Annotated in this window: 57 protein-coding genes and 1 riboswitch (1 of these 58 running past the window's edge); of the genes, 48 read left to right on the top strand and 9 right to left on the bottom strand. The window is 68.5% G+C overall.

The window, feature by feature from the left end:
- The 9 genes in view from AC04ME_RS17210 to AC04ME_RS17170 are tightly spaced (at most 19 nt apart) and all read left to right on the top strand, a layout consistent with a single transcriptional unit that may run on beyond the window.
- Positions 1 to 167, top strand: partial view of an ImmA/IrrE family metallo-endopeptidase gene (locus tag AC04ME_RS17210; RefSeq protein ID WP_475436210.1) — the end only. 289 nt of this gene lie to the left of the window's left edge; only the last 167 of its 456 coding nucleotides appear in the window; the start codon falls outside the window, past its left edge; it ends in the stop codon at positions 165 to 167.
- The gene (locus tag AC04ME_RS17205; RefSeq protein WP_475436208.1) at positions 164 to 1,636 is read left to right on the top strand and encodes a recombinase family protein; all 1,473 of its coding nucleotides are present in this window, start codon (positions 164 to 166) and stop codon (positions 1,634 to 1,636) included. The genes AC04ME_RS17210 and AC04ME_RS17205 overlap by 4 nt, the downstream gene beginning before the upstream one ends.
- Before the next feature lie 3 nt (positions 1,637 to 1,639).
- Positions 1,640 to 2,371 carry a CpaF family protein gene (locus AC04ME_RS17200; RefSeq protein ID WP_475436206.1) on the top strand — a complete coding sequence of 244 codons (732 nt, stop codon included), beginning with the start codon at positions 1,640 to 1,642 and terminating at the stop codon, positions 2,369 to 2,371.
- Positions 2,368 to 3,225, top strand: coding sequence for a type II secretion system F family protein (locus tag AC04ME_RS17195; RefSeq protein ID WP_475436205.1), 858 nt, complete (start codon positions 2,368 to 2,370; stop codon positions 3,223 to 3,225). The genes AC04ME_RS17200 and AC04ME_RS17195 overlap by 4 nt, the downstream gene beginning before the upstream one ends.
- On the top strand, positions 3,222 to 4,160 hold the full coding sequence (locus tag AC04ME_RS17190; protein WP_056373353.1) for a type II secretion system F family protein: 939 nt from the start codon (positions 3,222 to 3,224) through the stop codon (positions 4,158 to 4,160). The genes AC04ME_RS17195 and AC04ME_RS17190 overlap by 4 nt, the downstream gene beginning before the upstream one ends.
- 19 nt (positions 4,161 to 4,179) lie before the next feature.
- Positions 4,180 to 4,392: a hypothetical protein gene (locus AC04ME_RS17185; protein ID WP_056373351.1), complete on the top strand. Its 213-nt coding sequence runs from the start codon at positions 4,180 to 4,182 to the stop codon at positions 4,390 to 4,392.
- A gap of 12 nt (positions 4,393 to 4,404) precedes the next feature.
- Complete coding sequence (locus tag AC04ME_RS17180) at positions 4,405 to 4,815, top strand: TadE/TadG family type IV pilus assembly protein (RefSeq protein ID WP_042536523.1); 411 nt, start codon at positions 4,405 to 4,407, stop codon at positions 4,813 to 4,815.
- On the top strand, positions 4,805 to 5,239 hold the full coding sequence (locus tag AC04ME_RS17175) for a TadE family protein (RefSeq protein ID WP_475436203.1): 435 nt from the start codon (positions 4,805 to 4,807) through the stop codon (positions 5,237 to 5,239). The genes AC04ME_RS17180 and AC04ME_RS17175 overlap by 11 nt, the downstream gene beginning before the upstream one ends.
- Positions 5,236 to 5,646: a hypothetical protein gene (locus tag AC04ME_RS17170; RefSeq protein ID WP_475436202.1), complete on the top strand. Its 411-nt coding sequence runs from the start codon at positions 5,236 to 5,238 to the stop codon at positions 5,644 to 5,646. Before AC04ME_RS17175 ends, AC04ME_RS17170 begins: the two co-directional genes overlap by 4 nt.
- 109 nt (positions 5,647 to 5,755) lie before the next feature.
- On the opposite strand, the gene AC04ME_RS17165 is transcribed toward AC04ME_RS17170, so the two are convergent.
- Both AC04ME_RS17165 and AC04ME_RS17160 read right to left on the bottom strand, forming a co-directional pair.
- Positions 5,756 to 6,310 (bottom strand): NUDIX hydrolase, encoded by a 555-nt coding sequence (locus AC04ME_RS17165; RefSeq protein ID WP_455905200.1) that lies wholly within the window; start codon positions 6,308 to 6,310, stop codon positions 5,756 to 5,758.
- Positions 6,310 to 7,539, bottom strand: a complete 1,230-nt coding sequence (locus tag AC04ME_RS17160; RefSeq protein WP_475436350.1) for an MFS transporter — start codon at positions 7,537 to 7,539, stop codon at positions 6,310 to 6,312. The genes AC04ME_RS17165 and AC04ME_RS17160 overlap by 1 nt, the downstream gene beginning before the upstream one ends.
- Before the next feature lie 108 nt (positions 7,540 to 7,647).
- Here AC04ME_RS17160 and prfB point away from each other — a divergent pair, with 108 nt between their 5' ends.
- Positions 7,648 to 8,757 (top strand): peptide chain release factor 2, encoded by a 1,110-nt coding sequence (prfB, locus tag AC04ME_RS17155; RefSeq protein ID WP_042536528.1) that lies wholly within the window; start codon positions 7,648 to 7,650, stop codon positions 8,755 to 8,757.
- A gap of 293 nt (positions 8,758 to 9,050) precedes the next feature.
- Here the strand turns inward: prfB and AC04ME_RS17150 are convergent, their stop codons facing one another.
- Entirely contained in the window at positions 9,051 to 10,451 is a 1,401-nt protein-coding gene (locus AC04ME_RS17150) for a DUF2510 domain-containing protein (RefSeq protein WP_475436200.1), read from the bottom strand.
- 139 nt (positions 10,452 to 10,590) lie between these two features.
- Here AC04ME_RS17150 and ftsE point away from each other — a divergent pair, with 139 nt between their 5' ends.
- The 3 genes from ftsE to smpB all read left to right on the top strand — a co-directional run bounded on the left by ftsE (position 10,591) and on the right by smpB (position 13,124).
- Positions 10,591 to 11,652 (top strand): cell division ATP-binding protein FtsE, encoded by a 1,062-nt coding sequence (ftsE, locus tag AC04ME_RS17145; RefSeq protein ID WP_042536529.1) that lies wholly within the window; start codon positions 10,591 to 10,593, stop codon positions 11,650 to 11,652.
- Positions 11,649 to 12,563: a permease-like cell division protein FtsX gene (ftsX, locus tag AC04ME_RS17140; RefSeq protein WP_042536530.1), complete on the top strand. Its 915-nt coding sequence runs from the start codon at positions 11,649 to 11,651 to the stop codon at positions 12,561 to 12,563. Before ftsE ends, ftsX begins: the two co-directional genes overlap by 4 nt.
- Positions 12,564 to 12,647: 84 nt before the next feature.
- Positions 12,648 to 13,124 carry an SsrA-binding protein SmpB gene (smpB, locus tag AC04ME_RS17135; protein WP_042536531.1) on the top strand — a complete coding sequence of 159 codons (477 nt, stop codon included), beginning with the start codon at positions 12,648 to 12,650 and terminating at the stop codon, positions 13,122 to 13,124.
- On the opposite strand, the gene AC04ME_RS17130 is transcribed toward smpB, so the two are convergent.
- Together AC04ME_RS17130 and lexA are read right to left on the bottom strand one after the other, a co-directional pair.
- Positions 13,125 to 14,984, bottom strand: coding sequence for a S9 family peptidase (locus tag AC04ME_RS17130; protein WP_475436197.1), 1,860 nt, complete (start codon positions 14,982 to 14,984; stop codon positions 13,125 to 13,127).
- 109 nt (positions 14,985 to 15,093) lie between these two features.
- Positions 15,094 to 15,780: a transcriptional repressor LexA gene (lexA, locus tag AC04ME_RS17125; RefSeq protein WP_475436196.1), complete on the bottom strand. Its 687-nt coding sequence runs from the start codon at positions 15,778 to 15,780 to the stop codon at positions 15,094 to 15,096.
- Between the two features lie 281 nt (positions 15,781 to 16,061).
- On the opposite strand from lexA, the gene AC04ME_RS17120 reads away from it, so the two are divergent.
- From AC04ME_RS17120 to hisH, 4 genes are all read left to right on the top strand, one after another.
- The gene (locus AC04ME_RS17120; protein WP_042536534.1) at positions 16,062 to 16,424 is read left to right on the top strand and encodes a LysM peptidoglycan-binding domain-containing protein; all 363 of its coding nucleotides are present in this window, start codon (positions 16,062 to 16,064) and stop codon (positions 16,422 to 16,424) included.
- Between the two features lie 91 nt (positions 16,425 to 16,515).
- Positions 16,516 to 17,610 carry a histidinol-phosphate transaminase gene (locus tag AC04ME_RS17115; RefSeq protein ID WP_194285945.1) on the top strand — a complete coding sequence of 365 codons (1,095 nt, stop codon included), beginning with the start codon at positions 16,516 to 16,518 and terminating at the stop codon, positions 17,608 to 17,610.
- On the top strand, positions 17,607 to 18,224 hold the full coding sequence (gene hisB, locus AC04ME_RS17110; protein WP_042536536.1) for an imidazoleglycerol-phosphate dehydratase HisB: 618 nt from the start codon (positions 17,607 to 17,609) through the stop codon (positions 18,222 to 18,224). The genes AC04ME_RS17115 and hisB overlap by 4 nt, the downstream gene beginning before the upstream one ends.
- Entirely contained in the window at positions 18,221 to 18,862 is a 642-nt protein-coding gene (gene hisH / locus AC04ME_RS17105; protein ID WP_042536537.1) for an imidazole glycerol phosphate synthase subunit HisH, read from the top strand. The genes hisB and hisH overlap by 4 nt, the downstream gene beginning before the upstream one ends.
- Positions 18,863 to 18,934: 72 nt before the next feature.
- Here hisH and AC04ME_RS17100 read toward each other — a convergent pair whose 3' ends face one another.
- Positions 18,935 to 20,470, bottom strand: coding sequence for a MinD/ParA family ATP-binding protein (locus AC04ME_RS17100; RefSeq protein ID WP_475436193.1), 1,536 nt, complete (start codon positions 20,468 to 20,470; stop codon positions 18,935 to 18,937).
- A 154-nt stretch (positions 20,471 to 20,624) separates the two neighbouring features.
- Between AC04ME_RS17100 and priA the strand changes: the two genes are divergently transcribed.
- From priA to AC04ME_RS17085, 3 genes are read left to right on the top strand one after another with little or no spacing between them, the layout of a single operon-like run.
- Positions 20,625 to 21,371, top strand: a complete 747-nt coding sequence (gene priA / locus AC04ME_RS17095) for a bifunctional 1-(5-phosphoribosyl)-5-((5-phosphoribosylamino)methylideneamino)imidazole-4-carboxamide isomerase/phosphoribosylanthranilate isomerase PriA (protein WP_079114015.1) — start codon at positions 20,625 to 20,627, stop codon at positions 21,369 to 21,371.
- Positions 21,355 to 22,179 (top strand): SseB family protein, encoded by an 825-nt coding sequence (locus AC04ME_RS17090; protein WP_042536539.1) that lies wholly within the window; start codon positions 21,355 to 21,357, stop codon positions 22,177 to 22,179. Before priA ends, AC04ME_RS17090 begins: the two co-directional genes overlap by 17 nt.
- A gap of 34 nt (positions 22,180 to 22,213) precedes the next feature.
- Complete coding sequence (locus AC04ME_RS17085) at positions 22,214 to 22,972, top strand: DUF3626 domain-containing protein (protein WP_042536540.1); 759 nt, start codon at positions 22,214 to 22,216, stop codon at positions 22,970 to 22,972.
- Positions 22,973 to 23,121: 149 nt separating this feature from the next.
- Here the strand turns inward: AC04ME_RS17085 and AC04ME_RS17080 are convergent, their stop codons facing one another.
- Positions 23,122 to 23,520 carry a DUF1844 domain-containing protein gene (locus tag AC04ME_RS17080; protein ID WP_042536542.1) on the bottom strand — a complete coding sequence of 133 codons (399 nt, stop codon included), beginning with the start codon at positions 23,518 to 23,520 and terminating at the stop codon, positions 23,122 to 23,124.
- Positions 23,521 to 23,752: 232 nt separating this feature from the next.
- Here AC04ME_RS17080 and infC point away from each other — a divergent pair, with 232 nt between their 5' ends.
- The 24 genes from infC (at position 23,753) to argH (ending at position 48,953) form a co-directional block, all read left to right on the top strand.
- Positions 23,753 to 24,403 carry a translation initiation factor IF-3 gene (gene infC, locus AC04ME_RS17075; protein WP_079113185.1) on the top strand — a complete coding sequence of 217 codons (651 nt, stop codon included), beginning with the start codon at positions 23,753 to 23,755 and terminating at the stop codon, positions 24,401 to 24,403.
- A gap of 73 nt (positions 24,404 to 24,476) precedes the next feature.
- Entirely contained in the window at positions 24,477 to 24,671 is a 195-nt protein-coding gene (gene rpmI, locus AC04ME_RS17070) for a 50S ribosomal protein L35 (protein WP_036278714.1), read from the top strand.
- Between the two features lie 32 nt (positions 24,672 to 24,703).
- Positions 24,704 to 25,090: a 50S ribosomal protein L20 gene (rplT, locus tag AC04ME_RS17065; RefSeq protein WP_029262486.1), complete on the top strand. Its 387-nt coding sequence runs from the start codon at positions 24,704 to 24,706 to the stop codon at positions 25,088 to 25,090.
- A 102-nt stretch (positions 25,091 to 25,192) separates the two neighbouring features.
- On the top strand, positions 25,193 to 26,005 hold the full coding sequence (locus AC04ME_RS17060) for a TrmH family RNA methyltransferase (RefSeq protein ID WP_042536547.1): 813 nt from the start codon (positions 25,193 to 25,195) through the stop codon (positions 26,003 to 26,005).
- Positions 26,006 to 26,081: 76 nt separating this feature from the next.
- Positions 26,082 to 26,750 carry a response regulator transcription factor gene (locus tag AC04ME_RS17055; RefSeq protein ID WP_475436189.1) on the top strand — a complete coding sequence of 223 codons (669 nt, stop codon included), beginning with the start codon at positions 26,082 to 26,084 and terminating at the stop codon, positions 26,748 to 26,750.
- Between the two features lie 6 nt (positions 26,751 to 26,756).
- On the top strand, positions 26,757 to 28,133 hold the full coding sequence (locus AC04ME_RS17050; protein ID WP_475436187.1) for a sensor histidine kinase: 1,377 nt from the start codon (positions 26,757 to 26,759) through the stop codon (positions 28,131 to 28,133).
- A complete protein-coding gene (locus tag AC04ME_RS17045; RefSeq protein ID WP_042536551.1) occupies positions 28,130 to 29,110 on the top strand; it encodes a TAXI family TRAP transporter solute-binding subunit in 981 nt (326 codons plus the stop codon). Before AC04ME_RS17050 ends, AC04ME_RS17045 begins: the two co-directional genes overlap by 4 nt.
- Before the next feature lie 352 nt (positions 29,111 to 29,462).
- The gene (locus AC04ME_RS17040) at positions 29,463 to 30,212 is read left to right on the top strand and encodes an amino acid ABC transporter ATP-binding protein (protein ID WP_376708823.1); all 750 of its coding nucleotides are present in this window, start codon (positions 29,463 to 29,465) and stop codon (positions 30,210 to 30,212) included.
- A gap of 46 nt (positions 30,213 to 30,258) precedes the next feature.
- Positions 30,259 to 31,167, top strand: a complete 909-nt coding sequence (locus AC04ME_RS17035) for a glutamate ABC transporter substrate-binding protein (protein WP_042536552.1) — start codon at positions 30,259 to 30,261, stop codon at positions 31,165 to 31,167.
- A gap of 59 nt (positions 31,168 to 31,226) precedes the next feature.
- Positions 31,227 to 31,883: an amino acid ABC transporter permease gene (locus AC04ME_RS17030; protein WP_042536554.1), complete on the top strand. Its 657-nt coding sequence runs from the start codon at positions 31,227 to 31,229 to the stop codon at positions 31,881 to 31,883.
- Positions 31,880 to 32,800, top strand: a complete 921-nt coding sequence (locus AC04ME_RS17025; protein ID WP_042536606.1) for an amino acid ABC transporter permease — start codon at positions 31,880 to 31,882, stop codon at positions 32,798 to 32,800. Before AC04ME_RS17030 ends, AC04ME_RS17025 begins: the two co-directional genes overlap by 4 nt.
- 9 nt (positions 32,801 to 32,809) lie before the next feature.
- On the top strand, positions 32,810 to 33,448 hold the full coding sequence (locus tag AC04ME_RS17020; RefSeq protein ID WP_153302225.1) for a hypothetical protein: 639 nt from the start codon (positions 32,810 to 32,812) through the stop codon (positions 33,446 to 33,448).
- 49 nt (positions 33,449 to 33,497) lie between these two features.
- A complete protein-coding gene (pheS, locus tag AC04ME_RS17015; protein ID WP_475436184.1) occupies positions 33,498 to 34,538 on the top strand; it encodes a phenylalanine--tRNA ligase subunit alpha in 1,041 nt (346 codons plus the stop codon).
- Positions 34,538 to 37,042 (top strand): phenylalanine--tRNA ligase subunit beta, encoded by a 2,505-nt coding sequence (gene pheT / locus AC04ME_RS17010; RefSeq protein WP_475436182.1) that lies wholly within the window; start codon positions 34,538 to 34,540, stop codon positions 37,040 to 37,042. Before pheS ends, pheT begins: the two co-directional genes overlap by 1 nt.
- 133 nt (positions 37,043 to 37,175) lie before the next feature.
- Positions 37,176 to 37,892, top strand: a complete 717-nt coding sequence (locus AC04ME_RS17005) for a DUF402 domain-containing protein (protein ID WP_475436181.1) — start codon at positions 37,176 to 37,178, stop codon at positions 37,890 to 37,892.
- Positions 37,893 to 37,956: 64 nt separating this feature from the next.
- Positions 37,957 to 38,922 (top strand): NAD-dependent epimerase/dehydratase family protein, encoded by a 966-nt coding sequence (locus tag AC04ME_RS17000; protein ID WP_475436180.1) that lies wholly within the window; start codon positions 37,957 to 37,959, stop codon positions 38,920 to 38,922.
- Positions 38,923 to 38,944: 22 nt separating this feature from the next.
- A riboswitch (TPP riboswitch) is annotated at positions 38,945 to 39,038 on the top strand.
- Complete coding sequence (thiM, locus tag AC04ME_RS16995) at positions 39,029 to 39,877, top strand: hydroxyethylthiazole kinase (RefSeq protein ID WP_475436178.1); 849 nt, start codon at positions 39,029 to 39,031, stop codon at positions 39,875 to 39,877. (Overlaps the previous riboswitch by 10 nt.)
- Entirely contained in the window at positions 39,874 to 42,024 is a 2,151-nt protein-coding gene (locus AC04ME_RS16990) for a bifunctional hydroxymethylpyrimidine kinase/phosphomethylpyrimidine kinase (protein ID WP_475436176.1), read from the top strand. Before thiM ends, AC04ME_RS16990 begins: the two co-directional genes overlap by 4 nt.
- Before the next feature lie 244 nt (positions 42,025 to 42,268).
- Positions 42,269 to 43,321: an N-acetyl-gamma-glutamyl-phosphate reductase gene (gene argC / locus AC04ME_RS16985; protein ID WP_475436174.1), complete on the top strand. Its 1,053-nt coding sequence runs from the start codon at positions 42,269 to 42,271 to the stop codon at positions 43,319 to 43,321.
- Positions 43,318 to 44,475, top strand: coding sequence for a bifunctional glutamate N-acetyltransferase/amino-acid acetyltransferase ArgJ (argJ, locus tag AC04ME_RS16980; RefSeq protein ID WP_042536570.1), 1,158 nt, complete (start codon positions 43,318 to 43,320; stop codon positions 44,473 to 44,475). Before argC ends, argJ begins: the two co-directional genes overlap by 4 nt.
- Entirely contained in the window at positions 44,472 to 45,389 is a 918-nt protein-coding gene (argB, locus tag AC04ME_RS16975; protein WP_042536571.1) for an acetylglutamate kinase, read from the top strand. The genes argJ and argB overlap by 4 nt, the downstream gene beginning before the upstream one ends.
- Complete coding sequence (locus AC04ME_RS16970) at positions 45,386 to 46,597, top strand: acetylornithine transaminase (protein WP_475436172.1); 1,212 nt, start codon at positions 45,386 to 45,388, stop codon at positions 46,595 to 46,597. Before argB ends, AC04ME_RS16970 begins: the two co-directional genes overlap by 4 nt.
- Positions 46,594 to 47,523 (top strand): ornithine carbamoyltransferase, encoded by a 930-nt coding sequence (gene argF, locus AC04ME_RS16965; RefSeq protein WP_475436171.1) that lies wholly within the window; start codon positions 46,594 to 46,596, stop codon positions 47,521 to 47,523. Before AC04ME_RS16970 ends, argF begins: the two co-directional genes overlap by 4 nt.
- A complete protein-coding gene (gene argH, locus AC04ME_RS16960; protein WP_475436348.1) occupies positions 47,523 to 48,953 on the top strand; it encodes an argininosuccinate lyase in 1,431 nt (476 codons plus the stop codon). The genes argF and argH overlap by 1 nt, the downstream gene beginning before the upstream one ends.
- A gap of 122 nt (positions 48,954 to 49,075) precedes the next feature.
- Here the strand turns inward: argH and AC04ME_RS16955 are convergent, their stop codons facing one another.
- Entirely contained in the window at positions 49,076 to 49,663 is a 588-nt protein-coding gene (locus AC04ME_RS16955; RefSeq protein WP_475436169.1) for a DUF1349 domain-containing protein, read from the bottom strand.
- 59 nt (positions 49,664 to 49,722) lie between these two features.
- On the opposite strand from AC04ME_RS16955, the gene AC04ME_RS16950 reads away from it, so the two are divergent.
- The 4 genes from AC04ME_RS16950 to AC04ME_RS16935 all read left to right on the top strand — a co-directional run bounded on the left by AC04ME_RS16950 (position 49,723) and on the right by AC04ME_RS16935 (position 53,508).
- Positions 49,723 to 50,367 carry a SatD family protein gene (locus AC04ME_RS16950; protein WP_475436167.1) on the top strand — a complete coding sequence of 215 codons (645 nt, stop codon included), beginning with the start codon at positions 49,723 to 49,725 and terminating at the stop codon, positions 50,365 to 50,367.
- Entirely contained in the window at positions 50,364 to 51,263 is a 900-nt protein-coding gene (locus AC04ME_RS16945; protein WP_475436166.1) for a hypothetical protein, read from the top strand. Before AC04ME_RS16950 ends, AC04ME_RS16945 begins: the two co-directional genes overlap by 4 nt.
- 53 nt (positions 51,264 to 51,316) lie before the next feature.
- Positions 51,317 to 52,618, top strand: a complete 1,302-nt coding sequence (gene tyrS, locus AC04ME_RS16940; protein ID WP_475436164.1) for a tyrosine--tRNA ligase — start codon at positions 51,317 to 51,319, stop codon at positions 52,616 to 52,618.
- Positions 52,619 to 52,710: 92 nt separating this feature from the next.
- Positions 52,711 to 53,508: a DUF4184 family protein gene (locus AC04ME_RS16935; protein WP_475436162.1), complete on the top strand. Its 798-nt coding sequence runs from the start codon at positions 52,711 to 52,713 to the stop codon at positions 53,506 to 53,508.
- Here the strand turns inward: AC04ME_RS16935 and AC04ME_RS16930 are convergent.
- Positions 53,493 to 54,821 carry a CoA transferase gene (locus AC04ME_RS16930; protein WP_475436160.1) on the bottom strand — a complete coding sequence of 443 codons (1,329 nt, stop codon included), beginning with the start codon at positions 54,819 to 54,821 and terminating at the stop codon, positions 53,493 to 53,495. The two genes, AC04ME_RS16935 and AC04ME_RS16930, sit on opposite strands and share 16 nt — an antisense overlap.
- Positions 54,822 to 55,322: the final 501 nt, after the last annotated feature.

Raw genomic sequence — 55,322 nt, 5'->3', positions numbered from 1 at the left:
AGCACCTTCGCGAAAGCAACGTCGCACTCATGGCGCAAGATCTCGAGGTCATCGACGACATCGTGCGCGCCTACCAGCGCATCCTGCAGCGCTTCGGCGACACCATTTATGTCGCGCCCAGGATGGGCGTCGGACAGTGGGCGCATAAGGTCGAGGCTCACGTATGAGAGCGCTCCGCGGAGCCGATGCTCCAAGCCCCCGACGGCGCGGCATCGGCATGATCCGCGTCTCCAAGGAGCGCGAGGGCATGACCTCGCCCGAGATGCAGCGAACCGCGATCCAGCAGTGCGCCGACGCGAACGGGGTCGAGATCGTCGACTGGGTCGAGGGCATCGACGAGTCGGGTTCAGATCGCAAGTCGGCATGGTGGCCGCGCCTCGACGAGTCAATCGCGCGAATGGAAGCAGGGGAGTACGAGGCCATCCTCGTCTGGCGCTTCTCTCGCGTAGGCCGCCAGCGCCTCCGGTGGGCGATTGCCCTCGACCGGGTCGACACGCTCGGCGGCGCGATCCTCTCCGCCACCGAACCGATCGAGTCCGCGACAGCATCCGGCAGATTCGCACGCGGCATGCTCGGCGAGCTGAACGCCTACCAATCCGAGCTGATCGGCGAGCAGTGGAAGGAAACGCACGAGCGCCGCCGTCGAGCAGGGTTACCGCACGGCGGACACCAACGCTTCGGCTACGTGCTCGTCGACGGGCGCTTCGAGCCCGACCCTTTCACCGGCCCGATTCTCGCTGAGATCTACCGTCGGGCGATCCGCGGAGACGGCTCCGGCCGGATCACCCGGTGGCTCAACGAGGAGGGCGTGCTCACATCTCAGGGCCTCCCGTGGCTGAACACGAACCTCTTTCAGATGCTCGACGGCGGCTTCGGCGCCGGACTCATCGTCCACAGGCCCGGGTGGAAGAACAAGCGTCTCCCGAAGGCACAGTGGAAGTACTACCCAGGCGCGCACGAAGGCGTGATCAGCGCCGAGGAATGGGCCGCGTACTGGGCGCGCCGCCTCGAACGTTCCGAACCGTCTCGCACCATCGAAGCGCGCCACCTTTTGACCGGACTCATCTACTGCGCCGACTGCGGCGGCCGCATGCACTACTCACACCACCGCTACGTCTGTACCACTGCCACCCGGCAGAAGGGGCTCGGCCGCGCCGTCGTCACCATCAGCGGGGATATCGCGGAGGCCGCAGTCGGTGACTGGGTGATGACCCTCGCAGACGATACGGATGCGCTGCTCGCCGCCCGCGTCGCGACGACGAAGAAACGCGTGCGTTCCGTGAACGACGCCGAAGCGATCGACCGACGCGTGGCGCGCATCGATGAGCGCATGGCGACGCTGACGATCCAGGCGCTCGACAAGTCGATACCCGAAGCCGCCTATCAGGCAACGATCCGAAAGCTCGACGCCGAGCGGTCCAGCCTGACATCGCGCCAGAAGTCCCTCGAGCTCGTCAACGCTCAGCGCGAAGCCGACGTCAGGGAGGTCGCCACGACGCTCAGCGGCGCATGGCGCTCGCTTGAGACATACGCACGCCGTCAGGCACTACTCAAGGTCGCCGGCGCTGTGCTGATTCGTGGCGGCCGAGGGGCGCAGCGCGCACTCGTGATTCCCCGGTGGGAGCTCCGCAGTTAGTTATTGCCCGTCAACATCCGCAAGTTCCTGCCGCGCTTTCGCACCCTCGACGCGCTGGTCGAGAACGAGGCTCTGACCGCAGAGCTCGGCGACCTGCTGCGCGCGGCGATGCGTGCGGGCAAGAGTGTCGTCGTGTCGGGGGCCACCCATGCGGGCAAGACCACGTTCCTCGGTGCGCTGCTCGCCTCGTGCTCCGACCATCAGCGGATCATCACCGTCGAGGAGACATTCGAGCTCGCCGTGCAGGGGCCCGATGTCGTCTCCTTGCAGGGCCGTCAGGCGAGCCTCGAGGGAAAGGGCGAGATCACGCTGCGCAGGCTTGTGAAAGAGGCGCTCAGGATGCGGCCCGATCGCCTCGTGGTGGGTGAGGTCAGAGACGCGGAGGCGCTCGACCTCGTCCTCGCACTGAACACCGGTGTGCCGGGAGCAGCGACCGTGCACGCGAACTCCGCCGCCGAGGCGCTCGACAAGCTCACACTGCTGCCGCTCCTCGCCGGACGGAACATCGACCGATCGTTCATCGTGCCTGCACTCGCGGGAGCCGTCGATCTGGTCGTGCACTGCGTACGCGGCGACGACGGGGTCCGACGGGTGGAGGAGGTCATCGCGCCCACCGGCGAGGTGATCGACGGTCGGATCGTCGCGAGAGAGGTCTACACCCGTGGCGGGCCCGCCGTCGCTGCCGGGACGGCATGGCGACGCGGCGAGCTGATGAGGGTCGGAGGCACCCCATGACGGTGCTGCTCGGAGCGATGCTCGCCGCCGGCGTGCTGTTGTGCACGTCGCCATGGCTGTGGCCTCCACGTCCGGAGGAAGAGAAGGTCAGACGCCGCGGCCATCTTTCTCGGTTGCTCGAAGAGGGTGGTCTCGCCGCCGTCAGCCCGCGCACACTTCTGTCGGTGATGGCGACGGTCGCGCTCGCCGCAGCGTCCCTCGTCTGGCTCCTCACGGCGATTCCCCTCCTGGCCGGGTTGGCAGGCGCGGCTGCAGCGGTGGCACCGATCGTGTTCGTACGATCGCGGCGGATGCGGCTGCGCAAACAGCGGCGACAACTCTGGCCCGACGTCTGCGATCTCCTGATCGCCTCCATCCGCGTGGGACTGTCGCTGCCTGATGCCGTCGCGAGCCTGGCCGAGTCGTCGCCGTCGATGATCCGGCCCGCCTTCATCGTGTTCGCCAGGGATCTGCGCGCCACCGGTCGATTCGAGACGAGCCTCGATCGACTGAAGTCCGCGCTGGCCGATCCCATCGCCGACCGGATCATCGAGACGCTGCGCATGGCAAGACAGGTCGGGGGAACCGAGCTCACCGGCGTGCTGCGCGCGCTGTCGTCGTCGGTTCGCGCAGACGCTGTGCTGCGCGGCGAGGTCGAGGCCCGGCAGTCATGGATCCGCGGCGCGGCCGTGCTCGGCGCCGTGGCGCCCTGGGTGATCCTCTGTCTGCTGGTGCTGCGCCCCGAGGGCGCTGCTGCCTGCGGCACCGCGGAGGGGATGCTGGTGATCTTCCTCGGTGCTGCCGTGTCGGTGACCGCGTACCGCATCATGATCCACATCGGTCGTCTGCCCGAGCCGGGGAGGTGGTTCGGGTGAACCCGGTCTCCGCGGTCGCGATCGCGATTCTCGGCGGCGTCGCGCTCGGGTCGGGCGTGCTCTGCCTCCTCGCCGCCATGCCGCACTGGTCAGCATCGCCCCTCTCACAGCGGATCGCCTCGTACGTGCGAGACGTGGTCTCTGATGACGACCTACCTGACGGCGCACTCCCGCGAGTCGGAGTGCTCTCGGCGGGCGACCGGACGGTGTGGCTGCGATCGCGGGCGATCTTCGAGCGCCTTCTCGGCGGGGGAGAAACTCTGCGTCGCAGGATCGAGCAGGCCGGGCTCCCCCTGGAACAGGGCGCCTTCCGCGGGCGTCAGCTCGGCTGGGTGCTGGCAGGCGTCGTGACCGGTGCGATCGCCGTCATCGGCCTCGCCCTCGCGGGCCGCATGAGTCCGCCGATCGCGCTGCTGCCCGGCATTCTGGGAGCCGCCGGGGGATTCGGGTACGACATGCAGCTCACGGCACGAGTCTCGTCTCGTCGAGCTCGACTGACCGACGAGCTGCCGACGACCCTCGAGTTCCTCGCTCTGTGCCTGTCGGCAGGGGAGGGGTTCCTTGACTCCCTGCGCCGGGTGGCCGCGGTCGGATCCGGAGAGCTCACCGGCGAGTTCCGTCGTGTGGTTCTCGCCGTGGGCACAGGTTCACCGCTCGCCGACGCCCTCACCGAGATGGCCGTGCGGCTGCAGCTTCCAGGGCTCTCACGCGCCATCGACCAGGTGATCGCCGCTCTCGAGCACGGTGCCCCGCTCTCGGCCGTCCTGCACGCGCAGGCCGGCGACGCACGCGAGGATGCCAAGCGTGTCCTCATCGAACAGGCCGGACGCAAGGAGATCCTGATGCTCCTCCCGCTCGTGTTCCTGATCCTTCCGCTCTCCGTTCTCTTCGCCATCTATCCGGGCCTCTTCATTCTGCGTCTCGGCATCGGCTGAGCGATCAAGAAAGGACGACATGAACACTCCTCGACCTCACAGGGCGCGCTTCGCGACCTGCCTCTCTCATGCTCCCGCCAAGAATCTCCTCGACGACGAATCCGGAGACGTGCCTGGCTGGGTGCTGGTGACACTGATGACGGCAGGCCTCGTGGTGCTGATCTGGGCGGTGGCCGGACCTGCGCTCAGTGCGCTGTTCGAGCAGGCCATCCAGCGTGTGTCGGGACTCTGAGGGGCTATCTCGATGCCGGTCACATCATCACGGCCCTCTTTCACGGACGACCGCGGATCGAGCCCGGTCGAGTTCGTGCTCGCGGGAACGCTGCTCACCCTGCTCACCCTTGCCGTGATGCAACTCGCGCTCGCCGTCTACGTCCGCAACGTCGTGCACGACGCGGCGGTCGACGGGGCCTATCACGCCGCTCTGGCGGACACGAGCACAGAGCAGGGAGCCGAGCGTGCACGGGAGGTCATCACCCGCGCTGTCGGCGAAACCTACGCCGAGGATGTGACTGTCGTCCGTTCGATGTCACTCGCTCAGCCGACGATCGAGGTTCGCATCCGCACCACACTTCCCGTGATCGGTCTCCTCGGTGTGCCGCTCGCACTGGAGGTGCAGGCGCATGCACCGGAGGAGTCGTTCGATGACGGATGACGACGGCTCGGCCGCCCTCGAGTTCATCGCCGTCGGCGTCGTTCTGCTCGTGCCGCTCGTGTATCTGATCATCGCGCTGGGGGCTGTCCAGGAGCAGACGCTGGGTGTCGAGGCCGCCGCACGGCACACGGCACGGGCGATCGCCCTCGCGCCTGATGCCGGGACGGCAGCCATGCGGAGCGAGCAGGTGATCGCGAGCATCTCCGATCAGTACGGCCTCGATGCGGAATCCATCGAGGTGTCGGTGACCTGCGCACCCATCGAGGTGGCATGTCCGTCGGCGGGCGCGACCGTGACCGTGACGGTCGCGACGTCGGTGTCCCTGCCCCTCGTGCCGACGATCTTCGGAGTGGACGAGGCTGCATCGATCGATGTCGAGGGGGCGGCGGTGCAGAAGATGTCCCGTCTGTGGGGTGACGGGTGAAGCAGGCGGGCGACGACGGAAGCGTGCTGCTCCTGACCCTCGGCTATGCGCTGCTCGCAGTCGCCCTCATCTTCATGAGCGTGTGCGCGACGGACCTGTACATCTCGCAGAAGAGGCTCGATGCGATCGCCGACGCGGCAGCGCTCGCCGGAGCGGACGGATTCACCCTGGCGCTCGACGGCGAGGCTGCACACGCGGATCTCACCGATCAGGGCGTCAGAGATCAGGTCGAGGCGCTGCTCGCAGCACTCCCGGCGGCGGTGACTCTGGAATCGGCGTCGAGCCCCGACGGCCGCTCCTCGCGGGTGACCGTCGCCACCATGTGGAGTCCGCCGCTCGCGTCGCTGTTCGTTCCGGACGGAGTGCGACTGGAGGCGACGGCGACGAGCCGCACGGCTCTGCGTTGATCGGGACGGACCGGCCCGTCGCGACATCGGCCCTTCGCGACACCGGCCCATCGTGACACCGTTCCTTCACGACACCGTTCCTTCACGACACCGGTCCTTCGCGAGGTCGTCAGTTCATCAGACGATCCCGCAGTCGACGCACCCGCCGTGGGAATCCATCCGGCACCTGCACGGGCAGCGCGTCGATCGGCCACCAGCGCACGTCCTCCGACTCGTCGCTCACGATCAGTGAAGTGTCATCTGAGACGACGACGGCGACCCCGATGTCGAGGTGCGAGGCGCAGCGTCCGAACGCCGAGGAGAGCGCGTGGTGGTCGAGGTCGTACACGAGAGGCTCGGCGAGGCCCGAGACGACCACTCCGGTCTCTTCACGCAGCTCACGGAGCGCGGCATCCGCAATCGACAGGTCGCCCGCCTCGAGATGTCCTCCAGGTTGCACCCAGAACTGCCCTTTGGCGTGGAACACGAGCAGGGTTCGAGTGAGTGTCGGATCGAACACGAGCGCGGATGCCGTGGCGTGGCGCGGGCCGTCGTCGCGGGAGACGGGGCCGTGGTCGTCGGGAAAGAAGCTCGCGAAGTCGACCTGGGCAGCGCGCTCGCGCTCGGAGGACACCGCGGCGCCCAGAACCAGGAGACGCACATCGGCGCCGAGGCCAGCGGTCATTAAGGCTCCTCTTTCGTGCGGGGCACGAACCGGGGGATCCAGCGGATGAACCCGCCCGCGCCGACCAGACCGATCACGCCCATGGCCGCCGCCGCGATCGGCAGGGACGCGATCGCGACGATCGCCGAGACCAGCAGGGGAGCGACGGCTCCTCCGGCATCCGTCAGCGTGCGCCACGAGCCGAGGAACGCGGCAGGCTCGCTCTTCGGGGCGACGTCGGCGCCCAGCGTCAGCAGAATGCCGCTCGAGAGCCCGTTGCCGACCCCGAGCACGGCGGCGAACATGCCGAACCACAGCACGGCCGCATCCAGATCATGTGTGAAGGAGAGCGCGAGGAATCCCGCTCCCATCAGCACCATCGCCGGCATCGCCGCCCAGAGTCGTCCGAAACGGTCCATCACCTGGCCGCTCGCATAGAACAGCGCGAAGTCGATCGCGCCCGAGATTCCCACCACCAGCGCGATCGTCGAGGCGTCGAGGCCGAGCGACAACCCCCACAGCGGCAGCACGACCTGCCGTGCAGACCGCACGGCCGACAGCGACGCGGCGGCGAGTCCCAGTCGGCCGAGTACGCTGCGCTGCTGCCACATGGTGCGGAAGATGCCCGCACGCGCTGCCGTGGGAATCGAACCTGTGACAGGCTCGCCCGAATCATCCGCAAGCGCAGCGGTGCGCACCGCAGTCGTCGGCGCGATCGTCTTCTCAGGATCCGGGCCGAACAGCACGAGCAGCACCATCACGACGAGGCAGCCCAGGAAGAACCAGATCGCTGCCGTCTCCGAACCGAACAGCTGCAGCAGACCCGCAGCGACGAACGGTCCGATGAAGATCCCGAGGCGGAAGCTGCCGCCGAGCAGCGAGAGGGCCCGCGCGCGGAAGGCGATCGGCACCCTCGTCGTCATGAAGGCATGACGTGCCAGACCGAAGGCGGCCGCGCAGAAGCCCAGGAGGAAGACGGATGCCGCGAGCACGGCGAGCGTGGGGGCGAAGACCATACCCACGCCGGCACTGATCGCGATCACGCCCGCGATCACCATCGTGAAGCGTTCGCCGATGCGGCCCACTGCCCAGCCGGCGGGGAGGTTTCCGCAGAGCTGGCCGACCACGAGAGCGGAGGCCACGAGCGCGGCGAACGCGATGTCGGCGCCCATCCGCGCCGCGATCACCGGGATGAGCGGGATCACCGCGCCTTCGCCGAGCGAGAAGAGGACGGTCGGGAGGTACACCATCGGCCCGAACCGCCTCAGGACCGTGGATGCGCTGCTCACCCGTTTCACGCTACTCCCGTTCGAACGCCGTCCCCGCCCGCGCAGGCGGCACGTTAGGCTGGACGCGACATGCTCGAACTCGATCTCTCCGCCGACATCCAGGCCCTGCGACTCACCTACGGTGACATCCGCGAGGTCATCGATGTCGAGACCCTCCGCTCCGACATCGCGCGCCTCAGCGAGGAAGCCGGCGTGCCGGACCTCTGGGACGACCCCGAACGCGCCCAGAAGGTGACCAGCGCGCTGAGCCACCGGCAGTCGGCGCTCGCCAGGGTCGAGGGCATCGGTCGTCGGCTCGACGACCTCGAAGTGCTGGTCGGGCTCGCGAACGAGATGGGCGATGAGGAATCCGCCGTCGAGGCTCGCGCCGAGCTCACCGCGCTCACCGAGATCATCAACCAGCTCGAGGTCCAGACGCTGATGGACGGCGAGTACGACGAGCGTTCCGCCATCGTCACGATCCGCTCGGGTGCCGGCGGCGACGATGCCACCGACTTCGCCGAGATGCTGATGCGCATGTACCTGCGCTGGGCCGAGCGTCACAAGTACCCCGTGAAGGTGCTCGACACCTCGTACGCCGAGGGGGCCGGCATCAAGTCGGCGACGTTCGAGATCGACGCGCCCTATGCGTTCGGCACGGTGTCCGTCGAGGCCGGAACGCACCGCCTCGCGCGCATCAGCCCGTTCGGCTCTGCCGACAAGCGTCAGACGTCGTTCGCCGCGGTCGAGGTCATCCCTCTCATGGAGGAGGCGACCGAGGTCGACATCCCCGAGAACGACATCCGTGTCGACGTCTTCCGTTCGTCGGGCCCTGGCGGACAGTCGGTCAACACCACCGACTCCGCGGTGCGCCTGACCCACCTGCCGACCGGCATCGTGGTGTCGATGCAGAACGAGAAGTCGCAGATCCAGAACCGCGCCGCGGCCATGCGAGTGCTGCAGACCCGACTCCTGCTCCTGCAGAAGGAGGAGGAGGCCGCGAAGAAGAAGGAACTCGCCGGCAACATCACGGCGAGCTGGGGCGATCAGATGCGCTCCTACTTCCTCTACGGCCAACAGCTCGTGAAGGACCTCCGCACCGGACACGAGTCGGGCAACCCGGCTGCCGTGTTCGACGGCGATCTCGACGGGTTCATCTCGGCCGGCATCCGCTGGCGCAAGCGCAAAGACGAGGACTGAGCGAGGGCTCACTCTCAGCGGGCGGCCTCTTCGAGGCGGCCCGCTTTTCTCGTCCCCCCTCGCGGTTCGTGTCCATGTCGGAGGCCGAACCCCGACGAGTGCGCGTGGCGACGGGCGGACATGGCCGGAGCCGAAGCGGGCCGGAGCCGAAGCGGACCGGAGCCGAGATGGGCCCGTGCAGAAGTGGGCCGGGACGGAAGTGGGCCCGTGCCGGATGCCGAAGCATCGTGCACGGGCCCACCTGCGACGCGAACCGCCGGCGACCGCCGGACGGGTTCGCCTTGCGCTGTGTTCTAGCCGGCTGACGGGGTGACGGTGATGCGCGTGACCTCCTGCAGGACCTCGTCGGTGAAGATCACGTCGTAGGACTCGCTCTGCGCGACGTCGAAGGTGATCTTGCCGTCGACCGTGTCGCCGGGCTCGAGTTCTTCAGCCACGATCCCGTCGACGTAGTAGTCGTAGGTCCCTTCGACGCCTTCAGCGGTCTCGATGCCGAAGTTGAATGCGCTCAGGTAGCTCGTGCCCGAGACGCCGGTGAAGGTGACGTCGAGGATCACGTAACCGCCGTTGGTCGAGGGAATGCTCGAGCCGTCGCTCGTCGCCCACGTGGCCGAGTGGATCGTGACCTCGCTCGTGGCGGCCATCTGGTTGATCGGCACGGGGGAGCCCATCTCGCCCTCGACGACCTCGGGAGCTCCCGTGCCCTCTTCGTCGGTCCCGGGATCCTGTTCCGTTCCGGTGCCCGTGTCCGAATCGCTCGACGGCGGGGCCGTCGGCAGGTCGCGGACGGCCTCGGACACCGTCGCGAAGACGATGACGAAGAACATGACGACCGCGATGATCGCGCCGATCACCGACAGGATGAGGCCGGAGATGCCCGGCCACTTCTTGCCCTTGAGGAACAGCGAGATCAGCGAGACGATGAATCCGACGCCCAGCAGGAGCCATCCGAGCCAGAAGATCACGGGGATGCACGACAGGATGGTGCCGAGCGCTGCGAGCCCGAGCCCGACGAGGCCGAGGATCGAAGGCCCCGACGGAGCTGCCGGGGCGGTCGCTCCGTACGCGGGCGGGTAGCCCGTGGGAGCACCGTACTGCTGTCCTGCGGACGCATAGGGTGCGGCGCCGGGGTAGCTCGGCGCTGCGGCCCCCGGGTAGCCGGCGGTGACGGGGTACTCCTGGGGCTGCGCGAGAGCAGCGGCACCGGGGTACGAGGGCGCGCCCCCGCCATACGGCTGCACGGTGCCGTCGGCCGGCGCAGCGGCGCCCGGAGCGGTGAAGTCGGGTGCCTGCGCGCTGCCGGGTTCTTCAACGGGAGTCTCGGAGGCGGACCAGGAGGACTCGGACTCGGGAGCTGCGACCTCGTCCGCAGGCGCCTGGGCACCGGCATCGGAGTCGGAGTCGGAGGGTGCAGGGGCATTCCACGACTGGGTCTCGACCGCAGCGACGGATTCGATCGACGCGGCGGTCTCTGCGTCGGCCGCGGACTCCGGGGAGCCTGCGGAGGAGGCGTCATGCGGGCTCTGGGCGGAACCGGAGTTCGTCGCCTCGTCGTCGGTCGAACCGGCGGTCGACGCATCCGCTGCGGGCTCCGTGGAGTCGACGATCGGAGCGAAGTGCTCGGTCCACTGGGTGCCGTCCCACCAGCGCTGGCGCCCGGATCCGTCGTCATACCAGCCTGCAGGCGTCGTCATGGTTCCCCCTCGGAGTATCGTCCACCCTGATGGCGTGGATCGGCACCTCCATGTATAGCAGTGCGGTGTGACACGCAGGGGGCTCCCGCGGGGTGTCGCTCGCGAACAGATGAACGGGCGCGCTTAGGCTCGAACCGCCATGATTCGGTTCGAGAACGTCACGAAACGCTACCGCGGGACCTCACGGCCCGCTCTGTCCGATGTCGACTTCGAAGTGCAGCGAGGCGAGTTCGTCTTCCTCGTGGGCGCTTCAGGGTCGGGCAAGTCGTCCTGCCTGCGGCTGATCCTCCGAGAGGACGTGCCGACCACCGGCCGCGTCGCCGTGCTCGGACGCGACCTGCGTTCGCTGGCGAACCGCAAGGTGCCGTACTTCCGCCGCCACATCGGATCCGTGTTTCAGGACTTCCGACTGCTTCCGTCGAAGACCGTCTATCAGAACGTCGCCTTCACCCTGCAGGTGACGGGCTCGTCGCGCGGTTTCATCCAGCAGGCCGTCCCCGAGGCGCTCGCGCTGGTCGGGCTCGACGGCAAGCAGAAGAGAATGCCGCACGAGCTCTCCGGTGGAGAACAGCAGCGCGTCGCGATCGCTCGAGCGCTCGTCAACCGCCCCCAGGTGCTGCTCGCGGACGAGCCGACCGGAAACCTCGACCCGGCGACGTCGGTCGACATCATGCAGCTTCTCGCGAGGATCAACGCGGGCGGTACGACCGTGCTCATGGCGACGCACGAGGCGGGCTTCGTCGACCAGATGCAGCGCAGAGTGATCGAGCTCCGCGACGGCGAGATGGTGCGAGACGAAGTGCACGGCGGGTATGGCGACACATCCAACATCCCGCGCCTCGTCCCGGAGGAGGTGCGCGGTGCGGCAGCGGCAGCCGCCCTCACCGCGGTGCAGGAGGTGCAGCGCCAGACCGCCGACCTCTCGCTCGTCCGCGCTGCGCTCGCTGAGGAGCTCACCGCTCAGCGCAGGGCCGAGGGAGCATCCGCGGATGCCGTACCGACCGCATCCGAGACGCCGGAGGCGCAGGCCGCACCGATCGAGCCGCCCGTCGTCGAGGAGCAGCCCGTGGCCGTCCAGGCCCCTGTCGCGCCTCGGACGCATCCCATCGTGATGCCGCAGGTCGACGTCGCCGAGCTCGGCGTGGCCGATCGCCTCGGCCTGTCTGATGACGGTTCCGAAGAAGTGGGGCCGACGTCATGAGAATCGGACTCATCCTCACCGAGGCCCTCGGCGGCCTCCGACGGAACATCTCGATGGTCATCTCCGTCGTTCTCGTCACCTTCGTGTCGCTGACGTTCGTCGGCGCTGCGATCCTCATGCAGGCGCAGATCGGCACCATGCGCGGGTACTGGACCGAGCGGGCCCAGGTCGCCGTGTACATGTGCTCCGACATCTCCGAGCAGGACACCTGTGTCGACGGTGGTGCCTCGGAGGAGCAGGTGAACGCCGTGCGGGCCCAGCTCGAGGGCGAGGCGCTCGCCCCCCTCATCAGCGAGGTCACCTTCGACTCCAAGGAGGACACCTACGCCAAGCTCGTCGAGCAGCTCGGCGAGGACCAGGCGAGCGTCATCACCCCGGAGCAGGCGTTCGAGGTCTTCTTCGTCACCATGAAGGACCCCGGCCAGTCTCAGGTGATCTCCGAGGCGTTCAACGGCGTCGCCGGCGTCGAGCAGGTGCAGGACCAGTTGCAGTACCTCGAGCCGCTCTTCTCCGCGTTGACGGTCGCGACATACATCGCGGTGGGGATCGCCACGCTGATGCTGATCGCCGCCATCCTGCTGATCGGCACGACCATCAGACTCTCCGCCTACGCCAGGCGCAAGGAGATCGGGATCATGCGTCTGGTGGGTGCATCCAACCGCTTCATCCAGACGCCGTTCGTGCTGGAGGGCGTGTTCGCCGCGTTCCTCGGCTCGGCCCTCGCGAGCGCGGCGGTCGTCGCCGGGGTGCATTTCGGTGTCGACGGCTACCTTCGAGGACGCGTGCCGTTCATCACGACGTGGGTGTCGATGCAGGATGCCGTCGTCGTCGTCCCCGTGCTGATCGGGATCGGTGTCGTGCTGGCCGCGCTCTCGGCGGGCTTCGCGATCCGGCGCTGGCTTCGCACGTGAGCGGCTCGCCGGTATAGACTGACAGGCTGTCGTGCGCCCGACTCGGGCTCTGGAACACTGCGCGACACGGATCAGGAGAGAATCATGCCCAGGGAACGCGGGGAGAAGGTCATCGCGACCAATCGTCGCGCACGTCACGACTACAACATCGAGAAGTCGTACGAGGCGGGGATGGTGCTCACCGGCACCGAGGTCAAGTCGTTGCGTCAGGGACGCGCGAACCTCAGCGACGGGTATGCGTTCGTCAAGGGGAACGAGGTCTTCCTCGATTCCGTGCACATTCCGGAGTACTCGCAGGGGCACTGGACCAACCACTCCGCCAAGCGCGTCCGCAAGCTGCTGCTGCACCGCGAGGAGATCGCGAAGCTGCAGCATGCGGTGTCTGCCGGCGGCTACACGCTGATCCCGCTGAAGCTGTACTTCTCGGACGGTCGGGCCAAGGTCGAGATCGCCCTCGCCAAGGGCAAGAAGGAATACGACAAGCGTCAGACGCTGCGTGAGCGTCAGGACACCCGCGAGGCCGACCGCGCCATGCGCCTGCGCAACCGCGTCGGGGAGTGATCAGCGCGCGGGCGTGAAGCCGAACACGCGTCCGAGAAAGCCGAGCTCCCTCTCGAGTGCGTCGATGATGGTCTCGCTCGCACGGAAGCCGTGGCCCTCACCCGGGTAGAGCACGTACTCGTGCTCGACGCCTCGCTGCGCCAGAGCGTCGCGGATCGCTTCGGACTGCGACGGCGGCACGACACGGTCCTCCGCTCCCTGCATGAGCAGCACGGGCACGCCGATCSGATCGGCGTGCGTCAGGGGAGAACGATCGACGTAGAGCGCCTCGGCCTCGGGCAGCGGTCCCACCAGGCCCTCGACGTAGTGCGCCTCGAAGTCGTGCGAGTGCTCGGTCAGCATCCGCAGATCGGCCACGCCGTATCGGCTGATGCCCGCGGCGAACGTGCCGCCCCGCACCAGCGACGAGAGCACCGTCCAGCCGCCGGCCGAACCCCCTCGGATCGCGATGCGGTCGGGATCGGCGAGCCCGGCCTCGGCGAGGCCGCGCGCCGCGGCGATCACATCGTCGACGTCGACCACGCCCCATCCGCCGTCGAGTCGTTCTCGGTAGGCGCGCCCGTATCCCGTCGATCCGCCGTAGTTGACGTCGAGCACGCCGATGCCGCGGCTGGTCCAGAACGCGATGGCCGCGGACGAGGCGCCCGTCACATGGGCGGTCGGGCCGCCGTGCACGAGCACGAGGTAGGGCGGGAGCTCGTCGTCCGCGGCTGAAGCCGACGGGTTCACGGGCTCGTAGACGAAAGCATGGACAGGGCCGTGAGCGCCATCGACCAGGATCTCGGATGCTGCGGGCATCCACGTCGGGTCGGCCGGCGTCGCTCCCGCGACCACCTCTATGTCGCCGGAGTCGACGTCGACGCACCAGACACCTGGCGCGGTCGTCGAGCTGTTGCCGGAGAGGAGCACTCGGGTGCCTGCGACATCGTCGATGCTGACATGGCCGTCGGCGGGAACGGGGATGCGGTGGGCACCGCCGTCCCGCTCGATGACGTCCACCTCGTCGCGTCCGTTCGTGCGCACCGCCACGATGCGACCGTCGGCGAGCGGTCGATACCAGCGATTGCCGAGCACCCAGAGTCCGTACCCCGTGTCGGCGTCCGTGTCGGCGATCCGCTCTGCGGGACCGACCGCTTCGCGGCCGTCGACGCGCTGTCGGTGCAGCGCCCAGCGACCGGTCGGGTCGTCCGAGTACAGGATCTCGCCGTCGTCCGTCCACTCCGGCTGGAGGGCGGCTCGCGTGGGCAGCTCCGTCCGGCCGGCGCCGTCGGAGAGCACCAGCGACGCGTGCTGCCACGGCATCCGTTCGCCCGACCATTCGACCCACGCGGCGCGAGTCCCGTCGGGAGACAGCGCAGGATGCGCGTAGAACGACTCTCCCTCCACGAGCACCTTCAGCAGCGTCGGATCGTCGGAGGCCGACCCGTCTGTCGGGATCTCGACGATGCCGCGCTGGTGCGGGGCGACCGAGAGGTCCTCCCGCACCGCGAACAGTCGCCCGTTCTGCAGGCGCAGGCCGCCATGTGCCGGCCCCGCGGGAGTCAGGGGCATCGGGGCGCCACCGCGGGGCATCCGATGCACACGCTGATCCTTGGCCTCGACGAAGAACAGTGTCCCCTCGGCATCCGCCGTCCACGCCCCTCCGCCGTACTCGTGCACGCGCGACCGTGCACTCCAGGGCGCGGGGAGGATCTCGGCGCCGCTGGAACTTCGTACCGTCAGGCGACCGCCCTCGGCAGGCACCGACTCGCCCCACCAGATGTCATCGCCGACGAAGGCGGCGCCGTCGATCCTCGGAGACGACGCGGCGATCCGGTCGGGAGTGAACGGAGAGGGCCAGGTACCGAACGGCGACGACATGGTTCGAGCCTATGGCGCACCGGCTCACGGCGTCACACAGGGTGGGTTTCGGGCCAGGCGACGAGGTCTCCGAGAATGCACGATTCCGGAGGCTCGTGTGCGGAGAGGGTCAGACGGAGCGGAGCACCGCGACGATCTTGCCGAGCACGACGGCCTCGTCGCCGAGGATCGGCTCGAAAGCGGAGTTCCGAGGCAGCAGCCACGTGTGGCCGTCTCGTTGCCGGAGTACCTTGACGGTGGCCTCGCCGTCGAGCATGGCGGCCACGATCTCACCGTTCTCTGCGCTGTTCTGCGAACGGACGACGACCCAGTCGCCATCGCAGATCGCGGCGTCGATCATCGACTCGCCCGACACCTTGAGCATGAACAGGTCGCCCTTGCCGACGAGCTGACGGGGGAGCGGGAAGATCTCCTCGACCTGCTGGTCGGCGGTGATCGGAACGCCGGCGGCGATGCGCCCGACGAGGGGAACCAGTGCGGCGTCTCCGACGGGCGTCGCCACATCGGCAGGGTTCTCACCGCTCGCGCCGGGGAGGTCGATGAGCACCTCCATCGCGCGGGTCTTTCCCGGATCGCGGCGCAGATATCCGCTGAGCTCGAGCTGACCCAGCTGATGAGTCACGCTGGACAGCGACTTGAGTCCGACGGCGTCGCCGATTTCGCGCATGCTCGGCGGGTAGCCGTAGTGACTGATCGACGTCTGGATGACCTCGAGGATCGCCATCTGCTTCGGGCTCAGGCTCTTCCGGCGACGAGTGCGCGGGGCGTCGGCCTCGGGGGCGGAGTTGTCGCTCATGGTGCTCCTCAGGTGTGCGATCCGGCGTCTCAGTTCGAATGTCGGAGGCCCGTGATGGGGTGTTCCTATCGAAACCGTATCCGAGAAACGCGACGATGTGGAAGATCTGTTCGAGCGTGTCGGCCGATTCTCGCACTTCTGTTTCGAAGAACGCTTGACAGATGTTCGAATTCGAAGATAACTTCGGTACGTAGCTTCGCATCCCCGGCTCCCGGCCGAGGCGTGGATGCGAACGCTACGCCAACTTCACCGCCCACGCGGTAGATGCAGAGGAGCACGACATGAGCACCATCACCTTCAGCAGTGCAGCAGTCCTTCCGGCTCGTCCGGCGACGCGGCTCCGGCTGACGGCGCGTGGTCGACGCGTCGTGCTCGCCGTCGCAGCGGTGCCCCTCGCCGTCGGAATCGCCTTCGCGGCGATCAGCGGCGGCAGCGCGATGGCCTCGGGTGAGCAGACGGCGACGGCGACGTTCGCGACCGTGACCGTGATGCCGGGCGACACTCTCTGGTCGATCGCAGAGGGCATCGCGCCCGAGGCCGATCCGCGCGACGTGATCGGCGACATCACACGGCTGAACCTGCTGCGCGGCGGGGAGCTGCAGATCGGTCAGGAGCTGGCGATTCCGGCGCAGTATTCGGAGTGAGCCCGACTCCGCCCGATTCGTGGAGCGAGGCGGGGGAGTTCCCGTTCACACTCGGTCTCGACGGGCATTCATGGGGCGAACGCGGCCTACCATGGGAAGGGTGACTGCATCACTCGACGACCTGCCACTTCGCGACGACCTCCGGGGGCTCACGCCGTACGGAGCGCCTCAAGCGCCTCTCCCGATCGCACTGAACGTCAACGAGAACACGCATCCGGTTCCGGACGCCGTGGCCAGCGACATCCTCGATGACATCGCGGTCGCGCTCCGAGACGTCAACCGCTACCCGGATCGCGAGTTCACCACGCTGCGCGAGGGGTTCGCCGAGTACCTCGGCCACGGTCTCGAGGCGGATCAGATCTGGGCGGGCAACGGGTCGAATGAGGTCCTTCAGCACATCCTGCAGGCATTCGGGGGGCCGGGTCGTACGGCGTTCAGCTTCAGCCCGACCTACTCGATGTACCCGCTGATCTCGAAGGGGACCGGGGCGCGGTGGGTCGCCGGCGCCAGGCAGCCCGACTATACGATCACGCCCGAAGAGGCGGCGGCCCAGGTCAGGGATGTCGACCCCGATGTCATCCTCCTGTGCTCCCCGAACAACCCGACGGGCACACCGCTCGGTCTTGACGTGGTCGAAGCGGTCTACGAGGCATCGACGGGGATCGTGGTCGTCGACGAGGCCTACCAGGAGTTCGCGCCGCGCGAGGCGGCCTCCGCCCTGACACTGCTCGACGGACGCCCTCGGCTCGCCGTGTCTCGCACCATGAGCAAGGCCTTCGCGTTCGCGGGTGCTCGCGTGGGCTACCTCGCCGCCGATCCCGCCTTCATCGACGCCCTGAGGCTCGTGCGTCTGCCGTACCACCTCAGCGCTCTCACTCAGGCGGCGGCGGTGGCCGCACTGCGCAACTCCGACGTGATGCTGGGCATGGTCGAGGAGATCGTCGAGCAGCGGGATCGCATCTCGGCGACGCTCGAGGCCCTCGGCTACACGCCGCACGAGTCGTGGTCGAACTTCGTCCTCTTCGGGGGCGTGGCAGAGCCTCAGAAGATCTGGCAGCAGCTGTACGACCGGGGAGTGCTGATACGCGACGTCGGGATCCCCGGACACCTCCGCGTCACCGCAGGCACCGAGGCGGAGACCACCGCGTTCCTCGATGCCCTCGCCTCGATAGGATCGGCTTCATGAGCACCCCCGCCCAGATCTCCCGCACCGCCACGCGTGTGCGCAGCACGTCGGAGTCCACCGTCGAGCTCGAGCTGAACCTCGACGGCACCGGTGCGAGCCGCATCGACACGTCGGTGCCGTTCTTCGACCACATGCTGACGGCGTTCGCGAAGCACTCTCTCACCGACCTCACCGTGCGCGCATCCGGAGACACGCAGATCGACGCCCACCACACCGTCGAAGACATCTCCATCGTGCTCGGTCAGGCGATCCGCGAGGCGCTCGGCGACAAGTCCGGGATCTCCCGTTACGGCGACGCGCTGGTCCCGCTCGACGAGGCGCTCGCCCAGGCCGTCGTCGACATCTCGGGGCGCCCCTACCTGGTTCACACGGGAGAGCCCGCCGGTTTCGAGCACCACCTCATCGGGGGCCACTTCACCGGGTCGCTGGTGCGCCACTCCTTCGAGGCGATCACGTTCAACGCCGGGCTGACGGTGCACGTGCGCGTCCTCGGTGGCCGTGACCCCCACCACATCGCTGAGGCCGAGTTCAAGGCGTTCGCTCGAGCATTCCGCCAGGCCAAAGCGCTCGACCCCCTGGTCGACGGCATCCCGTCGACGAAGGGTGCGCTGTGAGCTCGGCACCCAGGGTCGCCGTCTTCGACTACGAATCGGGCAACGTCCACTCGGCGGTGAAGGCTCTCGTCGCGGCGGGTGCGGACGCCGTGCTGACGCGCGATCGCAAAGAGGCGCTCGAGGCCGACGGTCTCGTGGTGCCCGGCGTCGGCGCGTTCCAAGCCGTCCGAGACGCGCTCTACGCGCACGGCGGCGACGAGATCATCGACCGTCGCCTCGCAGGCGGACGCCCCGTCCTCGGCATCTGCGTCGGGATGCAGGTTCTCTTCGCACACGGCGTCGAACGCGGGCATGATGCCGAGGGCCTCGGCGAGTGGCCCGGAGCGGTCACCGAACTCAACGCGCCCGTGCTTCCGCACATGGGGTGGAACACCGTCGAGCCGGGCGCCGACTCCGTGCTGTTCAAAGGCATCGAGAACGAGCGCTTCTACTTCGTGCACTCGTACGCCGCGCAGTCGTGGGAGCTCGATGTCATCCCGCCGTTCCCACAGCCCGTGCTCACCTGGTCGACCTACGGAGACCCGTTCCTCGCCGCCGTCGAGAACGGACCGCTCTCGGCGACGCAGTTCCACCCGGAGAAGTCGGGAGAGGCAGGAATCCAGCTGCTCCGCAACTGGGTCGACAGCCTCCGGTCGTGACGAGCGATACCGGGCGCCCCGGATCGAGAGCCCGTCGCACAGCTGCGCGTCGGTGACCGCCCGCGGGGCTGCTCAGAAACCGCGCGCGACCGCGGCTGCGGCCGAGAGCCAGGATCGCTGCGTCGGTGCCGCGAGTGCCCGAAGGCGCAGGTGGCCGTCGACCATCTCGCGGTCGAAGGGAATGCCGACGACTTCGCGCGCGAGAGGCTGGTAACCCGCGATCACGTCCGTCACCTCGGCCGGTGACGCCTTCGGATCGGCCTGGCTGACGATGACCACCGATTCCCGCGCGAGCCGCGCCGAGCGCTCGTCGCGGTCCTCGAGCGCCTCAAGCAGCAGGGCCCCGGCTTCGGCATGGTCATCGCGTGTCGTCGTCGCGACGACGATCTGGTCGGCGAGGTCGATCATCCGCAGCCACATGGGATCGGATTCGTCGTTGCCCGAGTCGATGATGATCAGGCGATAGAACTTGGCCGCGATCGCGTGGATGGAGTCGACGTCGGTGGGCCGGAGCCGGTTCTCGTGCGCGAGTCGGATCGGCTTCGACCGCAGGACATCGTATTTCTCCTGAGGCTGGTGGTGCACGAAGTGCGCGAGGTCCGCAGACTGTCCCTGGGCTCCGAGCAGACGCTGCGTCTGCGGAAGCAGTTCAAGCAGTGTGCGGTCGTGAGCCCCGGTCTCGGTGCGCCAGCCGAGCGTGCCGCGGGTCTGGTTGTTGTCCCATGCCAGTACGCCGGCTCCGCCGTACTGAGCGAAGACCGCTGACAGCAGCACGGTGGCCGGTGTCTTTCCCGCCCCGCCCTTTCCGTTGACGACCGCGACGGTGCGGGGTCCCGGCCAGTGACGGCTTACAGCGTGCTCGTCGTCGCGCACGGCTCGCTCGCGGGCGTTGGGTCCGAGGGAGAATCCGACGCGATTGAGCAGCCCGCGCCCGCCCTGTCGCGCGGGCTCCTCGCGGCGCTCCTCCTGCAGGAACGAGCGTCGTCCTACACCCTGCTCACGCTGCTGACGGCGCGATGATGCCGAAGACGCCGACTCGGCCGCAGCGGCGTTCGGTGCCGGCGGGGGCGCGGTGGTCGGCGCCGGCAGCGGCGGGGTGGGCGGGACGCCGGGGGTCTGGTGCTGCGGCACGCCATTCGCCGGGGTCGGCGTCGACGTCGGCGGGATGTTCGGGGCAGGGGCAGGGGCAGGGGCAGGGGCAGGGGCAGGGGCAGGGGCAGGGATCGGCGCCGCAGGGCTCGCCGCGGAACGGGCGTCAGTACCGGGAGCGGCAGGGCTCTGCGGCCCCGCCCACGCAGCGGGAGGCGGTCCGGGAACCGAGGGGGCTGCAGGCGGTCGGGAGATCGGGTCGGAGGGGCTGACCGCTCGGGGAGTGCCGGCCGGCGGAGTCTCGGCAGATGCTGCCGCCCACGCCGCCGCCGCGGCTGCGCGCGTCCCGGGCAGGGGCGGGCTCGACGGCGCGTCGCCGTTCAGCGGTCGCTGGCGTGCATGGTCGGGATTCCCTTCCGGTGCGACCGGCCGCTGCGCGCCGTCATCCGGAGTCTCGGGAGGCAGCGCATTCCCGCGCCGCAGGGGTCCGCCTCCTCGCGGTTCCGCATCGCGCACCATGCAACATCTCCTCACCGACCGAACAGGGGCGTCATCGAGGCTACCGCGTGGCACACGATGTTCTCAGCCGTCATCGTTTTGGAGCGGGCGGATGCGCGGGCTAGTGTCGATTCTCGTGCCGGTGAATCGGCTCTCCATCTCACCTGAGGACGTCATGAACGACTTCGCGCAGTCTCCCTCTCTCACTCTGCTCCCCGCCGTCGATGTCGCCGGCGGCAAGGCAGTCCGTCTCACCCAAGGTGAAGCCGGCACCGAGACCAGTTACGGCGACCCGCTCGACGCCGCGGGGGAGTGGGTCGCGCAGGGCGCGCAGTGGATCCACCTCGTCGACCTCGATGCCGCCTTCGGTCGCGGCAGCAACGCCCCGATCCTCCGCAAGGTCATCAAGCAGTTCAAGAACGTCAACGTCGAGCTGTCCGGCGGCATCCGTGACGATGCGACGCTCGAAGCGGCTCTCGAGAGCGGCGCGACACGGATCAACCTCGGCACGGCCGCGCTCGAGAACCCGGAGTGGGCTGCCGACGTGATCGGCCGCTTCGGCGAGGCGATCGCCGTGGGACTCGACGTCCGCGGCACGACGCTGGCCGCACGCGGCTGGACGAAGGAAGGCGGCGACCTCTGGGAGGTGCTCGAGCGCCTCGAGGATGCCGGTTGCAGCCGCTACGTCGTGACCGACGTCACGAAGGACGGAACGCTCAAGGGCCCGAACCTCGAGCTGCTCCGCGAGGTCACCGCCCGCACGCCGAAGCCTGTCGTGGCCTCCGGGGGCATCTCGAGCCTCGACGACATCGCCGCGCTTCGCGAGCTGGTGCCGCTGGGTGTCGAAGGTGCGATCGTCGGCAAGGCGCTCTACGCCGGCGCCTTCACGTTGGCTGAGGCTCTGGATGTCGCAGGGGACTGACGACGCCTGCAGCCCCGGCTCACAGGGCCACGGCTCACAGGATCATGCCTCGCCGAAGCAGGGAGACTCCGCAGGTGTGCCCTGGGAGGGGCGCAGCTTCGAGTCGAATCCGCATGCGGGGGATGACGGCTCCGCGGACCCGGCGCTTCTCGACGCCCTCCTGCGATTCCGTGCAGGTGAGGGCGCTCAGAGCGAGGTCGTCGACGCGTTCCGCACGGCACGGGTGCTGATACCTCTGGTCGCCGAGAAGGGCGAAGAGGGCGTCGCCCCCAGCGGTCTCGCGGTCGACAAGACGCAGGAGCTCTCCATCGTGACGGTGGCTGCGCCGGACGGTCGCCGGGTGCAGCCGGTGTTCTCCTCGGTCGAGGCGATGCAGCGCTGGGACGCCACGGCGCGACCGATTCCGGTCGACGCAACGCGCGCCGCACTCGCGGCGTCCGCGGACGACACCGACCTCATCGTGCTCGATCCGACCTCCGACACCGAGTTCGTCATCCGTCGCCCGGCAGTGTGGGCGATCGCGCAGGGGCACGGCTGGGAGCCGAGCTTCCTGTCTCCCGAGGTGTTCGGCGCCCTCCAGGCGAGCGTCGCGCACGAACTCGCGGTGATCGATGTCGCAGTCGCCGCCGGCGACCCGGATGCGCGCCTGCGCGGGCCAGAGCTCATCGTCATCCTCGAGCTGGTCGACGGCCTCGAACGCGAAGTGCTCGACGCCGTGCTCGCCCGCCTCGCACAACGCTGGGCGGCGGACGACCGCATCGCCGTGCTCGCCGACTCGCTGACCGTCAAGCTCCGTCGTTCGGCCTGACCGGAGCAGCGCACCCCATCGCTAGGGTTGCTGCATGCCCGTCGCCGTCCTCCTGCACTTCCATCCGGATTGGCCCTTTCGAGACGGCACGGTCATGGATGCGATGGCGAGGGACGGCCGGTATCGTTCACAGTTCGAGACGGGGACGTCGAACGGCGGGCTCACTGCGCATCGGCAAGGCGATCGGTGGCGTTGGGAGAGCCGTCTGTTCGACGGGAGATACGACGCCGGCGCGCCCCACGCGAGACCCGTGTACGGCGCGCTCGACCTCGGCGACGCGCACGGAGCATCCCCACGATTCGGGTCGTCGTTCGTCCGGCTCCGCCCCGAGGCGGCTGCGCGTGCCACGTTCTGCTACCCGGACTCGGTCTTCGAGCCCGACGGCGTCGTCGACCTCCATGGCGTCGACGCTCTGGTCGAGCAGATGCGATCGGGTGACCTCGACCCGCTGGACCGCTACGTCGAGGCGCACGTTCACGGGGGAGTCGACTTCGCGGTGGATGTCGAGGAGATCGTCCTCGACCCCTGCTTTCGCGACTCCGACGCACATGCCGCCGCCGCTCGGCTCGCAGCGGTCGACTTCCATCCCGGTTTCAGGGCTGACACGGCCGCCCTCGATCCGAGGTATCGCGGAGCCGAGTACGTCGACCTGGCGAGGAGTCTGTCGGACGAACTGACGCCCGACGTGGTCGGAGCGGCAGCGCGCTCCGGCATCCATGAGCCGCAGGCGCTGAAGCGGGTCTGGCATCTGCTGGCACGTTTCGGACGCAGTCCATCGCATGCGCCCCACTGATTCGTGTGTCGTCGTGGTGCGCGCCGCCGACCGGACCATCTGGGAACCCTGCGACGGAGCCCGCGATGCTCCTGGAACCCGGACCGCAGCATTCTGACGCTCAGGTCATCTGCGTCCCACGGGATCCAGGAGCCCGCCACACGCGGTGACTAGTTGACCGGCCCGGTCCACTTCTCGCCCGGACCCTTGCCGATCGGGTCGGGGATCGTCGATGCCTCGCGGAACGCGAGCTGCAGTGAGCGCAGCCCGTCACGCAGGGAGCGTGCGTGCATGTCGCTGATCTCCGGCGCGCCGGCGGTGATGAGACCGGCCAGAGAGTTGATGAGCTTGCGAGCTTCGTCGAGATCGAGCTGCTCTGCCGCGTGCGGGTCGTCGGCGAGGCCGAGCTTGACGGCTGCCGCGCTCATGAGATGCACGGCTGCGGTGGTGATGACCTCCACCGCCGGAACGTCTGCGATGTCCCGGGTGGCGGAAGATGCCGCCTCCTCCTGCCGTGCCCAGCGCTCTTCGCGCTCGCGTGCAGCCTCGTCCGATGCCTGGTTCGTCACTTCGCCTTGCCTTCTGTTAGACTGTGTCGGGCTCCGGAGCGTCATGCTCCGGTACGAAAGAGGATTCACTTCCCACCCGCGCTTGCCGTTCCAGGCTACCGGGTCTTGCACTCCACCGGATCGCGTCGTGAGACTGATCCGGCAGGCAGGGTGCATAGCCGGCGTCTGACTGCCGGTGGGTGGGGGACGATTCTGATTTCGCCCGGGATGCTGACTGCGTCCTGGTGGCTGAATCCCATCGTCTAAGGAGTTACGCATCAGCGATCCCCGCACCAATGAGCGCATCCGCGTCCCCGAGGTCCGCCTCGTCGGCCCCGCGGGTGAGCAGATCGGCGTCGTCCGCATCGAGGCGGCGCTGCGCCTTGCGCAGGAAGCCGACCTCGACCTCGTCGAGGTCGCACCGAACTCGAAGCCGCCCGTGGTCAAGATCATGGACTACGGCAAGTTCAAGTACGAAGCCGCCCAGAAGGAGAAGGAAGCTCGCCGCAACCAGGCGAACACCATTCTCAAGGAGGTCCGCTTCCGACTGAAGATCGAGGCGCACGACTACACGACCAAGCTCAAGCGCGCCGAGGGCTTCCTGAAGGCCGGCGACAAGGTCAAGGCCATGATCCTGTTCCGCGGCCGCGAGCAGTCGCGTCCCGAGCAGGGTGTCCGTCTTCTCCGCAAGTTCGCCGAGGACGTCGCCGAGCTCGGAACCGTCGAGTCGAACCCGACCATCGACGGTCGCAACATGGTGATGATCGTGGCTCCGCTCAAGAGCAAGTCCGAGGCCAAGCAGGAGCAGAACGCGGTTCGCGACGCCCAGCGCGCAGCGAACAAGCAGGCCGCCCGCGAAGCCAAGAGCGACACCGATGCCCCGGCCGAGGCCGCAGCGGAGTAACTCCCGCCCCCCAGACTCCCGCACCGCGGGTTGACACCGTCGCCTGAGAAGGCGCCATACGAAGGAAGAGAAGATGCCGAAGCAGAAGACCCACTCGGGTGCTAAGAAGCGCTTCAAGATCACCGGCAGCGGCAAGCTGAAGAAGCAGCAGGCCGGTATGCGCCACAACCTCGAGCACAAGTCGAGCCGGCGCACCCGTCGTCTGAACCAGGACCAGGTGCTCTCGAAGGCTGACACCAAGACGGCCAAGAAGCTTCTCGGCCGCTGACGCGCCCGACGCACGAATAGGAACACAGGAAAATGGCAAGAGTCAAGCGGGCGGTAAACGCCCACAAGAAGCGTCGGGTCATCCTCGAGCGCGCAAAGGGTTACCGCGGTCAGCGTTCGCGCCTGTACCGCAAGGCCAAAGAGCAGGTCATCCACTCGCTGGTCTACTCGTACCGTGACCGTCGCAAGCGCAAGGGCGACTTCCGTCGTCTCTGGATCCAGCGCATCAACGCTGCTGCACGCCAGAACGGCATCACGTACAACCGCTTCATCCAGGGCCTCGGTCTTGCGGGTGTCACTGTCGACCGTCGTATGCTCGCCGACCTCGCGGTCAACGACGCAGCGACCTTCACGACGCTGGTCGAGACGGCGAAGAAGGCTCTGCCCTCTGACGTCAACGCTCCGAAGTCCGCTGCGTAAGCAGCTCTTCACCACAGAGGACGCTCTCCTTCGGGAGGGCGTCCTCTGTCGTTCCCCCGGCGTTTGCGCAGGAACAGCTCTGCCGTTCTCTAGACTGTGAACGTGCTGGAGAACCCCCGTTCGCCCCGAGTCCGTGCCGTCGCCAAGCTGACCAAGCGCAGCGCGCGAGCAGAGACAGGTCTGTACCTCCTCGAAGGACCTCAGGCGGTTCGAGAGGCGCTGACCTACAGCCCCGAGGCGATCGTCGAGTTGTTCGCGACACCGACCGGCTGGGAGAAGCATCCGGACATCCGCGCGAAGGCATCGGATGCCGGCATCGACGTCGAGCACGTCACCGAGTACGTGCTGAACGCGATGGCGGACACGGTCACGCCGCAAGGACTGGTCGCGGTCGTCCGGCAGGCACCGACCTCCGTCCGCGACATCTTCGCGGACTCCCCGCGTCTCGTCGCGATCTGCGAGGAGATCAGGGACCCGGGAAACCTCGGCACGATCATCAGGGCCGCCGACGCGGCGGGGGCGGATGCCGTCGTGCTCACCGGTCGCACGGTCGACCCGTACAACCCGAAGGTCGTCCGTGCCACGACGGGGTCACTGTTCCACCTGCCCGTGGCGGTGGGAGCCGAGCTCGCCGATGTGGTCGAGAAGGCGCACGCCGCCGGTCTTCAGATCCTCGCGGCGGATGTGAAGGGCGACGATCTGCTTCGGGCACGCGCGGACGGAGTCCTCGCCGAGCCGACGGCCTGGCTGTTCGGCAACGAGGCGCGGGGTCTCGAGGACGACGCGCTCGACCAGGCCGATCAGGTGCTGAAGCTGCCGATCTTCGGTCGGGCAGAGTCGTTGAATCTGGCCACGGCCGCGAGCGTCTGCCTCTATGAGAGCGCTTTCGCGCAGCGGGCGGCATCCTCCTCCTGATCGCGGGCGGCGAGGCGCTCTCTCGCTCTGCTGGTAGGTTTGTCCCTGCTCGAGCGGAGAAGGGGACCCAGGGTCGATGCAGATTCTGATCGTGGAGGACGACGAGCGCGTCGCCGCCGCACTCGAGGCATTCCTCGCCCGCTCGGGTTATGCGTCCGTACGAGCGGCAGACGGTGCGTCCGCCCTGCAGCTGCTGGGTGCCGACACCGAGGTCGTGCTCCTCGATCTCGGTCTGCCCGACGTCGACGGCATCGATCTCTGCCGCCGGATCCGCGGTCGCTCCGAGGTTCCGATCGTCATCGTGACAGCGCGCAACCAGGTCACCGAGCGCATCAGAGGGTTGCGGGCCGGAGCCGACGACTTCGTCGTCAAGCCCTACGACGTGCACGAGCTCCTGGCTCGCATCGAGGCCGTCACCCGACGTTCGCGACCGGTGCGGCCGGAGTCCGAAGCGCGTGTGCTCCTGCAGGATGGCGAGGTGGAGATCGACCTCGTCGCTCGTCAGGTGCTCATCGACCGGGCACCGATCGAGCTCACTCGCAAAGAGTTCGACATCGTGTCGGTGCTCGCCCGGTACCCCGGTGTGGCCGTGCCGAAGGAGAGACTCATCCGCGACGTCTGGAACACCGATTGGCGCGGGTTCGGCCACTCTCTCGAGGTGCATGTCGGCGCCATCCGCAAGAAGACGGGCCAGCGTCGTCTGATCGAGACCGTGCGCGGTGTCGGCTACCGGCTGGCCGGGTAGCCGTCGATGCGCAGACGTCTGGTCGTCGTGTTCCTCGTGCCGCTCGTCGCGATCCTCCTGTCGCTCGGCGGCGCGACGGCCTGGAGCGCGACCCGCAGCATCCAGCAGGCGTTCTACACCGAGCAGCTCGGCGACCTGGGGTACTTCGTGACGAGTGCACGACAGGCGCTGCGGTCGGGGAGCGCGACCGTGATCGACGCCGAGGTCGAGCGATTCCACGAGGTGTACGGGATCGACGTCGTCGTGTTCGATCTCGCCGGCGGCGTGTGGGCTTCGGGAGTGGACGCGGCCGAGGTGCTGCCCGACGACGATGCCGCACGCGTCGGCCTCGCGCTCTCGGGGCGGCGGGCCGACGCTCCTGAGCCGGTGTTCCCCTGGATCGCGGCCGAGTCCTCGCTCGTCGAGCCGGTGTTCGATGACGGCGACGTCATCGGCGCCGTCATGCTCTCCGCCGACGTCGAGGCGCCGAGGACGGAGATCCTGCGGCAGATCCTCGTGCTGTCGGCGGTGTCGGTGGTGTCGATCGGACTGGGCGTCTTGCTCGTGTTCCGGCTCGCCAGGTGGGTGCTCTCTCCGGTGCGTCGTCTCGACGAGGCGATGATCGCGATCGAGCGGGGGGAGATGGACGCCAGGGTCGCGGAGGACACCGGACCACCCGAGCTGCGCCGGATGACCCGCGTCTTCAACGGCATGGCGGATGAGATCGAGCGCGTCATGACGCGCCAGCAGGAGTTCGCGCTGAACGCCTCGCACGAGCTCCGCAACCCCCTCAATGCGCTGCTTCTGCGCGTCGAGCACCTCTCGACCGGCCTCGATGACGACTGGAAGGACGACGTCGAGGAGACGAGGGAGGAGGGACGCCGCATGGCTCGCATCCTCGAGACGCTCCTCGGGCTCGCGCGGGGCGGACGCTCTGACACCACGATCTCGGCTGTCGATCTGACGACCCTCGCGGCCAGGCGCGCCGAGGCCTGGAGCGAGGTGGCCTCTCACCGGGGGATCCGCACACTCTCGTCGGGGGACGCCCCGGTGATGAGCGTCACCGATCGCACGATCGTCGAGAGCGCGCTCGACGCGATCATCGACAACGCGGTGAAGTTCTCTCCATCCGACACCGTCGTCGAGATCGGATCGCACCGCAGCGAGGGAATCTGCGTGCTCACCGTCCGCGATCACGGCCCTGGTCTGACTCGCGAGCAGGCCGAGAACGCCGCCGACCGGTTCTGGCGGAGCGACGACAGCGGCGGGGTGCCCGGTTCAGGGCTCGGCCTCGCGATCGCCACCGACCTCCTGGCGACGATCGGTGGCGAGCTGAGGGTCGACACGCCGGAGGACGGCGGACTGCTGGTCTCGCTGCTGCTGCCGGACGGAGCTGCGGAATGAGCCGGCGCGGCAACCGCCACGCCCGCTGGCGCAGGATCGCGGCTGCGGTGGCCGTGCTGGTGATCGCAGGCGCGAGCAGTGCCTGCAGCACCCGGTCGGACGAATGGGGTGACTCTCAGTACGCGATCGCCGGAGGGGGATCGAACGGGGTGTACTACGCCTACGGTGCGGAGGTCGCTCGCGCGCTGTCCGGCTCGCTGGGCGTCCGCGTGGAGGTGGCAGAGACCGCCGGGTCGGTCGACAACCTTCTTCGGGTGAGTTCGGGGGAGGCTCTCCTCGGCTTCGCACAAGGGGATGCCGCGGCGGACGCGGTCGCGGGTGCCGGGGCATTCGACGAGGCGCTGCCGGTGCGGGCAGTCGCCCGCCTGTACGACGAGTACCTCCACGTGGTCGTGCGCGCCGACTCGGACATCGTCGACCTCGGAGACCTGGCGGGAAAGACCGTGTCGCTCGGCGCGGAGAACTCGGGCGTCAACGTCATCGCCGCACGAGCCCTGGATGCCGCAGAGGTCGACATCGCGTCGATCGCGGATCCGCAGCTCGACCTCAGCGCGTCGATCAGCGCACTCGAGGGGTCGGGCATCGACGGATTCTTCTGGGTGGGTGGCATCCCGACCCCCGGCATCGCCGAACTGGCGAAGACCACCCCCGTGCGGCTGGTGCCGGTGCAGCAGACCTGGGTCACCGCGATCAACACGCGCTACTCCGACGCATACCGTCCGTCGGACTTCCCCGTGGGCCTCTACGGGCTCGACGAGTCGGTGCCGACGATGGCGGTCCCGAACTATCTGGTCACCTCGTCCGACACCCCCGACGGCATCGTGCGAGACGTTCTGACGAGCCTCTTCGACGGCCGCACGGATATCGCGCAGCGGGTGCCGGTCGCCTCTCTGCTCGACCGGAGACAGGCGATCTTCACAGGGCCGGTCGACCTCCACCCCGGTGCGATCGAGTACTACCGAGACCAGCGGGACTGAGGCCTCAAGAAATCCTCAAGAAGTCTCATGCCGGCATGCTGCTCTGCCAATGTGGTGGTCGATCGCGCTCGATTCGACGGAGAATTCAGATGCCACAGAGCCCACGCCCTTCACTCGGGCGCGCTCTCGGTCGTTTCCGGGGATCGTCGTGCGAGCGGATCCGGTCGGAGGCTTGCTGCAACGTTCTACTCGGGGGAGGAACCGCGCAGCAGGGACGCCCCCACGGTTCGCGGGGGCGGACCGTGGGGCACTCCGGCATCCGGACGGGATTCGCCTCTTCGCGTGGTTACGAACGTGTAAATGTCGACGGATCAATGTGGAGCCACGTGATCGACCTGGCTAGTTTGGAGAAATGATGACCTCTGGTAAGCCTCTCGTCGTGGTCGACAACGTCCAGAAGCACTATGGCGACTTCCAGGCGCTCACGGATATCGACCTCACCGTGAACGCCGGCGAGGTGGTCGTGGTGATCGGCCCCTCCGGCTCGGGCAAATCGACCCTGTGTCGCACCATCAATCGACTCGAGACGATCACGAGCGGCACGATCAGCATCGACGGCAAGGCGCTGCCGGCGGAGGGCAAGGGACTCGCGAACCTGCGAGCCGACGTCGGCATGGTGTTCCAGTCGTTCAACCTCTTCGCGCACCTCACGATCCTCGAGAACGTCACGCTGGGCCCGATCAAGGTCCGCGGCATGAAGAAGGCCGATGCCGACAAGGAGGCGATGATGCTGCTCGAGCGCGTCGGCGTCGCCCAGCAGGCGTCGAAGCTCCCCGCTCAGCTCTCGGGCGGACAGCAGCAGCGCGTCGCGATCGCCCGTGCCCTCGCCATGCAGCCCAAGGTCATGCTCTTCGACGAGCCGACCAGTGCGCTCGATCCCGAGATGATCAACGAGGTCCTCGACGTCATGGTCGAACTCGCCCGTGACGGCATGACCATGATCGTCGTCACCCACGAGATGGGCTTCGCGCGCAAGGCTGCCAACCGCGTCGTGTTCATGGCGGACGGGAAGATCGTCGAAGAGGCGACACCCGAGGAGTTCTTCACCAACCCGAAGAGCGACCGCGCCAAGGACTTCCTCTCCAAGCTCCTCACGCACTGACGAGCTTCACAGACCTTTGCACACACAGCACACGAAGGAGACGCACATGCGACGCACACGCACACTGGCAGGAATCGGGATCGCGACGGTGGCACTGTTCGCGCTGACCGCCTGCAACAGCGGCAGCCCGTCCGACCCCGGCGCCGGAACCGGCGGCGACGAGGGCGAGGACTCCACCTGGTTCGAGGTCGCCGAGGACGTGCAGCTCGAGGGCAGCCCGACGTTCGACGCCATCCAGGAGCGCGACAAGGTCGTCGTCGGCGTCAAGGAGGACCAGCCAGGACTCGGCTACCTCGACGTGACGACGGGGGAGCGCACCGGCTTCGACGTCGACATCGCTCGGTGGATCGCCGCATCGCTCGGCTACGACGAGGACAAGATCGAGTTCAAGCCGATCGCCTCGGCGAACCGCGAGCAGGCGATCACGAACGGTGACATCGACTACTACGTCGGCACCTACTCGATCAACGACAAGCGCAAGGAGCTCATCGACTTCGCCGGCCCGTACTTCATCACCGGCCAGGGACTCCTGGTCGCCGCTGATGCTGACGACGCCGAGGCGCTCGAGGACTTCAACGGCAAGACCGTCTGCTCTGCGACCGGCTCGACGCCGATCCAGAACATCAAGGCGAACTTCCCCGAGATCAAGACGCAGGAGTACGACCTGTACTCCGCCTGCGTGCAGGATCTCATCGACGGCAAGGTCGACGCTGTGACCACTGACCAGGCGATCCTGATCGGCTACGCAGCGCAGTACCCGGACGACGTGAAGGTCACCGGCGGCCTCTTCACCGAGGAGCGCTACGGTGTCGGCCTCACGAAGGGCGATGACGCGCTGCGCACGCACATCAACGAGCTCTTCACCGACAACGGCGACATCTGGCAGGCGATCTTCGACGCGAACCTCGGTTCCAGCGGCATCGAGGTCGAGCAGCCCGAGGTCGACGCGTACTGATCGACATGGGCGGCCTCCTCAGGGAGGCCGCCCACTCATTCTGAAGAAGGGAGGGTGGCGTGGACGTCATCTTCGGCAACCTCGACCTGTGGGGACAGGCGATCAGCAACACGCTGATCGTGTTCTTCGCCGGCGGGATCATCGCGCTGATCCTCGGCCTCATCGTCGGGGCGATGCGCGTGTCTCCGGTGCCCATCGCGCGAGGCGTCGGCACCGTGTACGTGAACACCGTGCGCAACACCCCACTCACCCTCGTCTTCTTCTTCTTCATCTTCGGGTACCCGCAGCTCGGGCTTCCCGATCTGTCGAACCTCGTGCTCGGCATCCTCGCCATCGGCATCTACACGGCGACCTATGTCGCCGAGGTGCTGCGGGCCGGAATCAACACGGTCCCGGTCGGCCAGGCTGAGGCGGCGCGCGCGATCGGGCTTCCCTTCGGCCAGGTGATGGGCCTCGTGATCCTCCCGCAGGCGTTCCGCTCGGTGGTGCCTCCGATGATGAGCGTCTTCATCGCCCTGCTCAAGAACACGACCGTGGCGGCCGGATTCTCGGTCGCCGAACTGGCGGCACTGCGTTCGACCATCAACGACTCGGCCGATCGCCCCGGCAACCCGATGGAGGTCCTCCTCTGGGTCGCGGTGGTGTTCGTCGCCCTGGTGCTGCTGTTGAGCTGGCTGCAGCGATATCTCGAGAACCGATGGAGGATCGCGCGATGAGCTCTGTACTGTACGACGTCCCGGGGCCCCGGGCGATCGCCCGCAACCGCGTCATCGCGGTCGCCACCGTCATCCTCGTCCTCGCCGCTCTCGGCTTCATCGTCCTGCGGATGGTGGAGACGGGCCAGTTCTCGGCGGAGAAGTGGTTCGTCTTCACGTTCTCCAACGTGTGGATGGGCATCTTCAAGGCGCTCGGCAACACCCTCGCCGCGTTCGCGCTCGCCGCGGTGCTCAGCATCGTGCTGGGATTCGTGCTCGCGATCGGTCGGCTCTCCGACCACGCCTGGGTGCGGATCCCGGTGACCGCGATCACCGAGCTCTTCCGCGCGGTCCCGGTGCTGGTCTTCATGATGCTGCTGTACTACGGACTGCCCGTGGTCGGCGTCAAGATGGACCCGTACTGGGCGGTCGTCATCGCGCTGATGGCGTACAACGGCTCCGTGCTCGCAGAGGTGCTGCGGGCCGGTATCGAGTCCCTGCCCCGCGGGCAGAAAGAGGCCGGCTACGCGATCGGACTCCGCAAGAGCGGCGTCATGCGTCTCATCCTGCTGCCGCAGGCGATCCGGGCGATGCTCCCGGTGATCGTCGCCCAGCTGGTCGTGACCATGAAGGACACCGCTCTCGGGTTCATCATCACCTACCCGGAGCTGCTGTACTACGCGAAGCAGCTGACGTCGCAGCAGGGTCGTCCGATCCTGCAGTCGGCGTTCGTCATCGGCGGCATCTACATCGTCATGTGCCTCATTCTCTCCGGCATCGCGAAGTGGGTGGAGATCAGCACCCGTCGTTCGCCGAAGGTCAAGGCGATCCAGGCAGCCGGGGACCCGCGCCAGCACGGCGACGGCACCAACACCGAGCTCATCACCCTGCAGCGCGGGGGCGGGGTCGCGGGCGGGGACGGCCCCGGCCCGGTCTGAGCGTCCGTCGTGATGCGCGTCGAGCCGGTCTCCGCCTATCCGCCTGCGACGAGCCGCACGCTCGCGGAGTGGATGGATGCTGACCTGGCCGCGCTGCATGGCGCGGACTCCCGGTCTCGGCTGCGTGAGGTCGCCGATGCCCGCGCGATGCGCCGTGGGATGTGGGCCTCGTTCCTCGCGCTCGGCTCGTCGTCCGTCGTCGTCGGGCTCGTCCTGCTGGCGGTCGGTATGCCGCCGTCGGCATACGTGCCGTCGATGATCGTCGGTGGCATCGTCGCCGTCGTCTCCGGCGTGTTCCTCGCACGGGTGAGAGGCTGGATCCCGAAACCCGGCACGTCGCACACGACCCGGGGTGCCGGCTCGCTCGGAGGCGGCCTCATCGCCGCAGCCAGCATCTTCGGGGCGCTCAACGTCTTCCTGATCCCCGGAATCGTCTCCTCGGTCGACCCGGTGCCGCTCCTCGTCCTCGACGCAGGATTCGCACTCCTGCTCGTCTCGGTGTTCGTGATCCCGGCCGCGGTCATCGGCAGGGGGCGTCAGACGCTGCGTCGCGAAGCGGCGCGGGACCAGCGACTCGTGGCCGCGCTCGAGCGCGATCGGGTCACGTGGGTGCCCCTGGTCGCAGTGCCGATGTTCGGCCCGCTCTGAGCCCGGCCCCGGGAAGGAGCAGCCCGCCGTCCCGGTAGACTCCTGTCTCGTGTCTGAGTCTCCCGAAATCACCCCGGAAGCGGTCGAAGCCGCCGTCGCGGCCGCACTCGAAGCGATCACTGCGGCCGCCGATAGCGCCGAGCTGAAGGCGGCGAGAGCCGCTCATGTCGCAGACGGCTCGCCTCTCGCCGTCCTCAACGCCTCGATGCGGCAGGTGGCTCCCGAGAACAAGGCGGCCTTCGGCAAGCTCGTCGGGCAGGGGCGCGGTCAGGTCACGAAGGCCCTCGCCGCCAAGGAGGAGGAGCTGGCAGCCGACGAGGTGGCCGCCCGTCTCGAATCCGAGCGCCTCGACATCACCGCCGTTCCTTCCCGGACCCGCGTCGGTGCGCGGCATCCGCTCACCCTGCTCAGCGAGCAGATCTCCGACATCTTCGTCGGCATGGGCTGGGAGATCGCGGAAGGGCCCGAGCTCGAGCACGAGTGGTTCAACTTCGACGCGCTGAACTTCGACGTCGACCACCCCGCTCGCCAGGAGCAGGACACCTTCTACGTAGACCCGCCCTCGCGCCACCTCGTGATGCGCACGCACACGAGCCCGGTGCAGGTGCGCTCGATGCTCGACCGCGACGTGCCGATCTACGTGCTGTGCCCCGGTCGCGTGTACCGCACCGACGAGTTCGATGCGACGCACCTCCCCGTCTTCACGCAGTTCGAGGGGCTGGTCGTCGACAAGGGCATCTCGATGGCCCACCTCAAGGGCACGCTCGACCACGTCGCGCGTCAGCTCTTCGGCCCGGAGGCGAAGACGCGCTTCCGCACGAACTTCTTCCCCTTCACCGAGCCGTCGGCCGAGCTCGACCTGTGGCACCCGACCTTCAAGGGCGGCGCCCGCTGGATCGAGTGGGGCGGCTGCGGCATGATCAACCCGAACGTGCTGCGTGCGGCGGGGATCGACCCCGACGTCTACAGCGGCTTCGCCTTCGGTATGGGCGTCGAACGCGGACTCATGTTCCGCAGCGATGTGCAGGACATGCGGGACATGGCAGAGGGCGATGTCCGTTTCAGCGAGCAGTACGGGATGGTGGTGTGATGCGCGTCCCGCTTTCGTGGCTGCGTGAGTACGTCGATCTGGCAGCGGATGCTACGCCCGAAGACGTTCTGGCGGCGATGGTCACCGTCGGCTTCGAGGAGGAGGATATCCACCGCTTCGAGATCTCGGGTCCCGTCGTGGTCGGACAGGTCGTCTCCCTCGAGGGGGAGCCGCAGTCCAACGGCAAGACGATCAACTGGTGCCAGGTCGACGTCGGCGAGGCGAACGGCGGCATCCGCGGGATCGTCTGCGGAGCGCACAACTTCGTCGCCGGCGACAAGGTCGTGGTGACCCTGCCGGGCGCTGTGCTGCCTGGGCCGTTCCCGATCGCCGCCCGCAAGACCTACGGTCATGTGTCCGACGGCATGATCGCCTCGGCGCGGGAGCTCGGTCTGGGTGACGAGCACAACGGCATCCTCGTTCTCGCCGACCTCGGAATCGACGCTCCCGTCGGCACCGACGCGATCAGCCTGCTCGGTCTCGACGATGTCGCGGTCGAGATCAACGTGACACCCGACCGCGGGTACGCGTTCTCGCTCCGAGGTGTCGCACGCGAGTATTCGCACGCCACCGGAGCGACGTTCCGCGACCCGGCCGAACGTGACTTCGCCGAACTCCAGCCCGGAACCGGTCACACGGCGATCGTCGACGACGCCGCCCCCGTGCGCGGCCGCGTCGGGGCGAGCGAGTTCGTCACCCGTGTCGTCCGCGACGTCGACCCGTCGCGCCCGACCCCGCCGTGGATGATCGCTCGCCTGTCGCTCGCCGGCATGCGCTCTCTCGGCATCCTGATCGACATCACCAACTACGTGATGCTCGAGCTGGGGCAGCCGCTGCACGGATACGACCTCGACAAGCTCTCGGGCGGCATCACGGTGCGCCGTGCGACCCCCGGTGAGAAGATGACGACTCTCGACGGCCAGGAGCGAAAGCTCCACGTCGAGGATCTCCTGATCACCGATGGATCCGGGCCCATCGGCCTGGCCGGTGTCATGGGCGGTGGCACGACCGAGATGAGCGACACGACGCGCAACGTCCTCATCGAGGCAGCGACGTTCGACCCGGTGACGATCGCGCGCACCGCCCGTCGGCACAAGCTGCCGAGCGAGGCCTCCAAGCGCTTCGAGCGCGGCGTCGACCCTCTGGTGCCGTTCGTCGCGGCTCGTCGAGCCGCCGACCTGATGGTCGAGTTCGCCGGCGGCACGCTCACCGAAGAGGGTGGCGCGCTGTTCGCCGAGGTCTTCGTCGCCGAGATCGAGCTGCCGCGAGGATTCGTACAGGGACTCATCGGGGTCGACTACTCCGACGACGAGATCGTGGGCGCGCTCACGACGATCGGTGGCGAGGTCACCGAGACGGATGCCGGCTGGGTCGTCATCCCGCCGACCTGGCGCCCGGACCTCACCGACAAGTGGTCTCTTGCTGAAGAGGTCGCGCGCATCCACGGTCTCGACCGCATCCCCTCGGTGCTGCCGACGCCTCCGTCCGGCCGTGGCTTGACGCCGCACCAGCAGGGGCGACGTCGCGTGGCTGACGCGCTCGCAGCAGCCGGTCTCGTCGAGACGCCCTCGTTCCCCTTCACCACCGACGCCGAGAACGACCTGCACGGTTCGGCGTCGGGAGAGCACCTGCCCAGCATCCGGCTCGCGAACCCGCTCGACGGCTCTGCTCCGTTCCTGCGTCGATCGCTCATCCCGGGACTGCTGCAGACCGCGCATCGCAACATCTCGCGCGGACTCACGGATCTCGCGCTGTTCGAGACCGGAGTCGTGTTCCTGCCCGAGCCCGGTGTCGAGTACGGCACCGATGATGTTCCGCCGCTCGGCGTGCGTCCGTCGGACGAGACCCTCGCCGCGCTGAACGCGTCGATCCCGCCGCAGCACCGCCACGTCGCAGCGCTGTTCACGGGCAATGTCGTGGCACGCCAGCCTGGCCGTGCGGCTGAAGCGGCCGGTCTGTCGGAAGCGCTGGACGCGGCTCGCGTCATCGCCGCGGCTGCCGGCGTGGACATCGAGGTGACCCAGGGCGAGCGCGCGGCGCTGCACCCCGGGCGCACCGGCGTGCTGTCGGTCGGCGGCGTCGAGGTCGGCTATGTCGGAGAACTCCACCCCGACGTCGCAGCGGGAGCAGACCTGCCGGGTCGCGCGACCGTGCTCGAGCTCGATCTCGACGGAATCCTCACGCTGGCGAACGCGCGTGCGGTCGCCGCCTCGCTGTCGACGTTCCCGGCCGCCACGCAGGACGTGTCGCTCGTGCTCGGGGCTGACGTCCCCGCCGGCGACGTCAAGGCTGCGCTGGCCGAAGGCGCGGGAGAGCTCCTCGAGGCGATCCGACTCGTCGACGACTACCGCGGAGACGGCGTCGCGGAAGGACAGAAGAGTCTCACCTTCGCTCTGCGGTTCCGCGCGGACGATCGCACGCTCACCGCGGCCGAGGCGACCGAGGCGAAGCTCGCGGGCGTCGCTGTCACGGCCGAGCGCCTCGGCGCGACGCTGCGCGACTGACTCAGCGCTGCGCGGACTGCATTCCGGTACGGGATGCGGTCCGCCACGCAGGCGGTCGAGGCGTCGGGTGTGGAAGTCATCGCCACCGCCGAGCCGACCTGAACCTGGCTTTCCCGCGAGGTAGCGTGTCGTGATGAGCATCCTTCCCCACAGCACGCCTGCGGCGGTTCCCGATGGCGTCCGACCGATGGGCGAGGCGCCCTTCCTCGACCCGGGCGATCAGATCTCCTGGCACTACCGGAAGCCGGGGTGGCAGCCCGGAGACGCGTCGACGATCACACCCRTGCGAGTGGTCCGCGACGACGAGCGGGGCCTCGTCGCCTGGCTCGCTCCGGGCACGCTGCAGGAGGGGCAGGGCACTCCGGCAGGCGAGCGCATCCGAACGGTTCCGCTCGAGCGGCGATGGCTGGACCCGCGGACGCGGATCGTGGAGGAGTGGTGGGGCAACGGCATCCTGCGGATCGCCCCCGCAGGCGCCGCGTGGTCGGTGTGGCTCTTCTGGAGCGATGTGAGCGGGGCGGAGTGGCAGTTCGCCGGCTGGTACGTGAACCTCGAGAACGCGCACCTGCGCACCGACCGCGACACCTACTCGTCGGACCACGTCCTCGACGTCGAGATCGAGCCGGACGGCCGGGTGCATCTGAAGGATGAGGACGAGCTGATCGCGGCCGTCGAGCAGGGCCGTCTCACATCCGAGCAGGCGGCGCAGATCGAGCGGCACGCCGACGCGGCGATCGCGTCGTACCGCGACGGTGACTGGCCGTTCGCCGCGGAATGGCGCGACTGGCGGCCGGATCCCTCCTGGACCGTCCCGGAGCTCACGGGGCTGTCAGACCTCCGCGCGCGGTGAACCCGGCATCCGCCGTGAGCGGAAGACACTTCCCCTCGCACGGCGGAGATGGTGGCATGGATCCATGACTGACGTTCTGATCCTCGGCGGGACCGGCTGGCTGTCCGGTCGGATCGCCGGACGCCTGCTGGTGAACGGGGCGGCGGTGATGTGCCTCGCGCGAGGAGGTCGACCGTCCCCGGAGGGTGCGAGCCTGGTTCTGGCCGATCGTGACGACGCCGACGCCTATGACGCCGTCCGCGGTCGCGATTGGGACCACGTGATCGACGTCTCCTCGAATGCGGCGCACGTGGCGGCGGCGGTCGAGGCGCTCGGGGATCGAGCCGCCCGCTGGACGTACGTCTCGTCGGTGTCGGCATACTCCGATGACGAGACGGTCGGGGCGGACGAGTCCGCGCCGTTGCATCAGCCGGCCGGCGCCGGGGATGAGCACGAGTACGGCGCGCAGAAGGTCGCCGCCGAGAACGCGGTTCGCACGCTCGGCGACCGAACGCTGATCGTGCGCCCGGGGCTGATCATCGGGAAGGGCGACCCGAGCGACCGCTTCGGATACTGGGCTGCGGCGTTCCTGCGCGCTCACGACGAACCCGTGCTGCTGCCGCGCGCAGACGGGCGAGACGTGCAGGTGATCGACGTCGATGACCTGTCGGAGTTCATCAGCACGACGACCGCGACCGGAGTGATCAACACGACCGGCGACCGGCACCCGATGGCCGACGTCATCGAGGCGGTGCGCAGGCATGCGGGTCACCGAGGAGACACCGTCACGGCCACCGACGACTGGCTCGTGGCGAATGAGGTGGAGTACTGGGCGGGCAAGCGATCGCTGCCGCTGTGGCTCCCGAGCGACATGACCGGATTCATGACGAGGTCGAACGCGCGCTACCGTGCGGCCGGGGGAGAGCCGCGTCCACTCGACGAGACCATCGCCGTGGTGATCGAGGACGAGCGGGAACGCGGTGTCGATCGCGAGCGGCGCGCAGGTCTGACCCGGACAGACGAACTCGCGCTGATCCAGCTTCTGCGCTGACGGCGCGCGTCGCTAGACTGCGAGCAGTGACACGGGGTGCCGCATCCGCGGCTGAGAACAGACCCGTCGAACCTGATCTAGTTCGTACTAGCGAAGGGATGTCGCAATGAGCGATCGTCTGCGTCCTGAATCCGAATCGACCCTGGCTGCCGCGGCCGGAGAGCTCCTGTCCGAGCTGCGCGAGAGTCCACCTCTGACCCACTGCATCACCAACAGCGTCGTCACGGGGTTCACCGCCAACGTGCTGCTCGCCCTCGGCGCGGCACCGGCGATGGTCGACATCGTCGACGAAGCAGGAATGTTCGCCGGGGTGGCGTCCGGCGTCCTGATCAACCTCGGAACGCCGACCCCCGAGCAGCGGGCGGCGAGCCTCGAAGCCGCGGCCGGTGCCGTCGCCGCGGGCACTCCGTGGGTGCTGGATCCCGTCGCGATCGGCGCACTCCCGGTGCGCACGGCCCTCGCCCACGAGCTGGTCGCCTCGCGCCCCACGGCGATCAGGGGGAACGCATCCGAGATCCTCGCGCTCGCCGGACTCAGCGCAGGCGGCCGGGGTGTGGACGCGACAGACACGACAGACGATGCGGCAGAGGCAGTGCTCTCACTCGCCGCGCGTCATGGCTCTGTGGTCGCGGTGTCTGGACCGGTCGACCTGGTGACCGATGGCGTCCGTCTGCTGCGCATCGCGAACGGTCACGAGCTGCTCACCCGGGTCACCGGCGGTGGGTGCGCGCTGGGCGCGGTCATGGCCGCGTTCCTCGGCGCGGCGCGCTCGACCTCTGCCGATCCGCTCACGGCGGTGGCGTCGGCGAGCCTCGTCTACACGATCGCCGCCGAGAGGGCCGCGGTGCACGCCTCGGGCCCCGGCACCTTCGCTGTCGCTCTGCTCGACGCGCTCGCCGCCGTGCAGCCGGCTGACCTGGTGGCCTCCGCGCGCGTTCGGGAGAGCGCGCTGTGATCGCCGACCTCTCGCTCTACCTCGTCACGGATCCGGGCCTCTGCGGTGAGCGGGGTGTCGTCGAGACCGTGCGCCTCGCTGTCGACGGGGGAGTGCGCATCGTGCAGCTGCGCGACAAGATCGCGACGGATGCCGAGACCGCCGATCAGCTGGTCGAGCTGTCGCGCGTGATCGCCGGCCGTGCGATCCTCCTGGTGAACGACCGGGTCGATGCGGCGCTCGCCGCTCGCGCTCGGGGAGCTCGCGTCGACGGCGTGCATCTCGGTCAGGGCGATGCGTCGGTACTGCGGGCGCGCGAGCGACTGGGTGCCGAGGCGATCATCGGGTTGACGGCGAACACACCCGACCACTTCGACGCGGTGGCGGCTCTGCCTGCGGGCGTGGTCGACTACCTCGGCGTCGGTGTGATCCGCCCCACCGACACGAAGCCCGACCATCCGCCGGTTCTGGGCATCGACGGCTTCCGGTCGCTCATCGAGACGTGCGCCGTGCCCTGCGTGGCCATCGGCGGCGTGGACATCGATGACACTGAGCGACTCCGCGACGCGGGCGCGGCCGGCCTCGCGGTGGTCTCGGCCATCTGCGCCGCGGTCGATCCGAAGCAGACGGCGCAGAGCTTCCTCCGGCGGTGGCGGGCGTCAGGCACGCCGCGGGTGCTCAGCATCGCCGGCAGCGATCCATCGGGCGGTGCGGGGATCCAAGCCGACCTCAAGTCCATCGCCGCGAACGGCGGGTACGGCATGGCGGCTCTGACCGCACTCACCGCTCAGAACACCGTGGGCGTGCGGGCGGTGCATGTGCCGCCCGCGGAGTTCCTGCGGGAGCAGCTCGATGCGATCTCAGACGACATCGTCATCGATGCGGTGAAGATCGGGATGCTGGCGAATGCCGACGTGATCCGTGCGGTCTCCGACTGGCTCGATGCCATCCGGCCGCCGATCGTCGTGCTCGACCCGGTGATGGTCGCGACCAGTGGCGACCGGCTTCTCGACCGGGAGGCCGAGGTCGCGCTGCGCGGACTCCTCGAGCGCGCGCATGTCGTGACGCCCAACCTCGCCGAGCTCGCCGCGCTGGCCGACCATCCGATCGACGGGTGGGATGACGCGCTCGCGGCGGCCGCTGCGCTCTCCGACCGTGTGAGCGCGGCGGTGCTCGTGAAGGGAGGGCATCTCGACGGCGACGACGTTCCCGACGCGGTGATCGACGCTGCCGACGGAGTGAGTCGGGGGTATCCGGGCGCGCGCATCGCGACTAGCAACACGCATGGCACCGGGTGCTCCCTCTCGTCCGCCCTCGCCACCCGCCTCGCCAGGGGCGAGTCCCTCACCGACGCGGTCGCCTCGGCCCGTTCGTGGCTGCGTGAGTCTCTGACGGAGAGCGATGCGCTCCACGTCGGACGAGGACACGGGCCGATCAACCACTTCGGCGGCCTCTGGCGACGTGGCGGACTCGAGACCACCCCCGACCGGGCGCACATCCGCGATCAGTGGTGGGAGCGGATCGCGCACCTGCGGGCAGATATCGACGAGCTCCCCTTCGTCGGCGCTCTCGCCGACGGGACACTCGACCGCGAGTGGTTCCTGTTCTACCTTCGCCAGGACGCGCTGTACCTCCGGGAGTACGCGAGGGTCCTCGCCGAGGCCTCTCGGCTCGCACCGTCACCGCACGAGCAGGCGTTCTGGGCGGAGTCCGCGCACGGGGCGATCGCCGGAGAGCTCGAACTCCACGCGTCGTGGCTGACCCCCGGTGCGGGCGTGGAGGCGGAGACTTTCGCCGCTGATCCGGCCCCCGCGACCGTCGCGTACCTCGACCATCTGCGATCGGTCGCCTTCGGCGCAGACTACGCCGAGCTCATCGCCGCCGTGCTGCCGTGCTTCTGGCTCTACACCGATCTCGGGACGCGTCTGCACTCGGGGGCGTTCGGCGAGTACGCCCGCGATCCGCAGCATCCCTATGCATCGTGGCTCGCGACCTACGCCGATCCGGCCTTCGAGGCGGCGACAGAGCAGGCGGTCGGCTACGTGATGGACGCGGCGGCGCAGTCGGATGCCCCGCGGCGTCGACGGATGCTCCGAGCGTTCGAGGTCTCGAGCGCCCACGAGCTCGCGTTCTTCGCGGCGCCGGCGCTCCCCGTGCCTGCCGGATGACGGACCGGATTTGCGCATGCCGCGACGAGCGCGCTATCGTCGCGGCATGCCTTCGGCCGCCACCGCAACTCTGACGCTCGCTCCGAGCGCCATCGCCGTGCGCCGACGCCGCAGCGGCCGCCGACTCTAGGCGACCCTGCGCTTCTGCCTGCGTACGCACGGCGGTCGAGTGCCGGTGTCGCCGCCCCGGTTCCCGACACTGCACCCCGCGTTCGCCGAGGGGTCCGACCGTTAAGGTAGAAGCATGACGTACTCCGTCGCCGTCTCCGGCGCATCCGGCTACGCGGGCGGCGAGATCCTGCGCCTCCTCGCGTCTCATCCCGACATCGAGATCCGCACCGTGACGGCTCACTCGAACGCCGGTCAGCCGCTCGTGCAGCATCAGCCGCACCTGCGGTCTCTCGCTCACCTCACTCTGCAGGACACCACACCCGAGACGCTCGCAGGTCACGACATCGTGTTCCTCGCTCTGCCGCACGGTCAGTCGGGTCAGTACACGGATGCGCTCGGCGACACCCCGCTGGTGATCGACGCCGGGGCCGACCATCGCCTCACCTCGCAGGCGTCCTGGGATGCGTTCTACGGCGGCGACTTCCACGAACCCTGGGCCTACGGGGTCCCCGAGCTGCTCGTCGACGGCATCAAGCAGCGCGAGACGCTGCGCGATGCGAAGCGGATCGCCGCCCCCGGATGCAACGCATCCACGGTGAGTCTGAGTCTCGCTCCCGGCGTCGCAGCGGGAGTGATCGACGCGGGAGACATCGTCTCGGTGCTCGCCGTCGGCCCCTCGGGTGCGGGGAAGAGCCTCAAGACCAATCTGCTCGCCAGTGAGATCCTCGGCAGCGCCAATCCCTATGCGGTCGGCGGCACGCACCGGCACATCCCCGAGATCCGCCAGGCGCTCGCCGCGGCATCCGGTGCTGCCGCCGACGGCATCCGCATCTCCTTCACCCCTGTGCTCGTTCCGATGTCGCGGGGAATCCTCGCCACCTCGACCGCGCCGATCGCCGGTGACGTCAGTGACGCGGAGATCCGCGCCGCCTGGGAGGACGCCTACGGTGACGAGACGTTCGTGCAGCTGCTGCCCGAGGGGCAGTTCCCGCGCACGGCCGATGTCCTCGGCGCGAACACCGCACTCATCGGCCTTGCGATCGACCGTGCAGCGAACCGCGTGACGGTGGTCACTGCGGTCGACAACCTCGTCAAGGGCACCGCAGGCGCTGCCATCCAGTCCATGAACCTCGCGTTGGGACTTCCCGAGTCCCGCGCCCTCTCAGTGAACGGAGTCGCGCCGTGAGCGTCACCGCCCCCGCAGGATTCGAGGCGGCCGGAGTCGCCGCCGGCCTCAAGTCGACCGGCAAGCCCGATGTCGCCGTGGTCGTCAACCGCGGCCCGCGCAAGGTCGGTGCCGCCGTGTTCACGAGCAACCGCGCCAAGGCCAACCCGATCATCTGGTCTCAGCAGGCCGTCGCCGATCGCGTGGTCGAGGCCGTCGTGCTCAACTCCGGCGGAGCGAACTGCTTCACCGGCAGCTTCGGCTTCCAGACGACGCACCAGACCGCCGAGAAGGCGGCAGAGCTGCTCGGCGTCAGCGCCGGCGACGTCCTCGTCTGCTCGACGGGTCTCATCGGGGTCGGAGACGAGGTCTTCCGCGGCAAGGTGCTCGCGGGCACCGAACAGGCGATCGCCGAGCTGTCGGCCGACGGCGGCGACGTCGCGGCCGAGGCCATCATGACCACCGACAGCGTCTCGAAGACCGCTGTCGTGAGCCGGGACGGCTGGACGATCGGCGGCATGGCGAAGGGCGCGGGCATGCTCGCCCCGGGCCTCGCGACGATGCTCGTGGTCATCACGACGGATGCCGTGCTCGAGCCTCTCGAGGCCGACGCGGCGCTGCGATTCGCGACCGGCACGACGTTCGACCGCCTCGACTCCGACGGCTGCATGTCGACCAACGACCAGGTCACGCTGCTCGCCAACGGCGCCTCCGGGGTGACCCCCGACCTCAAGCACTTCTCTGCTGCCCTCGCTGAGCTCTGCCTGGAACTCGCGGTCAAGCTGCAGAGTGATGCCGAGGGCGCGAGTCATGACATCACCATCGAGGTGCGGCACGCCGCCAGCGAGGGGGAGGCCGTCGAGGTCGGCCGCTCGGTCGCCCGCAACAACCTCTTCAAGGCCGCGATCTTCGGCAACGACCCCAACTGGGGTCGGGTGCTCGCCGCGATCGGCACGACCAACGCGCAGTTCGACCCGTACGACGTCGACGTCTGGATGAACGGCGTCCGCGTGTGCAGCGAGGGCGGCCCCGACCGTCCGCGCGAAGAGGTCGACCTCACCCCTCGCGCCACGCACCTCGTGATCGACCTCAAAGTCGGCGAGGCCACTGCCACGATCCTCACCAACGACCTGACCCACGACTACGTGCACGAGAACAGCGCCTACGCCTCATGACCGACATCCAGGACACCACGCCTGACGTCGCCGCCGTCAAGGCCGCGACGCTCATCGAGTCGCTCCCGTGGCTGAAGAAGTTCCGCGACCAGATCGTCGTCGTGAAGTACGGCGGCAATGCGATGGTCTCGGACGAGCTGCAGGAGGCGTTCGCGCAGGACATCGCGTATCTGAGGTACGTCGGCGTGCTGCCGGTGGTCGTGCACGGCGGTGGGCCCCAGATCTCCGACATGCTGCAGCGCCTCGAGATCCCGAGCGAGTTCAAGGGCGGCTACCGCGTCACCAACACCGAGGCGATCAGCGTGGTGCGCATGGTGCTCACCGGCCAGGTGAACCCGCAGCTGGTCTCGAAGATCAATTCGCACGGTCCGATCGCGACGGGGCTCAGCGGCGAGGATGCGGGGCTGTTCGGCGGGCGTCGCCGCGGCGTCGTGATCGACGGCGAGGAGATCGATCTCGGTCGCGTGGGCGACGTCGTCGAGGTCGACCCGACGCCCGTGCTCGACCACCTCGCGGCCGGACGCGTTCCCGTGGTCTCGAGCATCGCCCCCGACCTCGATCACCCGGGCCAGTCGCTGAACGTGAACGCGGATGCCGCGGCTGCCGCGCTCGCCGTGGCTCTCAAGGCGCGCAAGCTCGTCATTCTCACGGATGTCCCCGGGCTGTACGCCGACTGGCCCAACCGCGACTCTCTCGTGTCGCATCTCACCTCGGAGGCTCTCATCGAGATGCTGCCGACCCTCGAATCAGGCATGATCCCGAAGATGAAGGCGTGCCTGGACGCGATCGAGGGCGGCGTCGACGCCGCCGCGATCATCGACGGACGCGTGCCGCACTCGGTGCTCGTCGAACTCTTCACCAGCAAGGGAATCGGAACAGAAGTGGTCATGGGAAGCGCAGGAGTGAAGGCATGAGCAACTGGCAGGATGACGCGGCGAGCGATCTGGTCCTCAACGCAGGTCCCCGGTTGGCGATGCTGACTCGCGGCGAGGGATCGTACCTCTGGGACTCCGAGGGCAAGCGCCACCTCGACTTCCTCGCCGGCATCGCGGTGACCTCGCTCGGTCACGCGCATCCGGTGTTCGTGGAGGCCGTGTCGACGCAGGCCGCGACCCTCGCGCATGTGTCGAACTACTTCGCGACACCGTCGCAGCTCGCGCTCGCCGCACGGTTGAAGCGTCTCGCCGGTGCCGGGATCGATGGGCGCGTGTTCTTCTCGAACTCCGGCGCCGAGGCGAACGAGGCCGCGTTCAAGCTCGCCCGCCTGCACGGCGGGACGGAGAAGCCCCGCATCCTCGCGCTCGAGAACGGATTCCACGGCCGGACCATGGGATCTCTCGCGCTCACGGCGAAGGCGGCCATGCGCGCGCCCTTCGAGCCGATGCCCGGGGGAGTCGAGCACATCCCGGCGACCATCGAGGCACTCGAGGCGGCCATCGACGACCGCGTCGCCGCCGTGATCGTCGAGCCGATCCAGGGTGAGGCAGGCGTCGTCGAGCTTGCTGAGGGATACCTGCAGGCCGCTCGATCGCTCACTCTCAAGCACGGGGCCCTGCTCATCGTCGACGAGATCCAGACCGGGGCAGGGCGCACGGGCGCCTGGTTCGGCTTCAGCCACGAAGGCATCACGCCTGACGCCATCACGCTCGCGAAGGGCATCGGCGGTGGCTTCCCGATCGGTGCTCTCGTGACCTACGGTGCGGCGAGCTCGCTCTTCACGCCCGGTTCGCACGGCTCCACGTTCGGCGGCAACCCGCTCGCTACGGCCGTCGCAGACGCGGTGCTCACCGAGATCGAGCGCGCAGGCCTCGTCGACAACGCCGCGCGTCGTGGGGAAGAGATCCTCGAGATCATCGCCGATATCGACTCGCCTCTGGTCACGGGGGTGCGTGGCCGCGGGCTCCTGATCGGGGTGGCTCTGGGCGCCCCCGTCGCGAATGAGGTGGTCGCCGCCGCTCAGGAGCGCGGCCTCATCGTGAACGCCGCGAACCCCGAGACCGTGCGCATCGCGCCGGCCCTCACCATCGGAGACGCCGAACTCGCCGAGTTCCGCGAGCTGTTCGCCGCGTCGCTCTCCGACGTCCAGACCTCCCTCCCCGAAGCCGGAAAGGCCCTCGCATGACCCGCCACCTGCTGCGTGACGACGATCTGACCCCCGCTGAGCAGGCGGAGATCCTCGATCTCGCCATCGAGCTGAAGAAGGACCGCTGGGCGAACAAGGCCCTCGAAGGCCCCCAGACGGTCGCGGTGATCTTCGACAAGTCCTCCACCCGCACCCGTGTCTCGTTCGCCGTCGGCATCGCCGACCTCGGCGGGTCGCCGTTGATCATCTCGACCGCGAGCAGTCAGCTGGGCGGCAAGGAGACCCCGTCGGACACCGCCCGGGTGCTCGAGCGTCAGGTCGCGGCGATCGTCTGGCGCACGTACGCGCAGGCAGGACTCGAGGAGATGGCCGCCGGCACATCGGTGCCCGTCGTCAACGCCCTCTCCGACGACTTCCACCCGTGCCAGCTGCTCGCCGATCTGCTCACCATCCGAGAGCACAAGGGCGACCTGAAGGGTCTGACTCTGACGTTCTTCGGCGACGGGCAGAGCAACATGGCGCACTCGTACGCGCTGGCCGGTGTCACGGCAGGCATGCATGTGCGCATCGCCTCGCCCGCCGACTACGCGCCGCGTGCGGACATCGTCGAGGCGGCCGACCGCCGTGCGGCGGAGACCGGCGGCTCGATCACCCTGTTCACCGATGCGGTCGAGGCTGCGGCCGGTGCCGACGTCGTGGTCACCGACACCTGGGTGTCGATGGGCAAGGAAGAGGAGAAGCTCGCGCGCATCCGCGACCTCGGTGGCTACAAGGTGACGCCGGAGACGATGGAGATCGCCGACTCGGAGGCCATCTTCATCCACTGCCTTCCCGCCGACCGAGGCTACGAGGTCGACTCCGAGGTCATCGACGGACCGCAGAGCGTCGTCTGGGACGAGGCCGAGAACCGCCTCCACGCCCAGAAGGCCCTGCTYGTCTGGCTGCTCGACAAGAAGGACGCATGATGGTCGACGCGAAGAACGAGGGCACGAACGAAGGCGCGCTGTGGGGAGCCCGCTTCGCGAGCGGCCCGTCGCCCGAGCTCGTCGAGCTCAGCCGGTCGACGCATTTCGACTGGATCCTCGCACCGTATGACATCGCCGGGTCGCACGCGCACGCGACGGCTCTCGCGGCTGCCGGTTACCTCGAACCCGACGAGGCAGCCAAGATGCACGAGGGGCTCGATGCCGTGGCGCGCAAGGTCGCCGACGGCACCCTGCGGCCCGTCCCCTCGGATGAAGACGTGCACGGGGCTCTCGAGCAGGCCCTGATCGCCGAGCTCGGCCCGGAGCTGGGTGGACGTCTTCGTGCGGGACGCAGCCGCAACGACCAGATCGCCACACTGGTGCGCATGTACCTGATCGACCACGCCCGCGTGATCGCGCGAGACCTCCTGCGGGTCATCGATGCCCTCGTCGCGCAGGCGGAGGCTCATCCTGACGCGATCCTCCCCGGACGGACGCATCTGCAGCACGCACAGCCGGTGCTCCTCGCGCACCACCTGCAGGCCCACGGGTGGCCGCTCGTGCGCGAACTCGAGCGTCTGGTCGACTGGCGTCGCCGTGCCGGCGTCTCGCCGTACGGCGGCGGAGCCCTCGCGGGCTCGACGCTCGGACTCGACCCCGCGCTGGTCGCATCCGAACTCGGACTCGACCGCCCGGCCGAGAACTCGCTCGACGGAACCGCTGCGCGTGATGTCGTCGCCGAGTTCGCCTTCATCACGGCCATGACCGGGGTCGACATCTCGCGTCTGAGCGAGGAGATCATCCTCTGGAACACTCGCGAGTTCGGCTTCGTCACTCTGCACGACGGGTATTCGACCGGCTCGAGCATCATGCCGCAGAAGAAGAACCCCGACATCGCCGAGCTCGCTCGCGGCAAGTCGGGGCGCCTGATCGGCAACCTGTCTGGGCTGATGGCCACGCTCAAGGGGCTTCCGCTGGCCTACAACCGCGACCTTCAGGAAGACAAGGAGCCGGTCTTCGACTCGGTGCAGACCCTCGAGGTCGTGCTGCCGGCCTTCGCCGGGATGATCGCGACGCTGCGCTTCGACACCGAGCGCATGGCCGCCCTCGCACCTCAGGGGTTCTCGCTCGCGACCGACGTCGCCGAGTGGCTCGTGAAGCGCCGTGTGCCGTTCCGCGATGCGCACGAGATCTCCGGCGCGCTGGTGCGCGCCTGCGAAGAGCGGGCGATCGGTCTCGAAGACGCATCCGACGAGCTGCTGATCTCGGTGTCGCCCCACCTCGTGCCCGAGGTGCGAGAGGTGCTCACGATCGAGGGCTCCGTGGCTTCCCGCACGGGCGTCGGCGGAACGGCTCCCGTCCGGGTGGCCGAGCAGCGTGCCGAGCTGGTCGCCCGAGCACAGGCGGCTGCACACGCGCTGGGGCTCTAGCCGACGAACAGGTGGAGCGCAGCGACCTGCACGACCCCACACGGGCCGCGGAACTCTCGGCGAGAGTTCCGCGGGCCGTCCGGCGCTCCGCAGAGCGTCCCGTGGGCGTCCGCGGGGTGGGGTCAGTGCAGTGCGACGTCTGCCGCCGAGCGCGTCCAGCGGGTGAAGCGGACGACGAGTCCGGAGCGCGTGGGGCCCGCGAGGAACGGGCCGGCGGATGCCGTGGCCTCACCGTCGAACGGCGCCACGCGCACCAGGCGCCATTCGCCGTCGTGGGCGCGTGCACGCACGATCACGGCATCCGGCCAGCGGCTCACACGAACCGTGATCTCGCTGCCGTGCCAGTCGTCGGCATAGCCGACCGACCAGTCCGAGCGGATGTCGGTGACGACGGCGCCGAGACCGAGATGGCCGTCGGCGTACTCGACTCCCGCTTTGATCCAGTGCTCGTCGTCGGTGCGCACGAAGACTCCGGCCTGGTCGAACTGGCCGTCCCAGGGGGCGCGGAACGACACATCCATCGCCTCGCCCACTTCCAGGGGTGCGAGCAGCGCGTGCTCGGTGTCGTGCACGAACCCGTAGGCGGTGTGCCGCCAGGCGTCGCTGCCTTCTACGGCGGTCGCGTCCAGGTGGTCGCCGTCGGAGGCGAGATGAGCGGGAGCGTGGGTCCACGACCCTTCGGACCAGGGGATGATGTCTGATTCAGGCATGTTCGCAGACTATAGCCAAATAAGGCATAAATGGAAGTTATTCGTGATACGGTTATCACATGGTCATCGCCGTACTCGCCGACATCGTGGGCTCTCGCAAGCTCGACGATCGTTCGGCAGCGCAGCGCATCCTCGATGAAGCGATCGCTCGCGTCGAGGAGCATCTGCCCCTCGCGCACCACGCGCTGACGCCTACGGTCGGGGATGAGCAGCAGGGAGTGTACCTCGACCTCGAGGACGCGATGGTGTCGCTGCTGATGATCCAGCTCGCACTTCCCGACGGCATCGCCTTCCGATTCGGGATCGGCGTCGGCGATGTGCGTTCGGTCGACTCCGTGCACGGCGAACTCGCCGATGGGCCGGGGTGGTACGCGGCACGCGCCGCGATCGAGACCGTGCACGCGAGGGAGAACCGCACCGTGCCGCGCACGCGGACGTGGATTGTCGGAGCCCCGGGGCAGGATGAGGTCATGGAGAGCACCATCGCCGCGTCGAACGCCTACCTCCTCGTCCGCGACGAGCTGGTCGGGGCGATGAACGAGCGTGAACGGCGTCTGACCTATGGGCGCCTGGTCGGCAGATCGCAGCACGACCTCGCCGCTGAGGAGGGCATCTCGCAGCCCAGCGTCTCGAAGTCGCTGCGCAGCGCCGGTAGCGCCGCCCTCATCGAAGGGGTGGCCGCGCTGAGGGGGTCGAGCGCATGATCGTCGCCGGATTCATCCTGCTGGCCGTGGGCTCAGCCGATCTCGTGCGCCAGTTCGCCCCACGCCGATGGGTCGGCTACCTCACTGTCGCAGTGATGCTCCTTCTGCTCGGCAGCGTGAGCGACGCGCTGGTGCCCATGGTCCTCGGGCTCGTGGTCGGCGCGCTCTGGGTGTGGTGCATGCCGGCGGAGAGGCGCGCGCCACTCGGTTTCTGGCCCGCCGTGCTGCTCGGTGTGATGACCATCGGATCGGTCGTGTGGCTGGGTGCTCGCACGGATGCCGGTCTGATCGGGGCTGTGTGGAGTATGCGCTCCCCGTTCGGAGAGATCCCTTTCGATCTCGCGCTCCTCACCGTGGGCACAGGCGTGTTCCTGTTGGAGTCCGCGAATCTCGTGGTCCGGGCAGCGCTCGACGGCGAGCACACATGGCGGCCTGCCGAGTTGAGGCGAGCCGCGATGCTCGACACCGCAGACGAGCTGCCGACTGCTTCCGGAACCCCGGTCGCGCATCCGGTGGTCCCTGGCGCCCAGGCTGACGACGGGGCGATCGGAGTCATCGGTGAGGCCGGCGTGGGTGCGGCAGACACGGTGGCCGCAGAGCAGTCCGAGCCGGCGGGCGAAGCCGACGCCGTGCCCGCACGCGATCCCCGGGCGGGTTTCAAGGGCGGGCGACTCATCGGCCCGCTCGAACGCATTCTCGTGATGCTTCTCACCCTGGCCGCCGCGTATCCGATTCTCGCCGCGATGCTGGCAGCCAAGGGAATCGTCCGCTTCCCTGAGATCTCTCGAGACGGGGAGACCGGAGCCCGCGCAGAGTACTTCCTCGTCGGCAGCCTCGTGAGCTGGGTCATCGGGTTGGGTGCCGCATTCCTGGTGTGGTGGGCGGCGCACAGCTGATCGGACTCGGTGACGGCGATTCGCCTGCCCCCACCGCTGATAGCCTGGGGCGCGTGTCGAATTCCGCTCTGACGACCGCCCCGCCGGCGATCGACCCCACGTTCGAGAACGTGTGGGACGAACTGCTGTGGCGCGGCCTCGTCCACGTGTCCACTGACCAGGAGGCGCTGCGCGCCCTTCTCGCCGGGGACCCGATCACGTATTACTGCGGTTTCGACCCCACTGCTCCCAGCCTGCACCTCGGGAACCTGGTGCAGCTGCTGACGTTGCGTCGCATTCAGCTCGCCGGCCACAAGCCGCTCGGCCTCGTCGGCGGCTCCACCGGTCTGATCGGTGACCCTCGGCCGACGGCGGAGCGCACACTCAACACCCGTGAGACGGTCGAGGAGTGGGTGGGGCGCCTGCGGACGCAGGTCGAGCGCTACCTGAGCTTCGAGGGCGAGAACGCGGCGCGAATCGTCAACAACCTCGACTGGACCGCGCCGCTGTCGGCGATCGACTTCCTGCGCGAGATCGGCAAGCACTACCGCGTCGGCACCATGCTGAAGAAGGATGCGGTCGCGGCGCGCCTCAATTCCGACGAGGGCATCAGCTACACGGAGTTCAGCTACCAGATCCTGCAGGGGATGGACTTCCTCGAGCTCTACCGTCAGTACGACTGCGTCCTGCAGACAGGCGGCTCCGACCAGTGGGGCAACCTGACCAGCGGCACCGACCTCATCCGTCGCGCCGAAGGGGCCTCGGCGCACGCCATCGGCACACCGCTGATCACGAACAGCGACGGGACCAAGTTCGGCAAGAGCGAGGGCAACGCCGTCTGGCTCGACCCCGAGATGTGCAGCCCGTACCGGATGTACCAGTTCTGGCTGAGCACCGCGGATGCCGACGTGATCGAGCGGCTCAAGGTGTTCACTTTCCTGACCCGTGCAGAGATCGAGGAGTACGAGGCTCTCGTCGAGTCCGAGCCGTTCCGGCGTGCAGCGCAGAAGCGCCTCGCGCTCGAGGTCGTGGCGACCGTCCACGGGATCGATGCGACGGCCGCCGTGATCGCGGCATCCGAAGCGCTGTTCGGTCAGGGCGACCTGACCGCTCTCGACGCGTCGACGCTGCGCACCGCCCTCGAGGAGCTCCCGCACGCGACAGTCGACGCCGGTTCACCGGTCGTGGATGCGCTCGTCGCCACGGGGCTGGTATCCAGCCTGTCCGAAGCGCGCCGCGCGATCAGTCAGGGCGGGGTCTCGCTCGACGGCGCGCGCGTCGAGGACGACTCGGCCAGAGTCCAGGGGACTCTTCCGGGCGGGGTCTCCGTGCTGCGCCGCGGCAAGAAGACTCTCGCGGGAGTCTTCCTCGGCTGAGATCTGTCGCTGATCGCGTGACGGCGGTCGTCYGAGGATYCTCRGACGACCGCCGTCACGCTTCCCCCCCACCCAGCTCGTCAGGAGAGCCGATGCCGTTCACGCCGAGTCACGCACTGGTCGCCCTGCCCTTCATCCGCACTCCGCTCGTGCCCGCCGCGATCGCGATCGGAGCCATGACGCCGGACCTTCCCCTGTTCCTCAGGGGGTTCGGCCTCCCGTATTCGTTCACCCACACGTTCGGCAACGTGCTCTGGACAGCGCTGGTCGCGTTCGTCCTGTTCCTGCTGTGGCGCGTGGTGCTGCGCCCGGCGGTCGGCGAACTGTCGCCGCTCTGGCTGGCTCGGCGACTGCCCGTCGAGTGGGCGCAGTCCGGTATCGAGGCGGCCAGAGCGGCCGTCGGCGTCGGGGCGCAGAATCGGCTGTATCCCCTCATGCTCGCGGCGTCGCTGGTGCTGGGCGTCCTGACGCACATCGTCTGGGATCTGTTCACGCACGAGGGGCGATGGGGAGTGGATGCGCTTCCCGCGTTAGACGACATGTGGGGGCCGCTCACCGGGTACAAATGGCTGCAGCACGGATCGAGCGTGATCGGGTTGCTCATCATCGGCATCTGGGCGATCCGACGGCTGCAGAGCGCCGACCCTCGCGAAGACGTCGAGCGCGCGATGCCGGCAGCCGTCAGGCTCGCCTGGTGGCTGTGGCTTCCCGCAGTGCTGGTCACCGCGTGGATCCTGGGATACGCGGCATACGGACCCTTCACCGCGGGGTTCACGTATCAGCATCTGGCCTATCGGATGCTGCCGCCGGCCTGTGCGCTGTGGGGTGTCCTGACACTCGCATTGTGCCTCTCACTGCCGTTGTTCCGCCGTCTTCACCAGCGCGGCTGATCCGACCCCCAGCGGTGGGGAGCCGCGAACTCGAGGCCGGGGAGCACTGACGCGGCGGTGGTGACCGTCTGCCCGGCGACATCGAACACGGAGGTGTGGGCGGTGAGGTCCAGCTCCTGCCCCGCTTCCGGCTGGGAGCACCGCGGCATGCCGAGAAGCTCGGCTGCGACGCGACGCAGTGAGGTCCGCACCACCCAGCCGCCGCCCTCACGCCGCCGTCGTTCGAGCAGCGAGACGACCGCGGCCGCGAGAAGATACCCCGTGCTGTGGTCGAGGGCCTGCGCGGGCAGAACCCCGGGGCGATCACCGTCGGGGCTCTCGATCATGGATATCCCGGACTCCGCCTGCACCAGGCTGTCGAACCCGGCTCTCGACGGCTCGTCGATTCCCCACGCGCTGAGCTGGGCGACCACCAGCGCAGGATGCCGTTCGAGGAGTGCAGATGCAGAGAGACCGAGGCGGTCGAGGGATTCCGGCCGATACCCCAGGACGACGACGTCGGCCGCAGCGAGCAGCTCCTCGAACCGATCTGTGCGGGCCTCGAGCAATGTCGACCTCTTGCCGTGGCCGGTATCGAGGTGCTGCCATTCGGGTTCGACCAGGTCCGGTGGGTCGACGCGAAGCACGTCGGCGCCCAGAAGTGCGAGAGTGCGGGTGCAGACAGGGCCGGCGATCACTCGTGTCAGGTCGAGTACTCGCACGCCGGTGAGAGGCGCGAGACTGTGCCGTTCATCGGTCCCGTGTCGCCCGGGGCGAGGTGCGAGGTCGATCCGCTCGACCTGGAGCAGGGGAGTGGCGCGCAGTCTCGCGTCGCGCTCTGGGTTCTCCTGCAGCACCGGCACTGCCAGCCCGCGTGCGAGCGTGATCCGCTCGACCGCCTCGGTGACACTCAGCGGCAGGATGGCAGTGCGCACATCGTCGGCGTCGGCGTCGGCGGTCAGTCCGAGCCCGGCCTGCAGGCGCGTCGCGTGGTGCGGATAGTTTCCGTGCGTGCGGACCCACCCGTCGGATGCTCGGAAGAACCCCGAGTACGGCGACCAGACATCGGGGGAGAGACCATCGATCGTCAGAGCCCGATCGCTCCGATATGCGGCGGCGATGCGATCGGGGTCGGGAGAAGGGCCTATGCCGGACGCCAGACAGACGGCGCGCACGCTCGCCCATGCCAGATCACCCGTTGCCAGGCGCGATGGGAGGGGCACGGCATGAGGGGGCGGCGCAGCGCTGGCGGCGGGGTGCGGCTCGACACCGAGCTCTGCCCACACCCGGTCCAACAGCCCGAGAGCGGGGTCGAGATTCGTCGGCTCGTTCACGCTGCGATCGTACTCGTGGCGGCGATGTGAGACGAATACCGGCGCTGGACTGGGAAAAGATCCATCGAACGATGCGGCGACACGCCCGGGGGTGGTGGCCCGATTTGCCAGAACCCCGGAACCCACGTAACTTATTACTTGTTCGCCCCACAGGGAAGCGGAGAGGCCGAGAGCCTCACCCCCCTCAAGCGGAGAACCACCTCCCGATCCACTCACTTGTGAGAACAGGCGCTTGCGCCTAGGATGGGAGATCCACCCCCTCTGCGGCTGTCACCGGCTGCGCATCGGATCCAAGATCCGCACGGCGCGCTGATTTGACAAGCGGGACGGGATGGCTAAGATAGAGAAGTTGCCCTTCGGGCCTGGTTGTGATGACTGGGTCGTGGGAGCATCCGATCCTTGAGAACTCAACAGCGTGCACTTGTCAAATGCCAAATTATCCTCGTCTAGCTTCGGCTGGGTGAGAATTCCTTTGGATCAAAGACCAACCTCCTTGTGGGG

The organism is Microbacterium sp. LjRoot205 (assembly GCF_056175745.1).
The sequence above is the reverse complement of the archived record's forward strand: the minus strand, read 5'-3'. Positions and strand labels throughout refer to the sequence as shown.

Coding starts and splice junctions, on each gene's coding strand:
- AC04ME_RS17205 (WP_475436208.1), top strand. CDS start 164: ATGAGAGCGCTCCGCGGAGCCGATGCTCCAAGCCCCCGACGGCGCGGC.
- AC04ME_RS17195 (WP_475436205.1), top strand. CDS start 2,368: ATGACGGTGCTGCTCGGAGCGATGCTCGCCGCCGGCGTGCTGTTGTGC.
- AC04ME_RS17185 (WP_056373351.1), top strand. CDS start 4,180: ATGAACACTCCTCGACCTCACAGGGCGCGCTTCGCGACCTGCCTCTCT.
- AC04ME_RS17180 (WP_042536523.1), top strand. CDS start 4,405: ATGCCGGTCACATCATCACGGCCCTCTTTCACGGACGACCGCGGATCG.
- AC04ME_RS17175 (WP_475436203.1), top strand. CDS start 4,805: ATGACGGATGACGACGGCTCGGCCGCCCTCGAGTTCATCGCCGTCGGC.
- AC04ME_RS17165 (WP_455905200.1), bottom strand. CDS start 6,310: ATGACCGCTGGCCTCGGCGCCGATGTGCGTCTCCTGGTTCTGGGCGCC.
- AC04ME_RS17160 (WP_475436350.1), bottom strand. CDS start 7,539: ATGGTGTACCTCCCGACCGTCCTCTTCTCGCTCGGCGAAGGCGCGGTG.
- prfB (WP_042536528.1), top strand. CDS start 7,648: ATGCTCGAACTCGATCTCTCCGCCGACATCCAGGCCCTGCGACTCACC.
- AC04ME_RS17150 (WP_475436200.1), bottom strand. CDS start 10,451: ATGACGACGCCTGCAGGCTGGTATGACGACGGATCCGGGCGCCAGCGC.
- ftsE (WP_042536529.1), top strand. CDS start 10,591: ATGATTCGGTTCGAGAACGTCACGAAACGCTACCGCGGGACCTCACGG.
- ftsX (WP_042536530.1), top strand. CDS start 11,649: ATGAGAATCGGACTCATCCTCACCGAGGCCCTCGGCGGCCTCCGACGG.
- smpB (WP_042536531.1), top strand. CDS start 12,648: ATGCCCAGGGAACGCGGGGAGAAGGTCATCGCGACCAATCGTCGCGCA.
- lexA (WP_475436196.1), bottom strand. CDS start 15,780: ATGAGCGACAACTCCGCCCCCGAGGCCGACGCCCCGCGCACTCGTCGC.
- AC04ME_RS17120 (WP_042536534.1), top strand. CDS start 16,062: ATGAGCACCATCACCTTCAGCAGTGCAGCAGTCCTTCCGGCTCGTCCG.
- AC04ME_RS17115 (WP_194285945.1), top strand. CDS start 16,516: ATGGGAAGGGTGACTGCATCACTCGACGACCTGCCACTTCGCGACGAC.
- hisB (WP_042536536.1), top strand. CDS start 17,607: ATGAGCACCCCCGCCCAGATCTCCCGCACCGCCACGCGTGTGCGCAGC.
- AC04ME_RS17100 (WP_475436193.1), bottom strand. CDS start 20,470: ATGGTGCGCGATGCGGAACCGCGAGGAGGCGGACCCCTGCGGCGCGGG.
- priA (WP_079114015.1), top strand. CDS start 20,625: ATGAACGACTTCGCGCAGTCTCCCTCTCTCACTCTGCTCCCCGCCGTC.
- AC04ME_RS17090 (WP_042536539.1), top strand. CDS start 21,355: ATGTCGCAGGGGACTGACGACGCCTGCAGCCCCGGCTCACAGGGCCAC.
- AC04ME_RS17085 (WP_042536540.1), top strand. CDS start 22,214: ATGCCCGTCGCCGTCCTCCTGCACTTCCATCCGGATTGGCCCTTTCGA.
- rpmI (WP_036278714.1), top strand. CDS start 24,477: ATGCCGAAGCAGAAGACCCACTCGGGTGCTAAGAAGCGCTTCAAGATC.
- rplT (WP_029262486.1), top strand. CDS start 24,704: ATGGCAAGAGTCAAGCGGGCGGTAAACGCCCACAAGAAGCGTCGGGTC.
- AC04ME_RS17055 (WP_475436189.1), top strand. CDS start 26,082: ATGCAGATTCTGATCGTGGAGGACGACGAGCGCGTCGCCGCCGCACTC.
- AC04ME_RS17050 (WP_475436187.1), top strand. CDS start 26,757: ATGCGCAGACGTCTGGTCGTCGTGTTCCTCGTGCCGCTCGTCGCGATC.
- AC04ME_RS17045 (WP_042536551.1), top strand. CDS start 28,130: ATGAGCCGGCGCGGCAACCGCCACGCCCGCTGGCGCAGGATCGCGGCT.
- AC04ME_RS17040 (WP_376708823.1), top strand. CDS start 29,463: ATGATGACCTCTGGTAAGCCTCTCGTCGTGGTCGACAACGTCCAGAAG.
- AC04ME_RS17035 (WP_042536552.1), top strand. CDS start 30,259: ATGCGACGCACACGCACACTGGCAGGAATCGGGATCGCGACGGTGGCA.
- AC04ME_RS17025 (WP_042536606.1), top strand. CDS start 31,880: ATGAGCTCTGTACTGTACGACGTCCCGGGGCCCCGGGCGATCGCCCGC.
- pheT (WP_475436182.1), top strand. CDS start 34,538: ATGCGCGTCCCGCTTTCGTGGCTGCGTGAGTACGTCGATCTGGCAGCG.
- AC04ME_RS17000 (WP_475436180.1), top strand. CDS start 37,957: ATGACTGACGTTCTGATCCTCGGCGGGACCGGCTGGCTGTCCGGTCGG.
- thiM (WP_475436178.1), top strand. CDS start 39,029: ATGAGCGATCGTCTGCGTCCTGAATCCGAATCGACCCTGGCTGCCGCG.
- argC (WP_475436174.1), top strand. CDS start 42,269: ATGACGTACTCCGTCGCCGTCTCCGGCGCATCCGGCTACGCGGGCGGC.
- argB (WP_042536571.1), top strand. CDS start 44,472: ATGACCGACATCCAGGACACCACGCCTGACGTCGCCGCCGTCAAGGCC.
- AC04ME_RS16970 (WP_475436172.1), top strand. CDS start 45,386: ATGAGCAACTGGCAGGATGACGCGGCGAGCGATCTGGTCCTCAACGCA.
- argH (WP_475436348.1), top strand. CDS start 47,523: ATGGTCGACGCGAAGAACGAGGGCACGAACGAAGGCGCGCTGTGGGGA.
- AC04ME_RS16955 (WP_475436169.1), bottom strand. CDS start 49,663: ATGCCTGAATCAGACATCATCCCCTGGTCCGAAGGGTCGTGGACCCAC.
- AC04ME_RS16950 (WP_475436167.1), top strand. CDS start 49,723: ATGGTCATCGCCGTACTCGCCGACATCGTGGGCTCTCGCAAGCTCGAC.
- AC04ME_RS16945 (WP_475436166.1), top strand. CDS start 50,364: ATGATCGTCGCCGGATTCATCCTGCTGGCCGTGGGCTCAGCCGATCTC.
- AC04ME_RS16935 (WP_475436162.1), top strand. CDS start 52,711: ATGCCGTTCACGCCGAGTCACGCACTGGTCGCCCTGCCCTTCATCCGC.